At 32.2% G+C, this 57671-nt stretch carries 59 protein-coding genes and 1 other RNA gene (2 of these 60 running past the window's edge); 35 read left to right on the forward strand and 25 right to left on the reverse strand.

Annotated elements, in window-relative coordinates:
- Window positions 1-365, reverse strand: the 5' portion of a protein-coding gene (locus tag RH81_RS11770) for a DUF6452 family protein (protein WP_052172543.1). It extends 187 nt beyond the left edge of the window; only the first 365 of its 552 coding nucleotides appear in the window; the start codon lies at window positions 363-365; its stop codon lies off the left edge, out of view.
- Between the two features lie 18 nt (window positions 366-383).
- Window positions 384-1796: a 23S rRNA (uracil(1939)-C(5))-methyltransferase RlmD gene (gene rlmD / locus RH81_RS11775; RefSeq protein ID WP_033960545.1), complete on the reverse strand. Its 1413-nt coding sequence runs from the start codon at window positions 1794-1796 to the stop codon at window positions 384-386.
- Between the two features lie 107 nt (window positions 1797-1903).
- Between rlmD and RH81_RS11780 the strand changes: the two genes are divergently transcribed.
- The 4 genes from RH81_RS11780 (at window position 1904) to rocD (ending at window position 4812) form a co-directional block, all read left to right on the forward strand.
- Complete coding sequence (locus RH81_RS11780; protein ID WP_033960546.1) at window positions 1904-2410, forward strand: hypothetical protein; 507 nt, start codon at window positions 1904-1906, stop codon at window positions 2408-2410.
- Window positions 2411-2962, forward strand: coding sequence for an RNA polymerase sigma factor (locus RH81_RS11785; protein ID WP_033960547.1), 552 nt, complete (start codon window positions 2411-2413; stop codon window positions 2960-2962).
- Window positions 2952-3338: a DUF6768 family protein gene (locus RH81_RS11790; RefSeq protein ID WP_033960549.1), complete on the forward strand. Its 387-nt coding sequence runs from the start codon at window positions 2952-2954 to the stop codon at window positions 3336-3338. The genes RH81_RS11785 and RH81_RS11790 overlap by 11 nt, the downstream gene beginning before the upstream one ends.
- Before the next feature lie 196 nt (window positions 3339-3534).
- The gene (gene rocD, locus RH81_RS11795; RefSeq protein WP_033960550.1) at window positions 3535-4812 is read left to right on the forward strand and encodes an ornithine--oxo-acid transaminase; all 1278 of its coding nucleotides are present in this window, start codon (window positions 3535-3537) and stop codon (window positions 4810-4812) included.
- 71 nt (window positions 4813-4883) lie between these two features.
- Here the strand turns inward: rocD and RH81_RS11800 are convergent, their stop codons facing one another.
- The 5 genes from RH81_RS11800 to RH81_RS11820 are packed head-to-tail and all read right to left on the reverse strand — an operon-like array spanning window position 4884 to window position 8743.
- Window positions 4884-5225 (reverse strand): CCC motif membrane protein, encoded by a 342-nt coding sequence (locus RH81_RS11800; RefSeq protein ID WP_033960551.1) that lies wholly within the window; start codon window positions 5223-5225, stop codon window positions 4884-4886.
- Between the two features lie 11 nt (window positions 5226-5236).
- A complete protein-coding gene (locus RH81_RS11805; protein WP_033960553.1) occupies window positions 5237-5524 on the reverse strand; it encodes a DUF2752 domain-containing protein in 288 nt (95 codons plus the stop codon).
- A 56-nt stretch (window positions 5525-5580) separates the two neighbouring features.
- Entirely contained in the window at window positions 5581-7425 is a 1845-nt protein-coding gene (locus RH81_RS11810) for a T9SS type A sorting domain-containing protein (protein ID WP_033960554.1), read from the reverse strand.
- A gap of 17 nt (window positions 7426-7442) precedes the next feature.
- On the reverse strand, window positions 7443-7835 hold the full coding sequence (locus RH81_RS11815) for a hypothetical protein (protein WP_033960555.1): 393 nt from the start codon (window positions 7833-7835) through the stop codon (window positions 7443-7445).
- 5 nt (window positions 7836-7840) lie between these two features.
- A complete protein-coding gene (locus tag RH81_RS11820; protein WP_033960556.1) occupies window positions 7841-8743 on the reverse strand; it encodes a hypothetical protein in 903 nt (300 codons plus the stop codon).
- A gap of 107 nt (window positions 8744-8850) precedes the next feature.
- Between RH81_RS11820 and RH81_RS11825 the strand changes: the two genes are divergently transcribed.
- Together RH81_RS11825 and RH81_RS11830 are read left to right on the forward strand one after the other, a co-directional pair.
- The gene (locus RH81_RS11825) at window positions 8851-9048 is read left to right on the forward strand and encodes a hypothetical protein (protein ID WP_052172544.1); all 198 of its coding nucleotides are present in this window, start codon (window positions 8851-8853) and stop codon (window positions 9046-9048) included.
- Window positions 9045-9599: a Smr/MutS family protein gene (locus RH81_RS11830; RefSeq protein ID WP_033960558.1), complete on the forward strand. Its 555-nt coding sequence runs from the start codon at window positions 9045-9047 to the stop codon at window positions 9597-9599. Before RH81_RS11825 ends, RH81_RS11830 begins: the two co-directional genes overlap by 4 nt.
- On the opposite strand, the gene RH81_RS11835 is transcribed toward RH81_RS11830, so the two are convergent.
- Window positions 9592-10515: a hypothetical protein gene (locus tag RH81_RS11835; protein WP_033960559.1), complete on the reverse strand. Its 924-nt coding sequence runs from the start codon at window positions 10513-10515 to the stop codon at window positions 9592-9594. The two genes, RH81_RS11830 and RH81_RS11835, sit on opposite strands and share 8 nt — an antisense overlap.
- 136 nt (window positions 10516-10651) lie before the next feature.
- On the opposite strand from RH81_RS11835, the gene RH81_RS11840 reads away from it, so the two are divergent.
- Complete coding sequence (locus RH81_RS11840; RefSeq protein WP_033960560.1) at window positions 10652-11791, forward strand: cysteine desulfurase family protein; 1140 nt, start codon at window positions 10652-10654, stop codon at window positions 11789-11791.
- On the opposite strand, the gene RH81_RS11845 is transcribed toward RH81_RS11840, so the two are convergent.
- Complete coding sequence (locus tag RH81_RS11845) at window positions 11788-14265, reverse strand: TonB-dependent receptor (protein ID WP_033960561.1); 2478 nt, start codon at window positions 14263-14265, stop codon at window positions 11788-11790. The two genes, RH81_RS11840 and RH81_RS11845, sit on opposite strands and share 4 nt — an antisense overlap.
- 12 nt (window positions 14266-14277) lie before the next feature.
- Window positions 14278-15963, reverse strand: coding sequence for a M23 family metallopeptidase (locus RH81_RS11850; protein ID WP_033960562.1), 1686 nt, complete (start codon window positions 15961-15963; stop codon window positions 14278-14280).
- A 276-nt stretch (window positions 15964-16239) separates the two neighbouring features.
- Between RH81_RS11850 and RH81_RS11855 the strand changes: the two genes are divergently transcribed.
- The 4 genes from RH81_RS11855 (at window position 16240) to rny (ending at window position 18729) form a co-directional block, all read left to right on the forward strand.
- On the forward strand, window positions 16240-16530 hold the full coding sequence (locus RH81_RS11855) for a hypothetical protein (protein WP_033960563.1): 291 nt from the start codon (window positions 16240-16242) through the stop codon (window positions 16528-16530).
- A gap of 15 nt (window positions 16531-16545) precedes the next feature.
- Window positions 16546-16839, forward strand: a complete 294-nt coding sequence (locus RH81_RS11860; protein WP_033960564.1) for a cell division protein ZapA — start codon at window positions 16546-16548, stop codon at window positions 16837-16839.
- Between the two features lie 58 nt (window positions 16840-16897).
- Window positions 16898-17026, forward strand: a non-coding RNA gene (gene ssrS, locus RH81_RS16790) — 6S RNA.
- A 125-nt stretch (window positions 17027-17151) separates the two neighbouring features.
- On the forward strand, window positions 17152-18729 hold the full coding sequence (rny, locus tag RH81_RS11865; protein ID WP_033960565.1) for a ribonuclease Y: 1578 nt from the start codon (window positions 17152-17154) through the stop codon (window positions 18727-18729).
- Window positions 18730-18765: 36 nt separating this feature from the next.
- Here the strand turns inward: rny and RH81_RS11870 are convergent, their stop codons facing one another.
- Window positions 18766-19947, reverse strand: a complete 1182-nt coding sequence (locus RH81_RS11870; RefSeq protein WP_052172545.1) for a sensor histidine kinase — start codon at window positions 19945-19947, stop codon at window positions 18766-18768.
- A gap of 61 nt (window positions 19948-20008) precedes the next feature.
- A complete protein-coding gene (xerD, locus tag RH81_RS11875; RefSeq protein WP_033960566.1) occupies window positions 20009-20917 on the reverse strand; it encodes a site-specific tyrosine recombinase XerD in 909 nt (302 codons plus the stop codon).
- Window positions 20918-21157: 240 nt separating this feature from the next.
- Between xerD and RH81_RS11880 the strand changes: the two genes are divergently transcribed.
- The 3 genes from RH81_RS11880 to RH81_RS11890 all read left to right on the forward strand — a co-directional run bounded on the left by RH81_RS11880 (window position 21158) and on the right by RH81_RS11890 (window position 22714).
- Window positions 21158-21688: an outer membrane beta-barrel protein gene (locus tag RH81_RS11880; RefSeq protein WP_033960567.1), complete on the forward strand. Its 531-nt coding sequence runs from the start codon at window positions 21158-21160 to the stop codon at window positions 21686-21688.
- Window positions 21689-21764: 76 nt separating this feature from the next.
- Window positions 21765-22184 carry a type II 3-dehydroquinate dehydratase gene (gene aroQ / locus RH81_RS11885; protein ID WP_033960569.1) on the forward strand — a complete coding sequence of 140 codons (420 nt, stop codon included), beginning with the start codon at window positions 21765-21767 and terminating at the stop codon, window positions 22182-22184.
- Between the two features lie 47 nt (window positions 22185-22231).
- Complete coding sequence (locus RH81_RS11890) at window positions 22232-22714, forward strand: porin family protein (RefSeq protein WP_033960571.1); 483 nt, start codon at window positions 22232-22234, stop codon at window positions 22712-22714.
- 51 nt (window positions 22715-22765) lie between these two features.
- Here RH81_RS11890 and lpdA read toward each other — a convergent pair whose 3' ends face one another.
- From lpdA to msrB, 3 genes are all read right to left on the reverse strand, one after another.
- Window positions 22766-24142 carry a dihydrolipoyl dehydrogenase gene (gene lpdA, locus RH81_RS11895; RefSeq protein ID WP_033960572.1) on the reverse strand — a complete coding sequence of 459 codons (1377 nt, stop codon included), beginning with the start codon at window positions 24140-24142 and terminating at the stop codon, window positions 22766-22768.
- A gap of 56 nt (window positions 24143-24198) precedes the next feature.
- Window positions 24199-24753, reverse strand: coding sequence for a DUF1572 family protein (locus RH81_RS11900; protein ID WP_033960573.1), 555 nt, complete (start codon window positions 24751-24753; stop codon window positions 24199-24201).
- A gap of 103 nt (window positions 24754-24856) precedes the next feature.
- The gene (msrB, locus tag RH81_RS11905; protein WP_033960651.1) at window positions 24857-25339 is read right to left on the reverse strand and encodes a peptide-methionine (R)-S-oxide reductase MsrB; all 483 of its coding nucleotides are present in this window, start codon (window positions 25337-25339) and stop codon (window positions 24857-24859) included.
- 159 nt (window positions 25340-25498) lie between these two features.
- On the opposite strand from msrB, the gene RH81_RS11910 reads away from it, so the two are divergent.
- From RH81_RS11910 to RH81_RS11950, 9 genes are all read left to right on the forward strand, one after another.
- Entirely contained in the window at window positions 25499-26902 is a 1404-nt protein-coding gene (locus RH81_RS11910; protein WP_033960574.1) for a glycogen synthase, read from the forward strand.
- A gap of 6 nt (window positions 26903-26908) precedes the next feature.
- Window positions 26909-28174, forward strand: coding sequence for a glucose-1-phosphate adenylyltransferase (locus RH81_RS11915; protein WP_033960575.1), 1266 nt, complete (start codon window positions 26909-26911; stop codon window positions 28172-28174).
- A 12-nt stretch (window positions 28175-28186) separates the two neighbouring features.
- Complete coding sequence (gene glgB, locus RH81_RS11920) at window positions 28187-30100, forward strand: 1,4-alpha-glucan branching protein GlgB (protein WP_033960582.1); 1914 nt, start codon at window positions 28187-28189, stop codon at window positions 30098-30100.
- Window positions 30101-30261: 161 nt separating this feature from the next.
- Entirely contained in the window at window positions 30262-32667 is a 2406-nt protein-coding gene (locus RH81_RS11925) for a glycoside hydrolase family 31 protein (RefSeq protein ID WP_033960586.1), read from the forward strand.
- Between the two features lie 96 nt (window positions 32668-32763).
- On the forward strand, window positions 32764-33594 hold the full coding sequence (locus RH81_RS11930) for a M48 family metallopeptidase (RefSeq protein WP_052172546.1): 831 nt from the start codon (window positions 32764-32766) through the stop codon (window positions 33592-33594).
- A gap of 60 nt (window positions 33595-33654) precedes the next feature.
- The gene (locus RH81_RS11935) at window positions 33655-34953 is read left to right on the forward strand and encodes an MFS transporter (RefSeq protein WP_033960588.1); all 1299 of its coding nucleotides are present in this window, start codon (window positions 33655-33657) and stop codon (window positions 34951-34953) included.
- A gap of 38 nt (window positions 34954-34991) precedes the next feature.
- Window positions 34992-35786 (forward strand): hypothetical protein, encoded by a 795-nt coding sequence (locus RH81_RS11940; protein WP_033960590.1) that lies wholly within the window; start codon window positions 34992-34994, stop codon window positions 35784-35786.
- 134 nt (window positions 35787-35920) lie between these two features.
- A complete protein-coding gene (locus RH81_RS11945; protein ID WP_033960591.1) occupies window positions 35921-36523 on the forward strand; it encodes a hypothetical protein in 603 nt (200 codons plus the stop codon).
- A gap of 128 nt (window positions 36524-36651) precedes the next feature.
- Window positions 36652-37488, forward strand: a complete 837-nt coding sequence (locus RH81_RS11950; RefSeq protein ID WP_033960592.1) for a hypothetical protein — start codon at window positions 36652-36654, stop codon at window positions 37486-37488.
- 72 nt (window positions 37489-37560) lie between these two features.
- Here RH81_RS11950 and RH81_RS11955 read toward each other — a convergent pair whose 3' ends face one another.
- From RH81_RS11955 to RH81_RS11970, 4 genes are all read right to left on the reverse strand, one after another.
- Entirely contained in the window at window positions 37561-38277 is a 717-nt protein-coding gene (locus RH81_RS11955; RefSeq protein ID WP_033960593.1) for a head GIN domain-containing protein, read from the reverse strand.
- A gap of 20 nt (window positions 38278-38297) precedes the next feature.
- Window positions 38298-39395 carry a hypothetical protein gene (locus RH81_RS11960; RefSeq protein WP_033960595.1) on the reverse strand — a complete coding sequence of 366 codons (1098 nt, stop codon included), beginning with the start codon at window positions 39393-39395 and terminating at the stop codon, window positions 38298-38300.
- 68 nt (window positions 39396-39463) lie between these two features.
- On the reverse strand, window positions 39464-40027 hold the full coding sequence (locus RH81_RS11965) for a hypothetical protein (RefSeq protein ID WP_033960596.1): 564 nt from the start codon (window positions 40025-40027) through the stop codon (window positions 39464-39466).
- Between the two features lie 10 nt (window positions 40028-40037).
- Window positions 40038-40595: an RNA polymerase sigma factor gene (locus RH81_RS11970; RefSeq protein ID WP_033960597.1), complete on the reverse strand. Its 558-nt coding sequence runs from the start codon at window positions 40593-40595 to the stop codon at window positions 40038-40040.
- Between the two features lie 230 nt (window positions 40596-40825).
- On the opposite strand from RH81_RS11970, the gene lon reads away from it, so the two are divergent.
- The 4 genes from lon to cmk are packed head-to-tail and all read left to right on the forward strand — an operon-like array spanning window position 40826 to window position 45795.
- Window positions 40826-43279: an endopeptidase La gene (gene lon, locus RH81_RS11975; protein WP_033960598.1), complete on the forward strand. Its 2454-nt coding sequence runs from the start codon at window positions 40826-40828 to the stop codon at window positions 43277-43279.
- Window positions 43263-44009: a lytic transglycosylase gene (locus tag RH81_RS17270; protein ID WP_033960599.1), complete on the forward strand. Its 747-nt coding sequence runs from the start codon at window positions 43263-43265 to the stop codon at window positions 44007-44009. The genes lon and RH81_RS17270 overlap by 17 nt, the downstream gene beginning before the upstream one ends.
- A gap of 50 nt (window positions 44010-44059) precedes the next feature.
- Window positions 44060-45079, forward strand: coding sequence for a type IX secretion system protein PorQ (gene porQ, locus RH81_RS11985; RefSeq protein ID WP_033960601.1), 1020 nt, complete (start codon window positions 44060-44062; stop codon window positions 45077-45079).
- Entirely contained in the window at window positions 45079-45795 is a 717-nt protein-coding gene (cmk, locus tag RH81_RS11990; RefSeq protein ID WP_033960603.1) for a (d)CMP kinase, read from the forward strand. The genes porQ and cmk overlap by 1 nt, the downstream gene beginning before the upstream one ends.
- A gap of 41 nt (window positions 45796-45836) precedes the next feature.
- On the opposite strand, the gene RH81_RS11995 is transcribed toward cmk, so the two are convergent.
- Both RH81_RS11995 and RH81_RS12000 read right to left on the reverse strand, forming a co-directional pair.
- Window positions 45837-46460, reverse strand: a complete 624-nt coding sequence (locus tag RH81_RS11995) for a hypothetical protein (RefSeq protein WP_033960605.1) — start codon at window positions 46458-46460, stop codon at window positions 45837-45839.
- 114 nt (window positions 46461-46574) lie between these two features.
- Entirely contained in the window at window positions 46575-46955 is a 381-nt protein-coding gene (locus RH81_RS12000; RefSeq protein WP_173424371.1) for a LysM peptidoglycan-binding domain-containing protein, read from the reverse strand.
- Window positions 46956-47243: 288 nt separating this feature from the next.
- Here RH81_RS12000 and rpsA point away from each other — a divergent pair, with 288 nt between their 5' ends.
- The 5 genes from rpsA (at window position 47244) to RH81_RS12025 (ending at window position 51951) form a co-directional block, all read left to right on the forward strand.
- Window positions 47244-49103 (forward strand): 30S ribosomal protein S1, encoded by a 1860-nt coding sequence (gene rpsA / locus RH81_RS12005; RefSeq protein WP_033960609.1) that lies wholly within the window; start codon window positions 47244-47246, stop codon window positions 49101-49103.
- 124 nt (window positions 49104-49227) lie between these two features.
- Entirely contained in the window at window positions 49228-49767 is a 540-nt protein-coding gene (gene pyrR / locus RH81_RS12010; RefSeq protein WP_033960611.1) for a bifunctional pyr operon transcriptional regulator/uracil phosphoribosyltransferase PyrR, read from the forward strand.
- A 5-nt stretch (window positions 49768-49772) separates the two neighbouring features.
- The gene (locus RH81_RS12015) at window positions 49773-50702 is read left to right on the forward strand and encodes an aspartate carbamoyltransferase catalytic subunit (protein ID WP_033960612.1); all 930 of its coding nucleotides are present in this window, start codon (window positions 49773-49775) and stop codon (window positions 50700-50702) included.
- 4 nt (window positions 50703-50706) lie between these two features.
- Window positions 50707-51039, forward strand: coding sequence for a hypothetical protein (locus RH81_RS12020; RefSeq protein ID WP_033960614.1), 333 nt, complete (start codon window positions 50707-50709; stop codon window positions 51037-51039).
- Window positions 51040-51045: 6 nt separating this feature from the next.
- Window positions 51046-51951: a ribonuclease Z gene (locus tag RH81_RS12025; RefSeq protein ID WP_033960616.1), complete on the forward strand. Its 906-nt coding sequence runs from the start codon at window positions 51046-51048 to the stop codon at window positions 51949-51951.
- A gap of 19 nt (window positions 51952-51970) precedes the next feature.
- Here the strand turns inward: RH81_RS12025 and RH81_RS12030 are convergent, their stop codons facing one another.
- Window positions 51971-52402, reverse strand: a complete 432-nt coding sequence (locus RH81_RS12030; protein WP_033960618.1) for a hypothetical protein — start codon at window positions 52400-52402, stop codon at window positions 51971-51973.
- Between the two features lie 81 nt (window positions 52403-52483).
- Here RH81_RS12030 and pdxH point away from each other — a divergent pair, with 81 nt between their 5' ends.
- The 3 genes from pdxH to RH81_RS12045 all read left to right on the forward strand — a co-directional run bounded on the left by pdxH (window position 52484) and on the right by RH81_RS12045 (window position 54701).
- The gene (pdxH, locus tag RH81_RS12035) at window positions 52484-53131 is read left to right on the forward strand and encodes a pyridoxamine 5'-phosphate oxidase (protein ID WP_033960620.1); all 648 of its coding nucleotides are present in this window, start codon (window positions 52484-52486) and stop codon (window positions 53129-53131) included.
- Window positions 53132-53365: 234 nt separating this feature from the next.
- Window positions 53366-53860, forward strand: a complete 495-nt coding sequence (locus RH81_RS12040) for a CAP domain-containing protein (protein WP_033960622.1) — start codon at window positions 53366-53368, stop codon at window positions 53858-53860.
- 100 nt (window positions 53861-53960) lie between these two features.
- Window positions 53961-54701, forward strand: a complete 741-nt coding sequence (locus tag RH81_RS12045; protein ID WP_033960624.1) for a hypothetical protein — start codon at window positions 53961-53963, stop codon at window positions 54699-54701.
- 72 nt (window positions 54702-54773) lie between these two features.
- Here the strand turns inward: RH81_RS12045 and RH81_RS17315 are convergent, their stop codons facing one another.
- The 3 genes from RH81_RS17315 to RH81_RS12060 form a co-directional block, all read right to left on the reverse strand.
- Window positions 54774-56699 (reverse strand): OmpA family protein, encoded by a 1926-nt coding sequence (locus tag RH81_RS17315; RefSeq protein WP_033960653.1) that lies wholly within the window; start codon window positions 56697-56699, stop codon window positions 54774-54776.
- 13 nt (window positions 56700-56712) lie between these two features.
- Window positions 56713-57630 carry a PorP/SprF family type IX secretion system membrane protein gene (locus tag RH81_RS12055; protein ID WP_033960626.1) on the reverse strand — a complete coding sequence of 306 codons (918 nt, stop codon included), beginning with the start codon at window positions 57628-57630 and terminating at the stop codon, window positions 56713-56715.
- Between the two features lie 13 nt (window positions 57631-57643).
- On the reverse strand, window positions 57644-57671 hold part of the coding region annotated (locus RH81_RS12060) for a T9SS type B sorting domain-containing protein (RefSeq protein WP_033960628.1) (this coding region is incomplete at its 5' end). The annotated region continues 7319 nt past the right edge of the window; 28 of 7347 annotated nt are visible.

A 57671-nucleotide genomic window follows, 5' to 3' on the forward strand; every position in this document is an offset into this window, starting at 1 on the left:
ATAATATCTTCATTTCCAGTAACAAAATCATCGCTAGTATCACCTGGAGTTCCATTGTCATCTATGGCATAATCTCTTCTGAAACTAAAACTTGTAGAACTTTCATCGGTTTTTAATGGTAATTCTACTTCACTAACTGTAGAGTTACCGGTGAAATCTGAGAGTGCATCATCATTCCCAACACCTTGAATTCTTAAATTAGGGACATTTTTATTGTTCTCCTGATTAGAAACATCAAAAAACTCCAATATTAATCTTGGTGTTGTTGGTACATCTTCAGGACAAATATCATCACGTTCACAAGTGCATACAGTAGCTAATAGGAAAACTGCTAGACTAATTCTTTTTATGATGTTAAATTTCAAATTTATTCGATTTATGTATTAGTGTTTTTCCAAAAGTACAACATTTTCAACATGATGCGTTTGCGGAAACATGTCAACTGCCTGTGTTCTTGTTATTTTATAAATGTCTTTCAATAAAGCTAAATCTCTTGCTTGTGTGGCACTATTGCAGCTCACATAAACAATTTTGTCTGGAGCAATATTTAGAATTTGCTGAACAACATCTTTATGCATCCCATCACGTGGTGGATCTGTAATAATGACATCTGGTTGGCCATTTTTTTCAATGAACTCTGTATTAAATACATTTTTCATATCACCAACATAAAAGTCAACGTTTTCAATTCCATTTAATTGTGCATTCTCTTTGGCGGCCTTTATAGCATCGGGAACAGCTTCAACACCAACTACAAATTTTGCTTGCTTTGCAACAAACTGAGCAATGGTTCCTGTGCCTGTATATAAATCATACACAAGTTCATCTCCTTTAAGTCCTGCGAAATCTCTAGTGATTTTATACAACTCGTAAGCTTGATCTGAATTGGTTTGATAAAATGATTTAGCATTTATTTTAAATCGTAAGCCTTCCATTTCTTCAAAAATGTGATCGTTGCCTTTGTAGCATATCACATCTTGGTCATAAATAGTATCGTTTGCCTTACTGTTAATTATATATTGTAATGAAGTAATCTCCGGAAATGATTCAGCAATAAAATCTAAAAGTAAAATTCGCTTTTCTTTATCTTCTTTAAAAAACTGAATGACTATCATAAGATCACCAGTAGTCGATGTTCTAACCATCATTGTACGAAGAAGTCCAGTTTGCTGTCTTGTATTAAAAAATTCTAAACCGTTTTCAATTGAAAAATCTCTAACTGCATTTCTAATACCATTTGAAGGATCTGCTTGAAGCCAACATTTATTAATGTCTAGAATTTTGTCCCACATTCCTGGAATGTGAAAACCTAATGCATTTCTATCTCCTAAATCTTTATCAGAATCAATCTCTTCTTGAGTCAGCCATCTGGAATCACTAAAGGAGAATTCCATTTTATTTCTGTAAAAATAGTGTTCAGCCGATCCTAAAATAGGAGAGACTTCAGGTAATTCTAAATGACCAATGCGAACTAAATTATTAGTAACTTCTTTTTGTTTAAACTCTAATTGATACTTGTAATCCATGTGTTGCCACTTACAACCACCACAAACACCAAAATGCTCACATTTGGGCTCAGTACGTTTATCAGATAATGTATGAAATTTTATGGCTTTTCCTTCGTAATATGCTTTACGCTTTTTAAAGGTTTGTACATCTACAATATCACCAGGAACAGCGTTTGGAAGAAACACTACGCGACCATCAGGTGCTTTAGCAACGGTTTTTCCTTTTGCTCCAGCATCAATCACTTCTATATGTTCGAAAACTTGTCTTTTATTTTTACTTCTTGCCATAGGGCAAAAATAACAATAGCCATAAATAATAATGTAAGTAAATAGGATTATCTTTAAAAAACTTCAAAATTAAATGAACCTTTTTAATTTTTCTACGTCTTTAAGATATGAGAGTCATTAATAGTCATAAAAGGATAATTGATCAACCTGAAGAAAAGGTATCAGAACTATTTAAAACCTTAGCAACAAATGAAGATCAAATTTGGCCGTCAATAAATTGGCCAGCGATGCGCTTTAAAGATGGTTTGAAATCAGGAAGTCAAGGTGGACATGGACGAATTCGCTATACTATCATAGCCTTTGAACCTGGAAAGCACATTAAATTTGAATTCACAAAGCCAGAAGGTTTTAATGGAACACATGAATTAAACATTAAGGCTATTTCAGAAGAGACTACTGAAATTAATCATCTTATAAAAATGAACACTAATCTCAAAGCCAGTTTTTTATGGTTGTTTATGATCCGTTGGTTACATGATGCTTTAATTGAAGAGGCTTTTGATAATGTAGAAAATTACTTTTCAGAAGAAAGTAAAAGAACAAAATACAATTTTTGGGTCATCCTTTTGAGGGACTTCTATAAACGAAAATCGTTTCAAACCAAACAGGCATAATTGAAAAAAGATAACCATATAGATATAGAACTCGTAAAAGCTTATCAAGCAGGAGATCAAAAAGCAATAGCTAAATTGGTCAAGCGATGGCACTTGATATTTTGCACCAAGGCATATTGGATGGTTAAGGATGCTAATTTATCTAAAGACATAGCGCAAGAGAGTTGGCGAACTATAATGGATAAACTCCATACGTTACAAAAACCTTCGAGTTTTAAAAGTTGGGCCTTGCGAATCGTGTATTCAAAATCATTGGATGCTTTGAGAGACATTAGTCGGAAACGAACAAAAGAAACCGAATTCGGAAATTCACAAGTTACATTTGTTGATGATTATAATGAAAGTGCCGAACTCAAAGAAGCGCTTTTAAAAGCCGTTAATCATTTGCCAGACCATCAGAAAGTGGTTTTAAGACTTTTTTATACTGAAGATTATTCACTAAAAGAAATAAGTGATATTTTAAATATATCTATCGGAACAACAAAATCAAGATTGTTTCACGCTAGAGAAAAACTGAAATTAACCCTAAAAAATAAAAATTATGAAAACTAATATGGAAGACATCGATCAATTAATTAAAGATACATTAACACAAGAAGAAGCGAAATTCTATGATTCACTAGAAGAGCAAAATGTTTTAGGAATGGTAGGTGGGTTATTCACAGGTAAAAATAAATGGATTTTAATCCTTATGAATATTATGACCTTAATATTCTTTGGGTTGTTTGTGTACTGTACCGTAAATTTCTTTGATACAACTGAAACTAATGAACTTATTAAATGGGGAACAGGTGGACTTGTGTTTTTATTAGGTGTTAGTATGCTTAAAGTGTTTGCTTGGATGCAAATGGATAAAAATGCGATTCTTAGAGAAATGAAGCGTTTAGAATTACAAGTATCATCATTATCTGGAAAAATTTCGGAATGAGGTTTTAAATTATTATTTTGCGAGCCTAAGGGATGATTTCTTTCCCACGCTGAATTTTCGGACTCTTCGAAAGGATAAAGGTAGATAAGGAATAATTATTTTACTCGCTAAGCGAGATTTAATTATTAGTTTGTATCGTATTGATATCAGACGATGCCTTTTTTTAGAATTAGGCATAAACCTTAAATTATTTAAAATGGCTGTTTTAGACCACATTTCATCGCAAGAGGCGATGGCACTAGAAAACAAGTATGGAGCGCAAAATTATCATCCATTACCAGTAGTACTAACTAAAGGTGAAGGTGTTTATGTTTGGGACGTAGAAGGTAAAAAGTATTATGACTTCTTATCGGCTTATTCGTCTTTAAACCAAGGACATTGTCATCCAAAGATAGTTAACGCTATGACTGAGCAAGCACAACGCTTGACTCTAACTTCTCGAGCATTTTACAATGATATGCTAGGGAAGTATGAAAAGTACGCATCTGAGTACTTTAAATTTGACAAAATGCTACCTATGAATTCAGGAGCAGAAGCTGTAGAAACAGCTTTAAAACTTTGCCGTAAATGGGCTTACGAAGTTAAAGGAATCGATTTGAATAAAGCTGAGATTGTTGTTTGTAAAAACAATTTTCATGGTAGGACTACAACGATCATTTCATTTTCTAATGATCCAGTCGCAAGAAAAAATTTCGGACCTTACACAGATGGATTTATTAAGGTTGACTATAATGATATAGAAGCTTTAGAATCTGTTTTGAGTACCAATCCAAATGTTGGTGGCTTTATGGTAGAGCCTATACAAGGTGAAGCAGGAGTATTTGTGCCTAGTGAAACTTATTTAATGGAAGCTAAGGCTTTATGTGAAAAATATAATGTGTTATTCATAGCAGATGAAGTTCAAACAGGAATAGCACGAACAGGTAGATTACTTGCTAGCTGTGGAAATTGTAGTTGTCCAAATAAAGATTGTTCAGGGACTCCAGATGTTAAACCAGACGTTTTAGTTTTAGGTAAAGCACTAAGTGGAGGTTTGTATCCTGTTTCAGCTGTAATGGCTAATAACGAGATCATGAATGTTATTCAGCCCGGAAATCATGGAAGTACCTTTGGAGGTAATCCAATTGCTGCTGCAGTTGCTATTGCAGCTCTTGAAGTTGTAAAAGATGAAAGTTTAGCTGAAAATGCTTTTCAATTAGGAGAATTGTTTCGAAGTGAAATTAACAAATATATCGAAACTAGTTCTATAGTGAACTTAGTAAGAGGTAAAGGGCTTTTAAATGCTATTTTGATTAATGATGATGAAGATAGCGATACTGCTTGGAACATTTGTTTAGCATTACGTGACAATGGTCTACTTGCTAAACCAACACATGGTAATATTATTCGTTTTGCACCACCTTTAGTAATGACTAAAGAGCAAATGTTAGATTGTGTTTCAATTATCACAAAAACACTTCATGAGTTTGAATAATTCATAAATTATAATTAAAAAAAAAGCGACCATTTGGTCGCTTTTTTTTTAATCTAAATCTATATTATATACTATTGGTTTTCTTGCATTTCCTTTAGCACGTCCATATATTGATCTCTCATTTCATCTAATTGACCAGTACTCATCAAGTAAAGATAAATAATCACAATTATGATACTTATTACTAACCCAATAATGGTTATTATTTTTGCAGTTTTTAGTTGACCGAAGTTGCTATATGCGTCTGGATCTTCAGCATATAGTTTTTCATCTTTCTTAATTAAAAATAATGCAATTCCTGATAGAACAATTCCACCAAAACCACTTGTGCAGCAACATCCAATAAATGAAACTATTCCTAAAATTAAAGCAGTTGTTGCGTTGGGTAATTTTTTTTGTACTAGTTGGTCCATAAAAGTTGATGTTAGTTAATAAAAGTTTTTAAAATAAAGTTCCCTAAAATAATAACAACATTGATAATAGCTAAGGGAATAATAATCTTACTAGCAAATTTATAATTTTTGAAATAATTAAGCCCAAAAAAGGCAAATAATAATATAAGTGTGAAAATCGCAGGATACATATAAAATGCTGCAACAAATTCCCCTTGAAATATTAAGGCAACAGATCGTTGTATTCCGCAACCCATACATTCAAAACCCAAAAGTTTTTTGTTTAAACAAGGCAACATAAATTCCTCTAGAGAAGACATAAATTCAATAATTGGTATTCAAAAATAACAAAACTTAGAAAAGAAACACGTATTGTCTACTTGTTTTTAATCACCAATTTTTTGGAAAGAGTATTGTTGTTATCTAGGCTAATTACAGTCACATAAATACCATCGCTGAGGTTTTTTGTTGAAAATCGATATGTATCTTGATGATCTAAATCCGTTGCGTTAAATACTTGCTTTCCAGAAACATCAAAGAGAGTGACTTTATTAATAGATATGCTATTTGGATTTTTTATTGTTAGTTGGGAATTGTTATTGTCTTGAAAAACTATAAAATCTGAAACCGTAACTTCTTCATTACTTAATGTGTCTTCATTTGAAAAAGTGATTACAAAGCGATTATCATAAACCCCTTGATCTAAATTTAAACCATAATTTTGTTGCCTAAGGTCTACATATAGATTAGTTTCAGTATCGTGTAAGTAAATAGGTTGAGAGTCGTCAAAGTTTTGAATATCAAAAATTCTAAATCTTAAAGGTTGATTTTCAGAAAGTTTCACCACAACAGGTATTCGTAAGTCTATTGAAAAATCATGAGCTTGTGCAACATAAGCTTCATCATTTAACACCCAGTAACCGTCAGAATCAATACTAGAAGAGCTTTTTGATTCTAAGCCGTAATCAAAATCACTAGTTGCACTTTGATGAAAATTATGTAATAATTGTCTTGTATATGTTTCGTTAAAGTCTATATTAATTCTAAAACGTTTATAATCATCTGGAATGATTTGTAGACCATCTTCATTGTAAATTAAATCATCATATGAAATAGTAGTATTTTCTGTAGTTCTAAAAAACTCACTTTGAGTACCACCTTTCTTTACAAAAATCCTCATGGCATTATTAGTTCTAGCAGTAGTATTAGCGCTATTGCCTTCAATCATGAAACCTTGTCCTATAGGTATATATCTATAAACCCGCTTTGAACTTGTGCTAGACGGTCCAGTCGCTAATGTAGTGCCATCTGCATTGTAAGTATCGAATGTTGCAGAAATGAAACTCTCTAGGGTTGCAAGTTCATTGATAGTATATGTTGCATAACCACCAACGTATTGTGCTAGATAGTGAGAATTTACAGATAAGTCTTGTTCCCAAAAGAAAAGTGTCCCACTAATTGAATTTCTATTAGTACTATCCCAAATATAGGCTCTTGCATCCATTGCCGAAGGGTAAGGATTTCCAACAAGAGTTAGCTCACCATTTAAGACAGATGTTGTCATCGTTCCATTATTTGCTTTGCCTCTAAAATCATAAAGTTGGTTATTGCCAGAGCCACTAGTACCTTTCATTGTAAAACCATAACCAGGATTAGCATTTCCTAAATGAGCAATATAATCCCATTCACTATATACTGTTCCTGGGTTAAAGGTGTAAATCCATCTGTTTGAGATTTGAAGAGGAGTTGAAACACCATTATATCCAGTAATGAAAGTTGCAGGATTACTTGTAATAGGGTTTAAGGCAGGGTCTGGATCTCCTATAAAATCAAAAAGTTGATTAAACGCTTTAAAAGGATTATTTACACTATTATTAAGAGGAGTCGTTCCATCGTCTTCAAAAACATTTCCTACAGGAGAACACCAGTAGTTGTATGCCCAATTGTGTACAGTTCCATTTTGGAACACACTTAATCTTCCTAATCCTGAATTTCCTATATTATTACCTTGAATTAGCTGTGCTTGGTTTCTTAGATAGATAAAGCCATTAGTATTTAAACTAATATCATCTGTCACATATAATGGTGCAACATTTGGAGCACTAGTAAAACCTGAACCATCAACAAAAATAAAGCTACCACTACTTACAAATAAGTCTGCTTGTGCTAGAGTAAAATTCGTTATAAGAATTGTAATTATGAGGGTATATATATGTTTCATAATGGATTATTACTGACTTATTTCTGTTTTAAGGAGTCGGTTTTAATGAATGGTTTTTTGTTCTGTTTCTTAACTTGAACACGACTTAATGTGTCTTTAAAAATAACTCTTTTTTTACTTGATAATCTATTTGATTGATTATTTTTTTTTGAGGTCTTTGAATTAATCGAATCATTTTCAAGTAAATAGTCTCTTTTTGTTGCTCTAGAGTTGGAATTAGCTTTTTGTTTATTGTTGTTTTTAGATTTTTCATTTTTAACAATAGCAGCCTTTCTTGAATTGAAATTTGATTTTACTTTTGTTTTTTTTGCTTTTATTGAATCACTATTTGTTTTCACTTCTTGACCAAATGCAATAGAATTAATAGAAAAAAGGAGAAGTAAAAGAATTAGATTTTTTATTGGCTTCATAATCACTAATCTAAAATTGTTAAGTTTCTATGTGAATCATTTGGTGATGAATTCACACTATTAAAAACTGAAGCAGGAAAATTACCGCTTCGCATCCATTGTATTTTTAGTGTTGTAGAAACTCCTGGTGTTACGCTTACTGGAAACATTGTAAAATGAGCATTCCAAGAAGAAATTGAAATGGAGCCCAGAATATCATCAAAATCAAAATCTGTTGTTACAGATGTAGTGCCAGCTAATACGCTATTCCCGGCAGTTACATTTACTAATCTTAATTCAACATACTGTTGAATGCCATTAGCAATATCTGAAAATCCAGATGCACCAAAATTTAGATAAACAGTATCATGTTGTGGAGTGAAGGTAATAGACATGTCTGTCATGTCAGTAAATGTTGCTGTATTTATAGCAATATCTGATGTTCCAACGACACTTTGAATATTATCACCATAGCGAGCATCAACCCGATTTATAATCACCCATCTGTTTTGAGTATCGTTGTATTGTAGAGTAACAGTTGCATATTGTCCGTACAAGGTGTAATTCTGTGCTCCAGGACATAAGATCCTATTAATACCAGCTCCACCAGCGTTGTGCCTAATTGTCATTGGAGCAGTCGTTGTGTTTTCTAAGGTAACAATTTGCCCATCTGCATCAGTAGTAGGAACAATACTTCCAATTGTGAAGTTTGCTGTTGGTCCTGTAATTCTGTAAAATGAATAAGGTGTGGCTCCCAGGCCAATATTCAAATTGGTATTACCATTAGTTAGTGATAATGCATTGCCTTCTCGTAACGCAAGAGCTCCTTCTACATCTAATTCTGTTCTTGGGTTTGTATTATTAATACCAACTTGTGCATGTAGTGCTATCCCGACGAAAAATAAAAACAAGAGTGTAATTTTTTTCATAGCGAATAAATTTTAATCCCTATTAAATTTAATAAATAACTGCTTGATTATTAGTGATAATAGTTTAATTTCGATAAATCGTATTTTTTTAACGTTAAACTATCATAATGTCTAGAATAATTAGCTACATTTTAATCATAACTGGCGCATTTGTAGCCATTTACGCTCAAGCTGAAGAAGAACAAAATCAATATATTTTAATTGGAGGAGTTGTAGTTTTAATGATGGGTATCTATAGAGTGTCCAGAAATATTCCTAGCAAAAAAGATCAAGATGAAAACAATCAAAATGAATCAAGTTCATGAATTTTCAAATTGGGGATAAGGTTTCAGTATTAGATGATGATATTTCTGGTATTATCGTTGAGATAAAGAGCGATATTGTGGGCGTCGAAACCTCTGATGGTTTTGTTTTAGAATTTAAATCTAATGAACTCATTAAAACCAAGTCTTTTTCTAGTGAGATCTTTTCAAATGAAGGCTTAGATGATGTTATTAGGCAAAAAGAACTTCATTCAAAGAAGCAATCCGTAAGAAAGAAGCCAAAAGATCGTAATCTGCCAGCAATGGAGGTTGATTTGCATATTCATAAGCTTACAGATTCTAATAGAAGAATGACTAATTACGATATACTCACACTTCAATTGGATACAGCTAAGCGACAATTAGAATTCGCAATGCGTAAACGCATTCAGAAAATAGTATTTATTCATGGTGTAGGAGAAGGCGTGCTAAAAATGGAATTAGAAACTCTTTTTAGACGTTACGAGAATATAAAGTATTACCAAGCTGATTTACAGAAGTATGGTAATGGTGCAACTGAAGTTTATATTTTTCAGAATGTAAGCCCTAATTAAAAATAGGAGTCCCAACTCTAGAATCTAAAGTACCAGGATCAACTAAAACACCAAAATCTAAAGTCTGTTGTGTAATTGATGGTAATGAAATTTCAGAAACAAGTGCCGTTACCGTATATATCATTCTAATAGTATGTGTTCTAAAAGCTGTGGCTACTACAGTTGTGAAGACTTGATCATTTAAATAATCAGCTTCTCCGAAATCTGGATCGGTTACATCATCAGTTGGGTTCTGGTTAACGTTGATGTTTTCTTCATCACGCGTATCGACACCATCACCATCATCGTCTTTGTCTAAGTAATTTGGAATACCATCGCCATCAGTGTCTAAGGCGTTTATAAGACCATCTTCTTCGGTGTAATTAACACCTTCGCTAGTTGTTAGTACGTTGTCACCATCGTCATCAGCATCTAAATAATCATATATACCATCACCATCGGTATCTGTTGGATTTGTATCAGGATCATTATCACCATCTAAGTTTTCGTCTTCAAGTTCTGTTGGTATGCCATCATTATCATCTTCAACCAAGATCGTTTTAATATATACTTCACCCGAAATACTTACTTCATCTTTTTCTATTTGTAGATCAGAAGGAGGAATGTCATTACAGAAAAAATTGCTAGTTGGTATTCTACCATATGACCTGTAATTAAAAGCATTTGAACTCGCCAAAGACAATGTGTTTTCATAAAGATTGTCATCATCTACCTCTAGAATATCTTCAAGTGTTAAAGTTGTAAGCTGAATAGATAAGGTTTCAGATGTGCTTTCGTTGATTTTATAAAACACTAAACTGCTATTGCCACATTGCTCAAATGTATCTTCAAAATCTAAGGTTACCTCAAATATATCTCCATCGTCACAGGTGGTCAATAAAAGTCCAAAACAAAGTATATAAAGAAATTTTCGCATGCTGTAATTCATTAAGAAACAAAAATAGAGATTTGTAAATTTATAACGATACGATTAACAAATAATTTTGATAGAACATTTATGGTTTTATTTACCATAAGATTATTGCATCTTTGTACTCCTATTTTAATTATTTATGAATACTGTTTATTTAGATAATGCTGCAACTACTCAAATGCGTGACGAGGTTATTGACCGCATGACTGAAATTATGAAAATAAATTTCGGAAATCCTTCATCAACACATAGTTATGGAAGACAATCTAAATCTATAATTGAAACATGTAGAAAGTCTATTGCATCACATTTTAACGTGTCAGCTTCTGAAATTGTATTCACTTCAGGAGGTACTGAAGCTGATAATTTAATCTTAAGAAGTGCGGTTAGAGATTTAGGTGTAGAAGAAATAATTACATCTAAAATTGAGCATCATGCAATTTTGCATACGGTTGAAATTCTTGAAAAGGAATACGGAATTAAAGTAAAGTATGTCAACTTAAAACCTGATGGTCATATCGATTATACTCATTTAGAGCAATTATTAAATTCTGATACTAAGCAATTAGTAAGTTTAATGCACATCAACAATGAGATTGGAAACAAATTGGATCTGTCATTGGTTGCTAATTTGTGTAAAAACAGCAATGCATTGTTTCATAGTGATACTGTGCAGTCTATTGGGCATTATAAATTAGATTTAGAAAATATCCCTATGGATTTCCTTGCAGCTAGTGCACATAAATTTCATGGTCCAAAAGGTGTTGGTTTTGCATTTATTAGAAAAAACTCTGGTATCAAAGGGTCCATTTTTGGAGGAGAACAGGAGCGAGGTTATAGAGCAGGAACAGAATCTATTCACAATATTGTTGGCCTTGATGAGGCTTTAAAGTTTTCTTATAATAATCTTGAAGTTGAACGTCAGTATATATTAGATATTAAAACCTATTTTATTGAAAAGTTACAACAAGTCTTTCCTAAAGTTGTTTTCAATGGAAGTAGTTCTGATAGTCAAAATAGCACATATACACTGATTAATGTTTGCTTACCGATTGCTCCTGAAAAGGCTTCTTTGCTTCAGTTTCAGCTAGATTTAAAAGGAATTGCATGTTCTAAAGGAAGTGCTTGTCAAAGTGGAAGTTCGCAGAACTCTCATGTGCTAAGTCAGATTTTAGACGAGGAACATTTAAATCGCCCTTCTGTGCGATTCTCCTTTAGTACATTTAACACCAAAGAAGATGTTGATTACGTTATTGAGGTTTTGAAAGAATTTGTCTAAAATCTAGCACTCATACGCACATTAAAAACACGAGGCGTTAAAAAGTTTGGTACTCCAAACTGACGTTTACTGTATACATCACGAACCCAAGTATTGGTAATTGAGTTTTGAGCATTGAAAATATTAAAAATCTCAAAGCCAATAGAAAGTTCTTTTACACGTTGTTTCCACTTTTTAGTATACGTTTTATTAGCGTCTACCAAAAGATATGAAATACCTACATCAGCACGCTTGTAGTCTGGTAAGCGATTTTGGAACTGGTAAGGATCTGCATAACTCGGAGAACCACCTGGAACACCAGTATTGTATACAAGATTCAAATACATTTTTAAATCTGGAAGCGCTTGCATGTAGTCTTGAAACAAAGCTCCAAATTTTAATCGTTGATCTGTAGGTCTTGCAATATAACCTCTGTTATCAATATTTTCTTCTGTTTTTAAATATCCAAAGCTGAACCAGCTTTCAGTGCCTGGAATGAATTCACCATTTAAACGCATGTCAAGTCCGTATGAATAAGCTGTTGCATTATTCTGAGCCCTATAACGTATTCTAACGTTCTCTAAGGTGTACGGATTAACATCAGTTATATTTTTATAATACGCTTCAGTAACCAACTTAAAAGGTCGTTCCCACATTTCGAAACTATATTCGTTTCCTAAAACAAGATGAATAGATTTTTGAGCCTTCACGTCTGGTTGAACAGTTCCTGAAGAATCTCTTAATTCTCGATAAAAAGGAGGCTGGTAATACATTCCACCTGCGATTCTAAAAAGCATATCCTTTTCCCAATCTGGTTTAATTGCAAATTGCGCTCTTGGACTAAATACCGTTTGAGTAGAACTTGACACACCATCTTGATTTGGAATCTTACTGTTTACAGTCCAATTATGAACTCTCACACCTGCATTGTAAAACACTTCGTGATTTCCAAGCATTGAACGTTTGCTCCATTGCGCATAGGCCTGAATTCTATCAATTTGAACTTCGTTCGTTGCTCTTACGTTTTGAAAAGCTACTAAAGGACCTTCAAAAGGTTCGTATGGCTGATTATTTGGTATATCGAAAATAGGAGGTCGCACTGAAAAACCAGCACTATCAATAACTTCCCATTCTACCAAGCGATCTCTAATATCTTCATGAGTATATTTTACAGACCATTCAAGAGTGTTTTCTTCGTCTAATTTATAATCACCTTTGTGTTCAATATTAAAAATTAAAGCATCTAAATCATTTCTTGCATGTGTCAATTGAGATCCAATACCTTCGCTAAACTCAACTTCACCTAAGTCTTCATCTCCAATATTACTATTAACTTCACCTAGTCTGTATTGCGCTAAAATATCAAAGTATTCTTCTTCTGTAGTATGGTAAGCTGACGTTATCAATTTTAAGGTAAGATCTTCAGTTGGATAGTAATTGGCTTTAAAAGCACCAAAAGTAGTTAGGTATTGATCTTTTTCCTGACCTTCATAAAAGACTAATAAAGCAACAGGTTGGTCTAATGTACCAAAGTTGGTTTGTCTATTTTGTGGTTCGAAATCATATTGATTTAGTGATATGTTTCCAAGGAAATTTAAATGAAATTTATCTGAAAACTTATAGGTTAAATACGTTTGTGCATCTGCAAAAACAGGAACAACATTCGTTTCAGTTTCTAATGAATTTATAAACAAACTATTATCTCTATAACGTAAGCCTATAATTCCAGAAAATTTAGAATCTTTACTAACGGCTTCAGCAGCAATGCTTCCGCCTAAAAGGCTAGCCTCTGCACGTATTCCAAAATTTATAGGTGTTCTGTAGGTGATATCTAAAACTGAAGATAATTTGTCTCCATATTTCGCTTGAAAACCACCAGCAGAAAAATCAACGTTTTGTACCAAATCGGTATTTACAAAACTCAATCCTTCTTGTTGTCCTGAACGAATTAAAAATGGACGATATATTTCAATTTCATTAACATACACAAGATTTTCGTCAAAGTTTCCACCACGAACAGAATACTGCGTACTTAATTCATTTGAAATATTAACTCCAGGTAATGTTTTTAAAATATTTTCAACACCAGGTTGCGCACCTTTAATAGTTCTTAATACCGCAGGAGAAATAGAAACAACACCTTCTACAGATTGTTTTGTGTTACTATTTATGACTACAGTCGTGATTTGCTCTACTTCAATTTTCATGACAGGATTGAATTCTATTTCCTCGCCATTTTTTAAGTTAAAAGTAGCTTCAACTCGTTTATGAGATAAATGCGTAAATACGATTGTTACGTCAGTGTTTGCAGGAATTTTAAGTTCGTAAAATCCGTTTTCGTTTGTGGTTGTTCCCGTGTTTCCAACATTAATACTTACATTATAAATAGGTTGTTGTTGATCATCAAGAATAACACCTCTAACAGTAGCATTTTGTGAAATACCTATGAGAGGCAAACTTAATAAGAGTAATAGGAGTAGACTGTTTATTTTCAAAAGGCTTCTTTTTTATTTTCTAAAAAACGTTGCTTCAAATGTAGAACTATTTCCAATATTATCTATAACAATTACTTTCAAATTATTTTCACTATCAGAAATTACTCGGTCATCAAAACTATAAGTTAGTGTATCTTTTTTATAATCATACTCCATTAAAATCCATTTTCCATTAATAGTGGCTCTGTAATTACTAATTCCAGATAGATCATCATCAATTTTAACTTTTATGTTTTCTAATTTACTTGCCCATTTACCATCTTGAAAGTTTACGGGTTTAATTGTTGGGCTAATTGTGTCTGAAGCTAAAGTAAAAGTGCCTAATGATTTTGTTCTTGCGGTCAAATAATCACCTTGTCTAGTTGTTTTGACGTAGTATGGTCGTTTGTAGTAACCATAAAGCTTAGCGATAAAGAGTTTGCTTTTATCTTCTTCGGAATAGTTTTCAATATTGTAGCTTATTGTGTAATTTTTCATAATAGGAACAACGTCCTTGTGCAATGTTAAGGTGTCACTACTAACGGCAAAATCAATATAAAAATTGTCATAAAAAGCATCTTTAGGAAAAAATACAGAAACACTCTTGTCTTCAAGTCTTAGTGATTCATTTGCTTGAACATAGTAAGTTGGTTGAAGATCGTAACCTTCAAGAATTTCTTTTGCTTTCTTTCCTTTTATTGGGATATTAACCCAAGCCTCATTGCCTTCAAAATCTTGAATTCTAATTTTATAAACTGAAGACGTGCTGTCTTCAACTTTTATATATCCATCGCCTGAAACATCTTTCAGCATGCTTAAGGTGTTTCCAGATTGTACAAATAACTTCTGAACGCGAGATTTTTCTGTTTTAAAAATTTCAAAATCGATATACCTATTGAGGTGTTTAGTTTCATCAAAGCTGAAACGCTTAAAATCCATTTCAAAATTTTTGTTTCCATTAAAAAAAGTTTGAATGTTACTAACTCCATTTTTATTATGAGCTAAATCCTGTTGATCATAACTGACCACTCCAAAACCAATTTCTCCTAATGCTTCAATAGGTTCTACGTTATAATCACCATTTTTATTTGGGATGAGACGTAATTCTTTTCTAGTTTTAATATCATTAACATGAGACTTTCTGTCTTTTGGATAGGCGTAAATTGCAGATATCACTGGACGTTTAGTGTCTGTAATATCAATTCCGAAAAGCATTGGGTTTATAGGTCGTTCTGCATTATCTCTAATTTCAAAATGTAGGTGAGGACCACCAGAGCTTCCTGAATTTCCAGAGAACGCTACAATCTCATCTGTTTTAATTGGTAACTCATCAGGAGAAGGGAATACTTCAACCTCATAAGATTCCTTTTCATATTGAAGACTTTTAATATATTTTTCAATGACTGGAGCAAACTTTTCTAAATGAGCATAAACCGTTACATAGCCATTTGGGTGTGTGATGTAAAGTGCTTTTCCGTAGCCAAAATGAGAAATCTTTATGCGGCTAACATAGCCTTCAGCTGCTGCATAAACATCTAAGCCTGTACGCTGTTGTGTTTTTATATCCAAACCAGAATGAAAATGGTTTGAACGAAGTTCAGCAAAAGTTCCTGATAACACTAAGGTAACATCTAATGGATTCCTAAAATAATCTTGAGGATATGGAGATTGGCTGAAACCAAATTGAGAGATGAATAGGATTAAATAAATATGTTTCATGTTTGTTAAGTGCAATGCCAGATTTCTATAACGTAAAAATATCGAATTATTTTAGATATAGAAAATATTCTATAAATAGTTTATAAATAAAACTTGTTTTGATCAAATTCAAAAATAATAAAGTTAAACTTCAAAAAACAGATATTACTAAATTTAAATTATTCGCTAAGCTACTGTATGACTGATGTTAAGATATAAATTCAAAATTTATTCTAAAACTATTGCTATTTTTGATTTGGTATGTTAACTTTGTTACATCAGTATTGAATTTTGTAAATGAGTAAAATTGAAGATATTGTAGACTCGTTAGAGAATAAAATTAGCAAAGTTTTGCACAAACTAGAAGTTTTGAAGCAGACCAACGTTAAAATCTCAGAGGAGCTAGCAATTCAACAACAAAAAAATATGAGTCAACAGGAAGAAATTAGTTCTTGGGCTGATAAGTATGAAGCACTCAAAATGGCAAATTCGCTGCTGGGCAGTGACGAAAATAACAGAGAAACTAAGCTTAAAATAAATACATTAATTAGAGATATTGACCATTGTATTGCGCAATTATCTGAATAATGTTAATAAGATTTAATGGCAGAACAGCTTAAAATAAAGCTATCTATAGCAAACCGAGTGTATCCTTTAACTATTGCACCTAGTCAAGAGGAAGGGTTACGTAAGGCAGCAAAAAAGATTGAAGCCATGATAAGCCAGTTTGAACAAAATTATTCTGTTCGAGATAAACAAGATGTATTAGCAATGTGTGCTTTACAGTTTGCGTCTCAAGTTGAACAGAAGACAATAGATAAAGCCGAAGTGAGTGAAGAAGTTGAAACAAAGTTAAATACTTTAAATCAATTATTACAGGATCATTTAAGCGCTTAACGTTCTTTTAAATACAACATTAGGTTACTGCCTACATTAGTTATTTTATTTTTGATAAACTCAACGTTAATTCTTTAAAAAGGGTGAGTTTAAACTGTAAAATCGAGCTGCTAGCACCGAACTTGTTTCGTTGTTTAGGCAGATTTTTGATCAGTTTGTTAGCCCTAAACTTGTTTTTAAGGAGTTTATACAAAATCTGAAACTGATGTAGGCTTTTTTTTTAACTCAACTCAAATAATATTGAAGTGAGTTCTTCTCAATAATAATTGAGAAGTTTTGATGATATCAAAAACATTTTAAACTAACTATGACATGGATACGAACACAATTTTAATGATTGTTGGAGGTGTAGTATTAGGAATAATACTAGGATATATTATTGCAAAATCTCTTGAAAAGAGTAAGGCTTCAAAGCTTATTAAAGATGCAGAGAACGACGCTAAATCAATATTAAAACAAGCTAAGAGTGATGGAGAATCTGTTAAAAAGGATAAAATGCTCCAGGCTAAAGAAAAATTTATTGAGCTTAAGTCAGAACATGAAAAAGTAATTCTTTCTCGTGATAAAAAAATGGCTGAAGCTGAAAAACGTACAAGAGATAAAGAGTCTCAAACTTCTAGCGAATTGGCGAAAGCTAAAAAATCTGGCCAAAGTCTTGAAGATAAAATCAAAGATTACGATTTTAGACTTGAGTTTTTAGAAAAGAAAAAAGATGAGGTTGAAAAAGCTCATAAGAGTCAGATTAAACAATTAGAAGTGATTTCTAGTTTATCTGCAGAAGATGCTAAATTCCAGTTAGTAGAGTCACTCAAGAATGAGGCAAAAACTGATGCGATGAGCTATTTGCAAGATACTCTTGAGGAAGCTAAACTTACAGCGCAACAAGAAGCTAAGAAAATTATAATTAATTCTATACAACGTATCGGAACTGAAGAAGCAATTGATAATTGTGTTTCTGTTTTTAATATTGAATCTGATGATGTTAAGGGTAGAATAATTGGAAGAGAAGGTCGAAACATTAGAGCTATTGAAGCTGCTACAGGAGTAGAGATCATTGTAGATGATACACCTGAAGCAATTATTTTATCTTGCTTTGATTCAGTTCGAAGAGAGATTGCTCGTTTGTCTTTACATAAATTAGTTACAGACGGAAGAATACATCCAGCTCGAATTGAAGAAATTGTTAAAAAGACAGAGAAGCAAATCGAACAAGAGATTATTGAAGTAGGTAAGCGTACTGTTATTGACTTAGGAATCCATGGATTACATCCAGAACTTATAAAATTAGTAGGTCGAATGAAGTATCGTTCGTCTTATGGTCAAAACTTACTACAACATTCACGTGAAGTTGCTAAATTGTGTGGTGTGATGGCTGCAGAATTAGGATTGAATTCTAAACTAGCTAAACGTGCTGGTTTACTTCATGATATAGGTAAAGTACCATCTTCTGAAGCAGACATGGAAACTCCTCATGCTATTTTAGGAATGCAATGGGCCGAGAAACATGGCGAAAAACCAGAAGTTTGTAATGCAATAGGTGCTCACCACGACGAAATAGAAATGACTACATTGTTGTCTCCAATCGTTCAAGTTTGTGATGCAATTTCAGGAGCAAGACCAGGAGCAAGACGACAAGTACTAGATTCGTATATTCAGCGTTTAAAAGATTTAGAAGATGTAGCTTTTGGATTTACAGGAGTGAATAAAGCGTATGCAATTCAAGCAGGTAGAGAATTGCGTGTAATGGTAGAAAGCGAAAAAGTATCAGACGATCAAGCGGCTAAATTGTCGTTTGAGATTTCTCAAAAAATTCAAACAGATATGACATATCCTGGACAAGTAAAAGTTACAGTAATTAGAGAGACTAGAGCAGTTAACATCGCTAAATAAGTATCTCGAAATAATATATTAAAAAAGCATTCTATTTTAGAATGCTTTTTGTTTTTTAAAAGTTAGTGTGAATGTAGAGCCTTCATTGAGTTTACTGGTCAATTCGATTTGTCCATCTAAAGCTTCTACTTGCGTTTTAGTAATGTATAAACCAATTCCCCTAGAATCTTCTCTATTAGTCCCGTGAAATGTTTGGTATATTTCAAATAATTGATCTTTATATTTTTCAAGATCGATTCCAATACCATTATCAGAAATCAATATTTTAATATCCTTATTAGTATGCAAGGTTTGAAGTATAATTTTAGACTTTCTATCTGGATGACTATATTTTATGCCATTTGATATAAGATTGTGAAGTATGCTTTCAAAATAAGATACATTTGTTTTTAGGAGATCAGCTTCTCTAATAGCATTATGGATACTTATTCCTTTTTGTTGACTTTCTAATTCAAGACTTTTTATAATTTTATTGGCACAAGAATGAATATTTATTTGTTCATTGATTTGATTTATGTTGGTTTTAGATTTTATGCTTATAATGTCATTTAAATCAACTATTGTGCTTGTTAATGCATCTGAAATAGTTTTCAAATGATTAACTAATTCTTCTTTTTCATTTTCTGAGGTAGCATCTTCGTAGAACTCTAATATGTTTTTGAAATTTCCAATATGTGTTTTTAGGTTGTGAGATACGATATGTGTGAAATTATGAAGACGCTTATTTTGATTTGTTATGAGTTCAAGATTCTTATTGAGTAATTCTTCAGTCTTCTTTCTTTGAGTAATATCGGCATGCGTTCCAATAATTCTTAGTGGTTTATTGTAATCATCTCTAACAACGACTTTCCCGCGATCTAAGATCCATTTATAGGTTCCGTCTTTGCAACGAATACGATGTTCATTTTTATAATGTTCTAAACCTCCATTTAAATGTGCTTTGAAATCTTTGAAATAAGCATCTCTATCTTCAGGGTGAATACGTTTATCCCATTGTATTTCAGAGTTTTTAATTTCTGAATCTTTATAACCAATAAGTTGTTTTGATTTTTTTGAATAAAAGACTTCGTTAGTAGAGGCATTCCAATCCCAAAGGCCAACATTAGAATTCTCTAAAGCAAATTTCCATTTTAGTTCGTCTAAATGCTTGTTGTTCTCTAATGATGTGTCTTGTTTTTTTGTTTTTGTATAAGATAACTTATTGACTAACCTTTTCATTGATTCCCTTTTTTATTAAGACACAATAAAAAGAAAATTGTCACTTAAATCTGATAAAAAATTATTTGCGCGGATGATGTTGTAACAAGATTTCTTTTAGGTGAGATCTATCAACATGCATGTATATTTCAGTAGTTGTAATACTTTCATGTCCGAGCATAAGCTGAATAGCTCTTAAGTCGGCCCCATTTTCAAGTAAATGAGTTGCAAATGAATGTCTAAAAGTATGTGGTGAAATAACCTTATTAAGGTTAATTGCTTTAGCTAAATTCTTTATTATAGTAAAAATCATGGCTCTGGTTAATTGCGCACCTCTATGATTTAAAAACAAAGTGTCTTTGTCTTCTTGGTTTATATCAATTTTTGTTCGCTCTTGTTTCCAGATATTGATATAGTTTTGAGTATTCAATCCAATAGGAACAAATCGTTGTTTGTCTCCTTTACCTGTAACTTTAATAAAGCCTTCCTCAAAGAAAAGATCAGATATTTTTAAATTTATAAGTTCACTTACCCGAAGTCCACAACTATATAAGGTTTCTAAAATAGCTCTATTGCGTTCTCCTATATATATGTTATTGTAACTTTTTGATAAATCTATGGCTCCAATGAGTGCATCAATCTCTTCAATACTTAGTGTGTCTGGAAGTTTTCTTCCTGTTTTTGGCGATTCAATATGATCTAAAGGGTTAGTCTTTCTGTAATCTTCAAAAACTAAATACGAAAAGAAACTTCGCAATCCAGATATTACTCGCGACTGTGATCTTGCATTAATACTTTTAGAGACTTCATACACAAAAGATTGTATAACATTTTTATCTATTTTAATTGGAGAAATAGTCATGTCATGTTGTTCTAAATACAACATAAGTTTTTGAACATCACGAACATAACTTTCAATAGAATTATTTGATAAACCACGTTCTATTTTAAGGTAATGTTTGTAATCTTTAATTGCGTTTTGCCATTTCATAGTGTTTTTTCTCTATAATTCATGTTATACAATGGTAAAAATAGGCGTTTTAAGGCTCTTTTAATACGTCATTTGTCGTATTTTTTATTTATTTTGTTAATAAACTATCTTGTAAAAGACTGTAAATAAGCAACTTGAAATAGGGTGTTTACAAAATTGTTAATAAGTCCATAAATATTGTTTATTAATTCAAAAAAAAGTATTTAGTTTGTACTAATCAATTTTAAAAACTTATAAATTATGAAAAAATTAATGTTATTAGCTGCTGTTGCAGTATTTAGTTTGTCAAACGTAAACGCTCAAGAATTAAGAGCTGGTTTAAATGGTGGTGTTCCAATAGGAGATGCTGGAGATTTTTACACATTCACTTTTGGATTAGACGTTACTTACCTTTTCTTGGAAGTATCTGAAGATTTTCAAGTAGGTGCTGCTACAGGTTATAGTACTTCATCTGGTGATGATATCACTTCTCCTAGTATTACTTTTGGAGGTGTTACTATTCCTGGTGTTACAGTAGAAATTGACAGCTTTGATTACATCCCATTAGCTGCTGCAGGACGTTATAGTCTTTCTGAAGCTTTTATATTAGGACTTGATTTAGGTTATGCTATTGTTATGACAGATGGTGCTGATTCAGGATTGTATTACAGACCAATGGTTGGATACAATTTTACTGAAGATTTACAAGCTACTCTTTCTTATACTGGTGTTAGCCAAGATGGAACAAACTTTAGTTCTGTTCTTTTAGGAGTTAGCTACAAATTAATGTAGTAGATACTTATAGATTAAAAAAAGGGTAGCATTTTGCTACCCTTTTTTTATGCCTAAATTTTAATATCTTTACTCTATGAAGAAGTTAATTATAATCAATGGACCTAACATTAATTTATTAGGTAAGCGGGAAACTAATATTTATGGTGATTTGTCGTTTACCGAATTCTTCAAGTCAATAAGTAATAAATATCCTAAAATAGAACTAGAACATTATCAATCTAATATTGAAGGAGAATTGATAGATAAGATTCAAGAGGTTGGTTTTAGCTACGATGGAATTATTTTAAACGCAGCTGCTTATACACATACGTCTATTGGTATTGGAGATGCCATAAAGGCAATTGAAACTCCAGTTATTGAAGTTCATATTTCTAATACTTTTTCTAGAGAAGAGTTTAGACATAAGTCTTATATCTCTCCAAATGCTAAAGGTGTTATTTTAGGTTTTGGTTTACTGAGTTATGAATTAGCCATTCAGAGCTTCTTAAATTGATTTTATAAAATGATGTAGCTGTTTTCTTCTAATTTAAATTATCATCAATGAAACACACTTTATTTAAAGCTTTAGTTTGTATTGTATTGAGTTTTTCTTGTTACGCTCAGTCAGATGTTAGTTTTGGAATTAAAGGAGGTCTAAACCTTACCTTTTTTAAAGTTGAAGTTGCAAATTTTGGAACAAACACCGAAACTGAAACCGGTTACTACGGAGGAGTATTTGTTGATTTTATAATTGATGAGTCTTTTTCTATCCAACCAGAAGTGTTATATATTGGTCTTAATGACTTTAAGTTTATAAATGCTCCTATTTATATCAATTATGAAGTCGCAAGTAATTTTGATCTTATGGTTGGCCCAAGTCTTAATTACTTTTTTGATTTCTTCTCTAATAAATTTAAAGTGAGAGCAGACATTTGTGCGGCTTATAATATTACACCTTCCATAGATTTTCACACAAAATATACCATTGGCTTTGAAGAAATAGCAACTAATGGTTTGTTTATAGGAATTGGCTTAAGGATATAAAAAAAAGACGACCCATTTCTGAATCGTCTTCTCGTATTTTAAACTTAGAGTCTATAAATGAATGACTTCATCGTAAGCATCTGCAACAGCTTCCATAACAGCTTCACTCATTGTTGGGTGAGGATGAACAGTTTTTAATACTTCATGACCAGTAGTTTCTAACTTTCTACCTAAAACAGCTTCAGCAATCATATCAGTAACTCCTGCGCCAACCATATGACATCCTAGCCACTCTCCATATTTTGCATCAAAAATCACTTTTACAAATCCATCTTTGTTTCCACTAGCACTTGCTTTACCTGAAGCAGAGAAAGGGAATTTACCAACTTTGATATCAATACCTTGATCTTTAGCTTGCTTTTCAGTTAAACCTACGCTAGCAATTTCAGGAGAGCAATACGTACAACCAGGAATATTTCCGTAGTCTAATGCTTCAACGTGTTGTCCAGCAATCTTTTCTACACATAGAATACCTTCGGCTGAAGCTACATGAGCTAAAGCTTGTCCAGGAGTAACATCTCCAATAGCGTAATATCCAGGAATATTTGTTTGGTAATAATCGTTGACTAAAATTTTATCTCTGTCAACAGCAATACCAACATTTTCTAATCCTATATTCTCGATATTTGATTTAATACCAACAGCAGATAAAACTAAATCAGCTTCAAGAATTTCTTCTCCTTTTTTAGTCTTTACAGTTGCTTTTACACCTTTTCCTGAAGTATCTACTTTGGTAACTTCAGAAGAGGTCATGATTTTAATTCCACTTTTCTTAAATGAACGTTCTAATTGTTTAGAAACATCTTCATCTTCAACAGGAACAATTCTAGGTAAGTATTCAACAATTGTTACTTCAGTTCCCATAGAGTTGTAGAAATAAGCGAACTCTACACCAATTGCTCCTGATCCTACAACAATCATCTTCTTTGGTTGACTTGGTAAGGTCATAGCTTCTCTGTAGCCAATTACTTTTTTACCATCTTGAGGTAAACTAGGTAATTCGCGACTTCTTGCTCCAGTTGCAATAATAATATGGTCTGCGCTATAAACTGTTCCGTCAACTTCAACTTTTTTACCAGTTTTAAGTGTTCCGAAACCTTTTATAACATCAATTTTATTCTTTTTCATTAAAAACTGAACACCCTTACTCATGCCATCTGCAACATTTCGACTACGTTTTACAACGGCATCAAAATCATGTTCAGCATCCTTAACTTTAAGTCCGTAATCTTCAGCGTGCTTTAAATATTCAAAAACTTGAGCAGATTTTAATAAAGCTTTTGTTGGAATACAACCCCAATTTAGGCAAACACCACCTAAGCTTTCTTTTTCTACAATAGCAGTCTTTAAGCCTAATTGAGAAGCTCTAATTGCTGTTACGTAGCCTCCAGGACCACTTCCAAGTACTATTACATCATATTTACTCATGAGTCTATTTTTGTCTAATTTTTAAGGATACGAAGTTACAAAACCAAATTGTAATATTAAAGGTCATCTGTAAAATGTCTACGACCTTTTTCTTTACTAAATTTTTCCTGATTATAGGTATTGGAATTTCCTTTAGGAATTGACAAAGAAATCCAATCGTTTCCTTTTAAGAGTTTTCCTAAAAAAACGAGTTGACCAATGTGGTAGGAGTAGTGTGTTAATTGTCGATTTATAGCTTCAGTAACTGTATGACCTTGGTTGCGTATATAAATGATGCGCTCAAGATCTTCATGAGTTAACGGTTTAATGGCATCAAACAAACAATTCCAACCTTTAGCCCAATAATGAATGAGCTCCTCTTTGTTTTTAAAGGTATCTTGAAACTCACTATCGCGATGTCGCCATTCTTTTTCGCCATCTTCTGTTAAAAAATTAGTCCATCGACTTAACATGTTTCCTACAATATGCTTTACTATTATTGAAATAGAGTTAGAATCCTCTACAAATTCTTGTTTAAGTTCATCTATAGATAGTTGATTTATGGTCTTATCACCAAGTAATTTGTAATATTCAAACTGTTTAATAACACTCGTTAAAAATGAATGGTCCATAATACTTATTTTAAACTGAATAAAAATAGCGATACAAAATCTTAACTACTATAGTTTCCCATAGTTAGATTTTATATCGCTATAATATGAATGTTATTATATTCTATTTTATAGGTACAAACTTTAGAGCCACTCCATTAATACAATGACGTTTCCCGGTTGTATTTCTTGGGCCATCATTAAAAACGTGTCCTAAATGACCACCACAAGTAGCACAATGTTCTTCGTCTCTACTATAGCCAAGGTTGTTGTCGGATCCGAAAGCTACATTGCCTTCTATTTCTCTATCAAAACTTGGCCAACCAGTCCCAGAATCAAATTTGTGTTCACTTTTAAATAATGGAGTATCGCAAGCAGCACAATGAAATGTACCTTCATTATATTCTTTATTCAATGGACTTGAAAAAGGACGTTCAGTACCTGCTTGTCTTAATACGTAGTATTCCTGTTCAGTAAGTTCTTTTTTCCATTCTATATCAGTTTTTGATACTTGGAATTCTTCTTTTTCTTTTGTTTCTTTTTTTTGGGCTGAAGAATTGCAACTAAAAAATAAAGTAATGGTAAGTAGTAATAGGATCTTTTTCATATTATAAATGTAATTGATTTTATCTTTTTTTTGTCGAAAAAAAAAATTATTCATTACGAAATCGATTTAGTTTTATTATTACGTCAACATTGCGTAAATGCTAATAGTCTTTCACATATAATTATGTAAATTTATAAATTAATACAAAAGTTTTGTGAAATGAGAATAATGCATGTCAGCGCAGAATGTTATCCCATAGCTAAAGTTGGAGGTTTAGCAGATGTCGTTGGTGCATTGCCAAAATATCAAAATCTAATTGGTGCTGATAGTAGTGTTATTATGCCTTTCTACAATAATGCATTTACCAGTAAGTATGATTTTTCAACAATTTTTGATTCTCAAATTAGCTTAGGAAATGAACTGATAAAGTTTAGTGTTTTAAAGCTTTCTGAATCTATATTAGATTTCGATATTTATTTTATTGATATCAAAGCTTTACTTTTTAAAGATTATGTCTATTCGGCAGATGATACAGATCGTTTTTTAGCATTTCAAATTGCTACTTTAGATTGGATTTTAACACTAAAGGACAAACCAGATTTTATTCATTGTCATGATCATCATACAGGTTTAATTCCGTTTATGACACAAGAGAGTTATAAGTATGAATCTTTAAACAAAATTCCAATAATTTCTACCATTCATAATGCCCAATATCAAGGGTGGATGTCACATGATCATTTATATAAAATTCCTGAATTTAATATTAAGAACATAGGTTTATTGGATTGGAATGGTGTAATTAATCCTCTGGCTGCTGCCATAAAATGTGCTTGGCGAATTACGACGGTTTCACCAAGTTATATGGAGGAATTGAAAATTGAAGCTAATGGGTTAGAAGACTTATTATCTCATGAGAGTTTAAAAGTTGTTGGTATTTTAAATGGGATTGATGCAGATGTTTGGAATCCTGAGACAGATACATTTATTATTGAAAATTATGATGTAACCTCAATAGAATCAGGAAAAAAGTCTAATAAAGAATGGCTTTGTTCTGAGTTTAATTTAGACCAAGACAAACCATTATTTGCTTTTATTGGACGATTAGTTGGCGAAAAAGGAGCGGAACTCTTACCAGATGTATTCGAAAAAACTTTAGAAAGTGATGACATTTCTATTCTACTTTTAGGATCTGGGTTTAAGGAGACTGAATCAAAATTATTAGAATTAAAATCTAACCATAATGGATTTTATAATGCATATATTGGTTATGATGAAAAGTTATCACATATAATTTATGCAGGAGCAGACTTTTTATTGATGCCATCTCGAGTAGAACCTTGTGGTTTAAATCAAATGTATTCACTACGATATGGCACTGTTCCAGTCGTTAGAAGGATTGGTGGTTTAAAAGACACAGTAATTGATATTGATGAAGATGGCTTCGGGATTTGTCACGAATCTGTTACAGTAGATGAAATTGTTGCTGCAATAAAAAAGGCATCAAAGTTTTATAAAAATCAAAAAGTATTTAATAAAAATAGAAAGCTTATTATGGGTATTGACCATTCTTGGAAAGTCTCCGCAAAAGCTTATATAAATTTATATAAATCAATAAACTAAATAAATATGATTAATAATGAAGTGTTATCAATTATACTAGGTGGTGGTCAAGGATCTAGATTATATCCTCTTACAGCAGACAGATCTAAGCCAGCTGTTCCAATTGCAGGAAAATATAGATTGGTAGATATTCCTATATCTAACTGTATTAATTCTAATATCAAAAGAATGTATGTGTTAACTCAGTTTAATTCTGCTTCATTAAATCAGCATATAAAAAACACATATCATTTTAGTTTTTTTAGTAGTGCATTTGTGGATGTTTTAGCTGCAGAACAAACCATGCATAGTGATGAATGGTTTCAAGGAACTGCTGATGCTGTAAGACAAAGTATGCATCACTTTTTGCAAAATGATTTTGAGTATGCTTTAATACTATCTGGAGATCAATTGTACAATATGGACTTAGAGGACATGATAGAAAAGCATAAAAAAAGTAATGCAGAAATCTCTATTGCTACTTACCCAGTAAACGCTAAAGAAGCAACAGGTTTTGGCTTGTTAAAAACGGATAGCGAAAATATAATTACTTCTTTTATAGAAAAACCAGCTTCAGAATTATTACCGGAATGGACGTCTGATGTTAGCGAAGAAATGAAAAAAGAAGGTAGAAATTACCTAGCCTCAATGGGGATTTATATTTTTAATAGAGATTTATTAGTAAAGTTGATGGATAATCCAGATACCAATGATTTTGGTAAGGAAATCATACCGCAATCCATACATAAGCATAAGACATTAAGCTATCAATATGAAGGCTATTGGACAGATATAGGAACGATTGAATCGTTTTTTGAAGCAAATTTAGGTTTAACAGAAGATATTCCTAAATTTAATTTGTATGATGAAAACAGAGTATATACAAGAGCAAGAATTTTACCTACATCAAAGTTTTCTGGAACTATTGTTAATAAATCTGTAATTGCAGATGGCTGCATAATTCATGCAGATAAAATAGAAAGAAGTGTCATTGGTATTCGTTCAAGAATAGGCGAGAATTCAACAGTATTAAATACCTATATGATGGGAAATGATTCTTACGAATCTTTAAAAGGAATTGAAGAGAATAAAATAGAAAACCTTTTAGGTATTGGAGACAGATGCCACATAAACAATTGTATTATAGATAAGAATTGTAGAATTGGAGATGATGTTAAAATTGAAGGAGGTAAACATTTAAAAGATGTTGAAACTGATAATTATTTTATAAAGGACGGAATTGTTGTAATTAAAAAAGGAGCAACCATAATAAAAGGGACTATAATCAAATAATTAAAATATTATATGCCTAAAGTTATATCACATAGTCTATTCTTAGAATTTGATATTGACCTTTTTAAATCGGGTAAGCATTATCGCTTATATGAGAAATTTGGTTCACATATTATGACCTTGGATGGAGTAGAAGGCACTTATTTTGCTGTTTGGGCTCCTAGCGCTAAGGACGTTTCGGTAATTGGAAGTTTTAACCACTGGGTTGAAGGAGCACATTCTTTAAACGTAAGATGGGATACCAGTGGTATCTGGGAAGGATTTATTCCAGGTGCTGGTAAAGGGACTACTTATAAATATAAAATCCATAGTAATAATAGTGATATAATAACCGAGAAAGCAGATCCATATGCAAGGCGATGTGAGCATCCTCCTAAAACAGCTTCAATAGTTTGGGATGAACCTTATAGCTGGAAAGATGAAAATTGGATGAAAAAGCGTAAAGATCACAATGCTTTAGATGCGCCTTATTCAGTCTACGAAGTCCATTTAGGTTCTTGGAAAAGACAAATTGAAGAAAATCGATTCTTATCATATGTTGAATTGGCAGAAGAATTAGTTAGCTATGTGAAAGAAATGAACTTTACTCATGTAGAGTTAATGCCAATTATGGAGTTTCCTTACGACCCAAGTTGGGGTTATCAAATAACAGGTTATTTTGCACCAACATCACGTTTTGGTTATCCAGAAGAGTTCAAACTTCTTGTAGATAAATTACACCAAAATGATATCGGAATTATTCTAGATTGGGTGCCTTCTCACTTTCCTGAAGATGCTCATGGACTAGGTTTTTTTGATGGAACACATTTATACGAGCATCCAGATCCTAAAAAAGGCTATCATAACGATTGGAAAAGTTTAATCTTTAATTATGGTCGCAATGAAGTTAAGTCGTTTCTTATAAGTAACGCTATTTTTTGGTTAGACCAATACCATGCAGATGGCTTGCGAGTTGATGCCGTTGCTTCTATGTTATTTTTGGATTATTCTAGGGAAGATGGTCAATGGGAACCAAATATGTTTGGCGGAAGAGAAAATTTAGAAGCTATTGCGTTTATGCGTGACATGAACGAAGCCGTGTATTCAAGTTTTCCAGATGTACAAACTATAGCTGAAGAGTCTACATCATTCCCAATGGTTTCTAAGCCGACGTTCATGGGAGGACTTGGTTTTGGAATGAAATGGATGATGGGTTGGATGCATGATACGCTTCAGTATTTTGCAAAAGAACCAATCTACAGAAAACATCACCAAAATGACCTAACATTCAGTATGACCTATGCATTTACCGAGAACTTTATGTTGCCGTTAAGTCATGATGAAGTCGTATATGGTAAAAAATCTATTTTAGGTCGTATGCCTGGAGATGAATGGCAAAAATTTGCAAATTTACGTGCATTGTATAGTTACATGTATACGCATCCTGGAACTAACTTATTATTTCAAGGAGCTGAATTAGCTCAAAGTTCTGAATGGAACTTTGAAAAAAGCTTAGACTGGCATCTATTAGAGTATGAACCTCATAAAGGGATTCAAGAACTCATAAAAGGTTTAAACACACTTTATAGAAAAGAACCTGCACTGCATCAAAATCAATTTTCTGGAGAAGGTTTTGAATGGATCGATTATAATGATGCTGAAAATTCTACGTTTGTTTATATGAGACACGGTAAAAATGAAAAAGAGACTGTAGTCGTTGTTTGTAATCTAACACCAATTCCCAAAGAAAAATTCAAATTAGGCTTGCCAAAAGCAGGTAAAATAAAGGAAATTTTCAATAGCGATCTTAAGAAGTATTACGGAAGTGGTAACTATACTAATAAGTCTATTGCAACAAAAGAAGAGCCTTGGCATTTCAGAGACCATTCTGTAAATGTTAAAATACCACCTCTTGGTGTTGTAGTTTTTAAATATATGAAAAAGTAACTATTATCATATTACGGTTTTCGGTAAGTAAAATTATTAGTTTTATCAAAATACAATCCCGAAATCGTTGTAGTTAATAAATCCTTATAATTACTAGGTAGCATTCTTTTTTACGTGCCATTTTTTATGTTTTTTTACGTTTATTATTTTAAAATCATACCATGATTATAAATACAGAATTAGAACAAAAAGGTAACATATTTCCTTCTAAGATAATTGCATTTAAGAAAGATGTAGATACCTTATATTTTTCTACAGATAATGACGTTGTTTTGCAACTAACTGTATTAAGAGATAGTGTATTGCGGTTTAGATATTCGACTACAGGAACATTTGGCAACGATTTTTCTTATGCCATTACAAAATATGCGAGTACAGGTTATAATCATCTCACAATTGTGGAGGATGAGAATAACTATATAGTAACGACTTCAAAACTGATTTGTCATATTGCAAAGGATGATTTACGCGTATCACTTTATGATGCAAAAGATAATGAGTTGATTAATCAAGATGAAGCAGGTTTTCATTGGGAAGAAAGCTATGAGTTTGGTGGTAACATTGTTAAGATGAGTAAATTATCAAATGATGGTGAAAGCTATTATGGTTTAGGAGACAAGCCAAATCATTTAAATTTAAAAGGTAAACGATATCAAAATTGGGTAACAGATTCTTATGCCTACGGAAAGGATACAGATCCTATTTATAAAGCAATTCCTTTTTACACTGGATTGCATAACAAAAAGGCATATGGTGTTTTCTTTGATAATACCTTCAGAAGTTATTTCGATTTTTCCCAAGAAAGACGTAATGTAACAAGCTTCTGGGCAGATGGTGGAGAAATGAATTACTACTTCATTTATGGTCCGAAAATGCAAGATGTTATTGAGAGTTATACAGATCTTACAGGAAAACCACATCAATTACCACCACTTTGGGCATTGGGATATCACCAATGTAAATGGAGTTATTATCCAGAAAGTAAAGTTAAAGAAATCACATCTACCTTCAGGAGATTAAAAATACCATGTGATGCTATTTATCTTGACATAGATTATATGGATGGATTTAGATGTTTTACATGGAATAAAGACTACTTCCCTGATCCAAAGCGAATGGTTAAAGAATTGGCAGATGACGGATTTAAAACCGTTGCTATAATTGATCCAGGAATTAAAATAGATAAAGACTATTCTGTATTTAAAGAAGCTCTAGAAAAAGATTATTTCTGCAAACGAGCAGATGGTCCATACATGAAAGGAAAAGTATGGCCTGGAGAGTGTTATTTTCCAGATTTTACAAATCCAGAAGTAAGGGAATGGTGGTCAGGCTTGTTTAAAGAATTAATTGAAGATATAGGTGTAAAAGGCGTTTGGAATGATATGAACGAGCCAGCAGTTATGGAAGTTCCTAATAAAACCTTTCCTGACGACGTAAGACATAATTATGATGGCAACTACTGTAGTCACAGAAAAGCGCATAATGTGTATGGCATGCAGATGGCAAGAGCTACCTATCAAGGTTTAAAGAAATATGCTTATCCTAAGCGTCCTTTTGTAATTACAAGATCAGCTTACTCAGGAACTCAGCGTTACACGTCTACTTGGACAGGTGATAATGTGGCTACTTGGGAACATCTATGGATTGCAAATGTGCAAGCGCAACGTATGGCAATGTCAGGTTTTAGTTTTGCTGGTAGTGATATTGGAGGATTTGCAGGACAACCACAAGGCGAATTGTTTACACGATGGATTCAATTAGGTGTATTTCACCCATTTTGTAGAGTACATTCTTCAGGAGATCATGGAGATCAGGAACCTTGGGCTTTTGATGAAGATGTAACAGATATAGTTCGAAAATTTATTGAATTACGTTATCAGTTATTGCCCTATTTATATACAGCATTTTGGCATCATATAGACCAAGGAAGGCCAATATTAAAGTCTTTGGTGCTTTATGATCAAGAAGATCTTCAAACGCACTATAGAACCGATGAATTTGTTTTCGGAGAAAGTATTTTAGTATGTCCTATTATTGAACAAAATGCAAGAGGAAGACGTATGTATATTCCTCGTGGAAACTGGTATAATTACTGGACTAACGAAAGAGTTAAAGGTGGAAAAGAATTGTGGGTTGATGCCGAAATTGATAGCATGCCAATCTTTATAAAGGAAGGAGCTATTATTCCTAAATACCCAATTCAGCAATATGTTGATGAACTTGAAATTGATGAGGTAACTTTAGATGTTTATTTTAAAAAAGGAAAAGAAGTTTCTACATTATTTGATGATGCTGGTGATGGTTACGATTATACTAAAGGTCGCTTTAGCTTAAGAACTTTTAAGTTAAGAGGAAAAGAAAACGAATTGATTATTCAACAACATAAAGAAGGAAAGTACACGACAAAATACAAAACCTTCAATTTGAAAATCTATGGACTGCCATTTGAAGTTAAAGAGATTCAAGTAGATAATGAAGTTATTGATATAAAAAGGTTAATAGTTGATGAGTTCTCTAAAATCGTTATTGATAAAGATTTTTCTGAACTTCATATCATTGGGAAATAAAAGCAAGATTAAATGTGACTTTTTTATATTAATATGTGTCAAACATTACGGAACGAATTTTGTAAATTTAGCTTATAATACTTAAAACCATTAACAATGAAATTTAAAAACACGATAATAGCATTCGGAACTTTAGTAATGTTCTTGTCTTGTGCTACAAATCCGCTAACAGGAAAAAAAACATTGGCATTTGTGTCAAATAGTCAAATATTTCCTTCTGCATTTGCGCAATACGATAAGTTTTTAACTGACAATAAAGTCGTTAATGGTACTTCTGATTCTGAAATGATTAAACGCGTTGGACAACGAATAGCGGTAGCTGCTGAACGTTGGTTAAATGCAAATGGACATGAAGGGTATTTAAAAGATTACCAATGGGAATATAATTTAGTTAACGATAATACGGTAAATGCTTGGTGTATGCCAGGAGGAAAGATCGTGTTTTACACAGGAATCTTACCTATAGCACAAAATGAAACAGGAGTAGCAGCAATTATGGGACATGAAGTTGCTCATGCACTTGCTAATCATGGTCAACAACGAATGAGTGCTGCTTATATTCAGCAAGGGTTGGCCGTTGCTGGAAATGTAGCTATTCAAGATGAGCAAACTAGAAGTATTTTTAATCAATCGTATGGTATTGGTTCAAATGTGTTAGGAATGCTCCCTTTTAGTAGAAGTCACGAATCTCAATCTGATGAATTCGGATTAACATTAATGGCAATTGCTGGTTATAACCCAGATGAAGCTGCAGAATTATGGAAACGAATGAAAGCCAATAGTGGAGGACAAGCACCACCTGAATTTTTGAGTACACACCCTTCTAACGATACACGTATTTCCAATTTGCAAGGTTGGGCTCCTAAATCTAAAGCAGAAGCTAAAAAGTTTGGAGTAACGTCTTTTAGACCATTAGGAGAGTTTTAATATTTAGTTCTTAAAAAATATCTTATTTTAGAAGCTGCTTACTTAAAAGCAGCTTTTTTTATGGAACACTTACAAAGAGGCAGTAAAAAACTGCTAAATGCTTGGGCATTTTTTGACTGGGCAAATTCGGTATATACACTTACCATTGCATCTTCAATATTTCCAATATTTTATTCGGCTTTATTTATCTCTCAAACCGATAAAACAGTTGAAGCTTTTGGAATGATTTTTAAAAGCACAGCATTAATTACTTATGTCACTGCATTTACATTTTTGGTGGTTTCTGTGACTTCACCTATACTTTCAGGTATTGCAGATTACGTAGGTAATAAAAAGAATTTCATGAAGTTCTTTTGTTATGTTGGCGCAGCTGGATGTATTGGATTGTATTGGTTTAGTATTGAAAATATTCATTTAAGTCTCTTGTTTTACTTTATGGGTTTAATAGGGTATTGGGGAAGTTTAGTGTTTTATAATTCATATTTACCTGATATAGCATTTCCTGAACAGCAAGATAGTATAAGCGCTAAAGGATTTAGCATGGGTTATATAGGCAGCGTAATTCTTTTATTACTTAACCTGTTTATGGTAATGAGCCAAGAAACTGGAGCAGAGAAAATGCAAATGATGCGTTACTCTTTTGTAACAGTTGGTTTATGGTGGATAGTCTTTAGTCAATACACATTTTATATTCTTCCTAAAGGAGTTTCCAATGGTCATAAAGTTACCAAAGCGGTTGTGTTTAATGGTTTAAAAGAATTAAAACTTGTTTGGTTACAACTGAAGCAAAACTTAAGACTTAAGCGATATTTAGTTGCTTTTTTCGTTTTTAGTATGGCTGTACAAACAATAATGCTGGTTGCAGTTTATTTTGGTGAAGAAGAAATAGCTTGGGGAAGTTCTGATGCTAAAACACAAGGTTTAATAGTTAGCATTTTGGTAATTCAGTTGGTAGCAGTTCTTGGTGCCTTTTTGACTTCCAGAGCCTCTTCAAAATTTGGAAACATACAAACACTGATTGTCATAAACTTCATATGGATGTCCTTGTGCGTCTATGCGTATTTTATGCAAACACCAATTCAGTTTTATATTGCAGCATCATTAGTTGGATTAGTAATGGGAGGAATACAATCGTTATCAAGATCTACATATTCAAAATTCTTACCAGATACAGAAGACACAACATCGTATTTTAGTTTCTACGATGTAGCTGAAAAAATTGGTATTGTAATTGGAATGGTGATTTTTGCTACCATAGATCAAATAACAGGAAGTATGAGGAATGCAATCTTGTTTTTATTTGTATTTTTCTTAGTAGGAATATTTTTACTCTTTAGGGTTCCTAAGGAAAGTAAATAATCCTTATGTTTGTCTGAACAAATTTCAAATTTTATATCATGAAAAAACTAAATTTTATTTTTAGCCTACTAGCTATATGTTTAATGCTTAATTGCGATAGCGATTCTTCCTCAGATGATGGAGATGATCCTAGCGATTGTGATGTAGTCACACTAGCAGCTGCAGAGGCATTAGCAGATTTTAATGACGCTAATGAACTAAATTTTACTCAAAGATGTATCGCTTATAAAGCTGCATTAGAAAACGTAAAACAAGAGTGTGGAGATGAGACTGGAAATATTCAATTATTAATTGATAATTTAGGAGATTGTACACAAAGTAGTAACGGTCCTATTCAAGCATTAATGACGGCTAATATTGCTGGTGAACAGTTTAATGTGATGAAACCAAATGGATTCAATTTTTTTAATAAAGCCATAGGTATAGTAACTTACTCATATTTTAGTGATGAAGATTATATTCGTATTCAAGGAAATACTACTTACCAAACTATTAATCCAACAGAATTTACTAAAGAGATTACAATATGGATTCCACAAAGTAGTTGGAGTGAAGGAACATATAATTTAGGAGATGATGTTGTAGACTTTTTTGATAGTGGTGTTACACCAACACCTCATTACAATATTGTTTACTTTAATAATGATGATTATCCACAAGCTTTTGAAAATGAAGGAACCATCACTATTACTGAGTTTAATTTGGCTGACCGCATTATTAGAGGAACATTTGAGTTTACATTTATGCGATCAGGTAATAACGGAGATATTGGTCCATTTGATTGTATGAATGGTACTTTTGATTACTCTTTAGATGATGACTATTTTGATTAATTATTTATAAAGAATTTAAGAAGCCACTATTTTGCATAGTGGCTTTTTTATGTAATGAATCTATAGGATGTACTTTTAAATAAAACCTTTAAAATAAATTAGTATGTTTGTACAAACCCAATTATACGTATACAATGAAAAAATTAGGAATTTTATTTTCGATCTTCATGTTATTAACCGCCTTTACTTGTGAAAATGAACCTTTAGAAGGCGATTTTGTGAGTGAAGAAATAGATAACAATGATAATAACAATAATAATGCTTCGCTTGTCGGAACTTGGGCTTTGGTCGAATTTAATGCAGATATTACATCTACCACAACTTTTGATGGTGGAGAGTTTGTTTTAGATTTTTCAACAGAACTAGTGTCAGCTGATTACAATCTAGTGTTTACAGAAACTGATTATACCGTTTCAGGAGATTATGAACTTATGTCTACTACTATTGTAAATGGTGAATTAAATGATAGTTATACTGATGCCTATACTGATGTTTTTGGAGAAGGAGTGTATAGTACAAATGGGAATGTTATGACTATTAATGGATCTTTTCTTGATTTTGAAGTTGATGGCATGCCAGCAGCTGTAGATGATGTAGATCAAGACGCTGATTTTACATTAAGTGCAGATGGTCAAACACTGACTTTTTTCCAAGATGAGGAGCAACTTCAAGAAGATAATAATTTAGATGCGAGTACGGTTATAAATTCATCTTCGGTATGGCAAAAATTGGAATAGAATTAAACAACATAAATTATAAAAAAAGATCAGAGTTTTCTCTGGTCTTTTTTTATATATAACCATAATCAAATATAGAGTTTGTTGGAAATTAGTATGTTTGCATAAACCTATATTATACTTATATAATGAAAAAAATATCATTTCTATTTTCAATATTCATTCTTCTTACAGCGTTCACATGTGAAGATGAACCTTTAGAGGGCGATTTTGTAACTGATACTGAGCTTTCTTGCGAAATAGCTGCTTTGAATACTCAAGATGCAGCAATTGCGTTTTTAGCTGTTACAGAGGAGACATATGCTGAATTATGTACAGCGTACAGAAACGCTTTAATCGTTCAAATACAATTTTGTGGTGATCCAGATGGAACTTTACAAATTCAAATTGATAGTTTAGGAGATTGTGGAGTCGTTATTTCGGATCCTTGTGAAGCAGCAACTGCGGCAACTACTGCAGCAGAAACTGTCTATAATGCAGATACTTCTAATACTGATTTATGTAATGCCTATAAAGCAGCTTTACAAAACAAAATAACAGTTTGTGGAGATACAAATGGAAGTATGCAAGCTATAATTGATGGATTGGGAGATTGTACTCCAACAAATACATCTGGTACTTTAAGTGTAACTGCTGGAACATTAAATATCCAATTTATTACAAATAGTGTTGCTTTAAACTCAGGATTAGTTATTGTTAATGGTAGTAATACTGAACAAGGAGCTAATTACCATGTATATTTTGAAGTATCAGAAGGTACTACTGGAGTAGATGTAATGCAAAATTTTAAATTAACCTTAATTGGAGGCGATTTTTTTCCAAATACTGATGGTTTTGACGATTTTACTAATAATATTACTGTAAATTCAGGAGGTGTAATTCAAGGAACATTTGGTGGCATTGTTACTAGAACAGATGGAGCCGATTTAAACTTAGCTCAAGGTATAGTGGATTTATCTTATTAAAATATAAAAAGCAAAAAAAAAGCCACAAACTTCAATTTGAAGTTTGTGGCTTTTTCGTTTTAGTTGTTGTGTCTAGTTGCTAATGCTTCCAGAACCAGCAACTTTAGTATCTTCCGTTTTTGGGTTTCCTCTGTATTCAATATCACCCGAACCTGAAACTCTAGCTTTTAAACTTTCATTACTTACAACTTCGGCATCTCCAGAACCTGCAACAGCAACTACTGTATGATTAGACTGTAAATTAAATCCATGAAAATCTCCAGAACCTGCTACTTTAGCTTCAAGCTTGTTTGTATTTCCTTTTAAAGTTAAATCACCAGAACCTGCTACTTTACCTTCAGTATTGGTAGCTGCAATGTTTAAAACAATATCACCTGAACCTGCTAATGCAACTTCTAAATTTGTTGAGGTAATGACATCTTCATTCCATAAATCACCAGAACCAGCAAGCGATACATTGCTAATGTCTTTAAAAGGAATTGTAATTTTTATAGTTTTATTATTACTTGGTTTAAGGTTGACATTCTTTTTTGTTTTTATAATAAGATTGTTGTCTTTGATTTCAGTAATCACATATTGTAATAAGTTTTCTTCACCTTCAATTGTAATTTTCCCTTCAGTACCTGCAACTAAAACATAATCAAATGAACCAGCGCATTTAATGCCATCATAGTCAGCTGTTGATCTTGTAGTTGTTGTCATTTTTCCATTCCCTTTTATATTCTTGTTTCCAGCATAACTAAATGTGATACAAAATAAAAGTGCAGTAAGTAAGATTGATGTTTTCATTATTGATTTTTTTTAATTGATTATTGATTTTTTTTGAATGTTACGCTTCCGTATTCAGATTTGATTCTAATCATATTTCCGCTATTTGAATTTCCGTAGTAACCTAGATAGTATTTGTCTGAAGATTCAATACGTTTTTTTGTAAACTCAAAGTGATCAGCATCTCTTAAGGACGCATACTCTAAATCGATATCAAAATTGAATGCATAATCAGAATCGTAGCCAATAGTGATGCCACAGTAATCTGATTCTATTTCAATATTCCCAGCGTTTGCTGCCATTTTACCAATTTTTATAGAACCGTAATCTGCTTTGATATTTACATTTTTATAAATAGTTCCTAGTCTTAGGGTTAAATAATCGCCATTACCTTCAACATTGTTAGCGTTATTAACTTTCATTGATCCATAATCACAATTGTAAGAGACGTTTTCTGCTAATTCAATTTCTGATTTTGAATAATCTGCATTGATGTCTAGTGATTTAGTCTTTCCTACCGTGAATCCACTATAATCTGCATTTATACTACCACTTTTAATATATTCAAAATAAGAGTTATTAGTATAGTCAAACTTAATATCATTGTTATCAGCCATTAATTCTTTAGTCGTAATTTTCCCATAGTCACAATTAATTTCAGCTCGACCTTCAAGTTTATCAAGTGTAATACTTCCATAATCATTATTCAAGTCAACGTTATTGGTAATTGGAAGCTTGATAATGTAATTAATAGACATATTCACATTATTGTTTTTTCCCCAATTCCACCAAGATTTAGATTTTCCTTTGCTAAAAATTGTTTTAGCCATTACTGATGAAGATGATGCATTAAATTCTACTTCAATGTCATCAATTTTGTCTTGTACTTTTTCGATATCATCACCATTGGTTTTAATATGTACTTCAATACTAATTGTTGAGCCTTCATAAGTAACAATATCAATGTTACCATAGCTATTGTCTACTTTTAGAGTTGCATCGCTAGATACAGAAAACTCTTTTGTAATTGTTTTTTCTTTAGTGTGTTTGCCAGACCAACTTTTTGAGTTGCCTGCAAATACTAATGTTGGAACTAGTATAAAAGCAAACAGTAATTTGTATAGTAATTGTGTTTTCATGATAATTGTGATTTGTATTCCATTATAGTTGTAACTGTTCAGGAACGTTTTTTGTTGATTTTTAATTTTTATAATGTATTCTGATTGGATTCATTGCTCTTAAATTCTTTGACTTCCTTTATGTTTTCTAAAACATTTTCTAAAACATTAATTCTACTTTGGAAGTTTGAAATCATTGCGTAAACAACACGGTTGTCATCACCAGAATCCGTAAGATCTTTTTTAAGTTTTTCATAATTCCCTTCTAAAACAAATAGTTGTTTTAAAGCATCATTAATCAATTCTTCAGTTTCTGGACTGCGTTCAGTTTCAAGGGTTGCTAATTCATTTTGAATTGCTAGCGTAAAAAAGTCTTGAGTTCTAGATAGTTCTGGAGACACATTCGCCAAATCTTTTAAGTCTGGTTCCTGTTGTTGCATAAATGTAAATATGCTAAAACATAATACCAGAGACGCTGCAACAGCTAAGAAAGGTTTCCAGTAACTTGATTTTTGTTGAGTACTATTAACAGCTATTGTATTTTGCTGATTAAGCTTTTCTAAAAATCGATTTTGATGACCAGAGTTTGGCATATCAATATCAAACTCATTTTCAAGTCTTCCAAAAAGTGTATCAATATTATCTTTTTCCATGTTAATCGTATTAAGAGGCCATAGGCTCTAATTTTTTCCTCAAGCTTTCTTTAGCTCGTGAAATTAATGTTCTACAATTGGCGTTAGTTATGTTCATGATTTCACATATTTCCTCATAATCATAGCCTTCTATCAAATGTAATGTCAATCCCATTCTGTAAGTATCTTTAAGAGACTTCATAGTTTCTAAAACGCGATTCACTTTCATGTTTGAAATGTCATCAGTTTCTATTATTCCAGAATGATCTTCAACTTTATAAAGCACATTATCTAAAGGGACATCTTCATATTTATTATTCTTTTTATAATGATAAATACTATTGTTTATTACGATGCGTTTTAACCAGGATCCAAATGTTTTAATCTCTTTAAGACTATCCAACTTTGTGAAAGCGGTTAAAAACGAATCTTGCATGATGTCCTCGGCCTCGAAACTGTCTTTAACAATTCTGAATGCCGTGTTATACATTGCTTTGTAATATCTGTTATAGACTTCCATTTGCGCATGCTGGTCGCCAGATTTACAAAGCTGCAGTAACTGCTCTATATTTTGATTGGTTAGTGTCAAAAAACAAATGCTTTATTATAGAGATGAAATAGTAATTGAATTGTTACACTTTTAATAAAAAAAGTTTTTAATTTTATGAAGCTTAATGGCATAACTATTGGAATTAGATAAAGGTATATAATTACTTTTACATTGTAAACAATTGATATACAATGTTAAATGTGATTATTTGAATAATTATAAATCGATAAGTTCTGTTGTTTTAATGACAGAATGACTAAAAAAATATTATGGCGAAGTCTAATTTCTTAAAGCTTGACAGTTTGTCATTTCAGGATTTTGATGAAAATTCAGAATTAATTCCTTTAATGACACCTGAAGATGAAGCAGAAATAAATAATGAAACCCTTCCTGATTCATTACCAATATTACCATTGCGTAATACGGTTTTATTTCCTGGAGTTGTAATTCCTATTACAGCAGGTAGAGATAAATCTATCAAACTAATTAATGATGCTAATAAAGGCAGCAAGGTAATTGGAGTAGTTTCTCAAAAAGATGAAAATATCGAAGATCCAACAGGAAAAGATATTTTCCAAAAAGGTACTGTTGCTCGTATATTGAAGGTTCTTAAAATGCCTGATGGTAATACAACAATTATCATACAAGGAAAAAAGCGTTTTGAAATTCAAGATGTTATTTCTGAAGACCCTTATTTAACCGCTACTGTAAAGGATGTTCCTGAAGCGAAACCAGCTGTTGATAATGAAGAGTTTTCTGCTATTATTGAATCTATTAAAGATTTGTCTCTTCAAATTATAAAAGACAGTCCTAATATTCCAACAGAAGCGTCATTTGCTATAAAGAACATTGAGAGTAATTCGTTTTTGGTAAATTTTGTGTCTTCTAATATGAATCTTTCTGTAAAGCAGAAGCAAGAATTATTAGAAATTAATGACTTAAAGGAACGTGCACTTGCTACTTTGAAATTCATGAATGTTGAACTTCAGAAATTGGAGCTCAAAAATGATATTCAGTCTAAGGTTCAAAGTGATATGAATCAGCAGCAACGTGAGTATTTCTTACATCAACAGATGAAAACTATTCAAGAAGAACTTGGAGGTGGTGTGTCTTCTGGTGAAGAAATTGAAGAGATGCGTCTTCGTGCTAAAAAGAAAAAGTGGAATGATACAGTTTCAGAACATTTTGATAAAGAACTATCAAAAATGCAACGTATGAATCCTCAAGTAGCTGAGTATTCTATTCAACGAAACTATTTGGACTTATTCTTAGATCTTCCATGGGATGATTTCAGTATAGATAAATTCGATTTAAAACGAGCAATGCGAATCTTAGATCGTGATCATTATGGATTAGATGATGTTAAAAAACGGATCATAGAATACCTCGCAGTTTTAAAATTGCGTAACGATATGAAATCCCCTATTCTTTGTTTATATGGACCTCCAGGAGTTGGTAAAACCTCTTTAGGGAAGTCTATAGCTGAAGCTTTAGGACGAAAGTATGTACGTATGTCTTTAGGTGGTTTAAGAGATGAAGCTGAAATTAGAGGACATCGTAAAACGTATATAGGTGCTATGCCAGGAAGAATCATTCAGAGCTTGAAGAAAGCCGGAACATCAAATCCTGTCTTTGTTTTAGATGAAATTGATAAGCTTTCAAATTCACATCAAGGTGATCCTTCTTCTGCGTTATTAGAAGTATTAGACCCAGAACAAAATAATGAATTCCATGATAACTTCCTTGAAATGGGATTTGATTTGTCTAAAGTGATGTTTATTGCTACTTCTAATAGTTTAAATACCATTCAACCAGCATTATTAGATCGAATGGAGATTATTAATGTTACAGGTTATACAATTGAAGAAAAAGTGGAGATAGGAAAACGTCATTTACTTCCGAAGCAATTAAAAGAACATGGTTTAACAGACAAACATTTAAAAATTGCTAAGCCTCAATTAGAAAAGATTGTTGAAGGTTACACTAGAGAATCAGGTGTGCGTGGTTTAGAAAAGCAAATAGCAAAAATGGTGCGTCATGCTGCCAAGAATATTGCTATGGAAGAAGAATATAACCTTAAAGTGACAAATAAAGATGTTATTGATGTCTTAGGTCCACCAAGATTAGAGCGCGATAAATATGAAAACAATAACGTAGCTGGAGTTGTTACTGGATTAGCTTGGACTCGTGTTGGAGGTGATATTTTATTTATTGAGTCTATTTTATCAAAAGGAAAAGGAAATCTTACGATTACTGGAAACTTAGGTAAAGTAATGAAAGAGTCGGCAACTATTGCTATGGAATATATCAAAGCGAATGCCGATGAATTTGGCATAAATCCAGATATTTTTGGTAAGTATAATGTACATATTCACGTGCCAGAAGGAGCAACACCTAAAGATGGCCCAAGTGCTGGTGTGACTATGTTAACTAGTTTAGTATCTTTGTTTACACAACGTAAAGTGAAAAATAGTTTAGCCATGACTGGAGAGATTACTTTAAGAGGTAAAGTGTTACCAGTAGGCGGAATTAAAGAAAAGATATTAGCAGCTAAACGTGCTAGAATTAAAGAGATTTTACTTTGTGAAGATAATAGGAGAGATATAGAAGAAATTAAGCCTGAATATTTGAAAGGGTTAAAGTTTCACTATGTTAAGGAGATGAGTGATGTTGTAAAATTTGCATTAACAAATCAAAAAGTAAAAAATGCTAAAAAACTTTAAGGTACTGGCTATGGTTTTTGTTGTAATTGCTTCATGTTTTGAAGCTACTGCTCAAACCGATACTTTTAAAGATGTGCTTTTGGACGGCAAACCAGCAAAACTGAATTTGGTAACTGGAGAAATAACTTTTACTAATGGAGAGATTGCTAAATCTAGAAGCGCTAAAAAAATTAAAGATTCAGTTCTAGATACGCGTACGGAAATAAAGACTAATTTAATTAAAGATATGTCTGTTGTTTCTGACAATGCTCAAAATGTAGCGACTGTAGATTCTGTCAATTTAGTAGTCGACAAAGTTGAAGATTCTATGCAAATGACAGAATCTAAAACACCTGAACAGACGAATAGCTCGTCAGAAGCTAACGATTATAAGGTTTCTACTGATGTAATGACCAGTACATCCGATTTTCATATGGTTAAAGAAGGTGAAAATCTATATCTGTTAGCAAAACGGTATAATACGAGTTTAGGTCAACTAAAGAGTGCAAATGATTTAGAAACGACTCTCATAAAAGTCGGTGAGACCTTAAGAGTTAGAAATTTTGAATCATTAGAGGAGCCTTCAAATATCGTTTGGGTCGTTTCAAAAGGTGACACATTATATAATATTGCAAAGCGTAATAACACTACAGTTGATGACATAAAAAATGAAAATAGTTTGTCAAACAATTTAATCAAAATTGGACAAGAACTTCAGTTAAATCAGAATTCAACTCTTTCAAAAAAATAAAAAGGACAACTTGTCGTTTTAAGATAGAATTATTTACTTTGCAAACTTATATGCTAAAGAAAATTACCACATTTATTTGTCTTTTGACGACCTCTACATTTTTCGCACAAGTAGGAGGTGAGTCTACATTTCAATTTTTAAATTTGGTGTCTTCTCCTCGTCAAGCAGCTCTTGGAGGTAAGGTTATAACCAATTACGATTATGATGTTACTAGTGGCTTATTCAATCCTGCAAGTATAAATGCAGAAATGGACAATCAATTGGCTGTAAATTATTCAAGTTATTTAGGAGGTATAAGTTATGGAACGGCTGCATATGCATATACTTGGGATAGACATGTACAAACCTTGCATATAGGAATGACATATATCAACTATGGAGAGTTTGATGGTTATGATCAAAATGGAGTATCTACAGGAACCTTTACTGGTAATGAAGCGGCATTGTCAGCAGGTTATGCGTATCAAATTCCATTTACTGATTTTTTTGTGGGTGCAAACCTCAAAATGATTACGTCTAAATTAGAACAATATAATTCTATAGGTGTTGCAGCCGACTTAGGAGCGATGTATATTAATGAGAAGTTAGATTTTCATGCAGCATTAAGTATTAGAAATTTAGGTACTCAAATAGTAACTTATGCTGGACTTAATGAAAAGTTGCCTTTAGAGATTTCATTAGGTTTATCACAAACACTAGAAAATGTACCTTTGCGTTGGCATTTAACCTTCGAGAATTTACAGAAGTGGCCATTATCTTTTGCCAATCCAGCAAGGGCAACAACAGATTTAGATGGAAATCAAACTCAAGAAGAGGTTGGTTTTTTAAATGAAGTAATGCGTCATACTGTAATTGGAGCAGAATTATTTCCTGAACGTGGATTTAGTTTGAGATTAGGTTATAACTTTAGAAGAGCTGAAGAATTACGCTTGGAAGAACAACGTAATTTCTCAGGATTATCTTTTGGGATTGGAATTAAATTAAATAAAATGCGATTTAGTTATACGCATGCTAGATATACAAGTGCTTCGAACACTAGTTTCTTCGGACTACAAATTGATTTACGATAATGCATAAAATAACAATAGCAATAGACGGATTTTCTTCAACTGGAAAAAGTACAGTCGCTAAACGATTAGCCAAAGCTTTAGGCTACGTCTATGTCGATTCTGGAGCTATGTATCGAGCTGTGACTTTCTACGCTATGCAAAACGGTTTGATAGAAAAAGATTGTTTTGATAAAGAACAACTTATAGAACAACTGGATAATATTCAAATTAGTTTTAAATTCAATGCTGATTTAGGTTTTGCTGAAGTGTACCTCAATGGCCAAAATATTGAGAAGAATATACGGACGCTCGAAGTCTCTCAATTTGTTAGTCAAGTAGCAACAGTTTCAAAAGTGAGAGAACAATTGGTGTTACAGCAACAAAACTTTGGCAAACATAAAGGTGTTGTTATGGATGGTCGTGATATTGGAACAGTTGTATTTACTGATGCCGAATTAAAACTATTTATGACAGCTTCCGCAGAAAAAAGAGCAAAACGTCGTTATGACGAACTCATTGAAAGAGGCGATGATGTGAGTTTTGAAGCGGTTTTAAATAACGTTCAATCACGAGATCATATAGACTCTACTAGAGAAGATTCACCATTAACAATGGCAGAAGATGCTATTAAGGTTGATAATTCTAATTTGACCTTAGATGAGCAATTTGAATTTATTTTCAAACTTTCTGAAGATAAAATACAATCACTTTATAAAAAAAATGATTCTGCCTACTAACTTATAAAAGTGATAAAATTGTTCTTGTAGACCGGACGTAATTATTCTATTATTCGCATTGCGCTTCCATCATCATCTATAGAAAGTCTTCCTTTTCCATTTTCAATATAATAACCACTAGGGTTTCCCATATTATCTAACATAATTACAGCATCTTCTGCTTCTGAAATTCCATCTTCAGTAATTATACCAGAAATAGCGTATAATATAATTGCTGTGTTGTCGTCTATTGTTGTAGATAATTTGATATATGCTGAGAATTCATTTCCATTTCCGGAGTAGAATGTATCTGTGACGTCTCCAAAATCACTTCCTGCATTATTAGTATTACTAAATGTAAATGTTCTGTTTTCAGGATTTAGATTAGAAAATTCATAAGTGTTATCACTAAAAAGATATCCGATTTCAAATAAATCTCCTGGAATATTTGAAGACTTGAAAGCATGTGGAGTATATAAGAAATTCCCAGAAATATTTGGAGTATCATTACCATCCCTAAACGTGTAGCCTAACTCTACTAAAGTGGCAATGAGGTCTGGTGTCACAAAATTTTCAACAAGCTGTTGAATGTCATCTTCATCATCTTCTGAACTGTCATCGTCTTTGCTGCAAGAGATTGTAGAGATAATTAAAAGGGATAAAAAAATAAATTTTAAATGTTTCATGATACTGTTTTTTTGGATTAGTTATACCATGCCATCGTAAGACTAATAAAACATCATCATGAAACATAAAAAAAGCGACCATTGGTCGCCTTTTTTATAACTCTTTATCCGTTTTTAAGATAAATTAGGAATGATTAATTCTTGATCAGGATGAATTAAATCAGGGTTTTTAAGAATATCAGAATTCGCTGCAAAAATTTCTTTATACTTCATTGGATCTCCAAAATAATGCTTTGCAATTTTACCTAAAGTTTCACCACTTTTAACAGTGTGTCTATGATATACCGATAAGTCAGCAACTTTTATGTCTGCCATTATATCAGATGGGTTATCTCCTCCAGCTTCTTTGATGCTATCCCATAATAAGTTTTTCTCGTATTGTGTTTTTGCAGTCCCAGTAACTTTTAATACGCCATTTTCTTCTTTCACATCACCATTCTCGATGTTTAATGTTTGTCCTAAGTCTAATACGCTTTGGTATTTTGATCTTACCATAATAATTTGTGTTTTTAATTTAGTGTTAATACTATTGTAAATATACCAAATTATGTACCAAAAATTTAAAGACCTTTACGCGATTTTTGAATAATTTTATATTCTGAAATTCAATTAGTTAGACTATTGTTCTTTTATTTTGTTTTATAGTAAATAAAGTGTATTTTTGCACTCCTTTTAGCGAGATATAGATAGATAAAAGGAATAAATCATAACAAAAAATAACGCTTCTGTGTGTTATCGCTTAATTCTTTCTAAGCATACAGAATACAAATTTTAATTCAGCACATGTCTGAAAAAGAAACTAAACAAGCTGAGGTAGAAACTACTGAAGCGACAACTGTTGAAACTACAGAAACACAAACAGTTGAGACTCCAAAAGTATCTGAGTCACAAGCAAATCCTGAAAAATTCTTAAAAGATTTTAACTGGCACAACTACGAAGAAGGTATCGATCAAGTTGACGATGAGCAATTAGTAGAATTCGAAAAACTAGTAGCAGAAAATTTCGTTGATACACTAAATGACGAAGTTGTAGAAGGTGAAGTTATTCATATTTCTGATAGAGATGCTATCATTGATATCAATGCTAAGTCTGAAGGTGTAATTTCTCTTAATGAGTTCCGTTACAATCCAGATCTTAAAGTTGGTGACAAAGTAGAAGTATTAATTGATGTTCGTGAAGACGCAACTGGTCAATTAGTATTATCACACAGAAAAGCAAGAGTAATCAAAGCTTGGGATCGTGTAAATAGTGCACATGATACAGGTGAAATCGTAAATGGTTTTGTGAAATGCAGAACTAAAGGTGGTATGATCGTTGACGTATTTGGTATTGAAGCATTCTTACCAGGTTCTCAAATTGATGTGAAGCCTATTAGAGATTACGATCAATATGTAAATAAAACTATGGAATTTAAAGTTGTGAAAATCAACCACGAATTCAAAAACATAGTTGTATCTCATAAAGCTTTAATTGAAGCTGATATTGAAGAACAGAAAAAAGAAATCATTGGTCAATTAGAAAAAGGTCAAGTATTAGAAGGTACAGTTAAGAATATTACTTCTTATGGTGTATTTATTGATCTTGGTGGAGTTGACGGATTAATTCACATTACTGACTTATCATGGTCAAGAATTAATCATCCAAATGAAATCGTAGAATTAGATCAAAAACTTAATGTTGTAATCTTAGACTTTGATGAAGATAAGTCTAGAATTCAATTAGGTCTTAAACAATTAAGCAAACATCCTTGGGAAGCATTAGGTGAAACTGTAAAAGTTGGCGATAATGTAAAAGGAAAAGTTGTTGTTATAGCTGATTATGGTGCTTTTGTTGAAGTAGAAGAAGGTGTAGAAGGATTAGTTCACGTAAGTGAAATGTCTTGGTCAACACATTTACGTTCTGCTCAAGATTTTGTATCTGTTGGTGATGTAATCGAAGCTCAAATCTTAACTCTTGATAGAGAAGATCGTAAAATGTCTCTTGGTATTAAGCAATTAACACCAGATCCATGGACAGATATTACAAGCAAGTATCCTGTAGGTTCTAAACACACAGGTATTGTACGTAACTTTACAAACTTTGGTGTATTTGTTGAATTAGAAGAAGGTATCGACGGATTGATTTATATCTCAGATTTATCTTGGACTAAGAAAATCAAGCATCCTAGTGAATTCTGTAACGTAGGTGATAACTTAGATGTTGTCGTATTAGAATTAGATGTTGAAGGACGTAAATTATCTTTAGGTCATAAACAAACTACTGATAATCCTTGGGACAAATACGAAACTGAATTTGCTTTAGGTACAATTCATACTGCTGCCATTGGTGAAATCGTTGATAAAGGAGCTACAATTGATTTTAACGAAGATATCGTTGCCTTTGTTCCTTCACGTCACTTAGAAAAAGAAGACGGTAAGAAAGTAGCTAAAGGAGAATCTGCAGAGTTTAAAATTATTGAATTCAATAAAGAATTTAAACGTGTAGTCGCTTCTCATACTGCAATCTTCAAAGAAGAAGAAATGGCAAATGTGAAAGCAGCTGTTAAGAAACAAGAGACGCAAGCAGCAGAAGCAAAACCAACTTTAGGTGATGCTAATGAAGCTTTACAAGCTCTTAAAGATAAATTGGACGGGAAAAAATAATTCCTTGAATTTTTAAATATTAAAAAGCCTTTCAGAAATGAAAGGCTTTTTTGTTTCTATAATATATGTTTCAACTTCTAAAATTTTGCATTAACTTTGTCAACCAAATACGTTTGGATACCATATGAGTCAAAAAGTGTTACTTAATGCGAAAGAGGTAAACATCATTCTTCATAGATTGGCTTGTCAACTTATTGAAAAACATACCGACTTTTCTAATACTGTTCTTATCGGATTACAACCAAGAGGGAAGTATCTCTCTAACCGAATAGCAGCTATGCTCAAAAATGATTACAAGATTAAAAATGTTGAAGTAGGACATTTAGATATTACATTTTTTAGAGATGATTTCCGAAGAGGAGAAAAAATATTAGAAGCAAATACTACCGAAATCAACTTTTTAATAGAAGATAAAAATATCGTCTTTATTGATGATGTGCTATATACAGGACGAAGTATTAGAGCAGCACTTACTGCTATTCAATCTTTTGGACGACCAAATGAAATTGAATTGCTTACATTAATAGATAGACGATTTAGTAGACATTTACCTATTCAGCCAAACTATAGAGGACGACAAGTAGATGCTATTAATGAAGAAAAAGTGAAAGTTAATTGGGTTGAGAACGAAGGAGAAGACGCAGTATATTTGATAAATAATTAAAGACTATGAGCGAATTAAGTGTCAATCACTTATTAGGAATTAAATATCTTAACAAAAAAGATATGCAATTAATCTTTGAAACGGCAGATCACTTTAAAGAGGTGATAAATAGACCGATTAAAAAAGTGCCTTCGCTAAGAGATATTACTATTGCCAATTTATTTTTTGAAAATTCTACACGAACAAAATTATCATTTGAATTGGCAGAAAAACGACTTTCTGCAGATGTGATTAATTTTTCGGCATCACAATCATCAGTAAAAAAAGGAGAGACGTTAATAGATACTGTGAATAACATTCTATCCATGAAAGTAGATATGGTAGTAATGCGTCATCCCAATCCTGGAGCTGGTGTATTTTTGTCTAAACATATAGATGCCAGTATTATTAATGCAGGAGATGGAGCACATGAGCATCCAACCCAAGCTTTGTTAGATACCTATTCAATAAGAGAACGTTTTGGAGAAGTTAAAGGAAAGAATGTAGTTATCGTTGGTGATATTTTACACAGTAGAGTGGCCTTGTCAAACATTTATGCTTTACAATTATTAGGCGCTAATGTTATGGTTTGTGGTCCAAGAACCTTGCTCCCAAAATATATAAAAGATTTAGGAGTAAAAGTTGAAACTAATTTACGAAAAGCACTTAACTGGTGTGATGTAGCAAATATGTTGCGTGTTCAAAATGAACGTATGGATATTAGTTATTTTCCATCAACAAGAGAATATTCACAACAGTATGGTGTGACTAAAGCACTATTAGATTCTTTGGATAAAGAGATTGTTATTATGCATCCAGGACCAATAAATCGTGGTGTTGAGATTACAAGTGATGTCGCAGATTCAAAACAAGCGATTATATTGGATCAAGTTCAAAATGGCGTCGCTATTAGGATGGCTGTAATTTACTTGTTGGCTTCTAAAATAAAACACTAAGATTATGATTTTTGACAAAAACGGAAATACATCTATTATTACTCAGGAAAAGGCCTCTATTTTAGAGCTAGTTAAAAAAATTGATGTGCTTTACGAGCGCTTCAAGAATGATAATATTATTATTAATATTACTACCTTAAATAAAGTAGTATTATCTGATATTGTAGAGTTTTTGCAATTGTCCAATAAACATCGAAAGGCTAAGCATTCGTTTGTTATAGTTTCAAATAAAGCAAACCTTGATGAAAATCCAGATGAAATTATTGTTGTACCTACATTGCAAGAGGCTTACGATATAATAGAAATGGAAGAAATTGAGCGTGATTTAGGGTTTTAATAGCTTATGAAATTAACTATCCTTGGCTGTCATAGCGCTACTCCACGAACCAATACCAATCCAACTTCTCAAGTTTTAGAGATTAAAAACCACACATTCTTAATTGATTGTGGTGAAGGTACTCAGGTAGAATTGAGAAGAAATAAGGTCAAATTTGTAAGAATCAAACACATCTTTATTTCTCATTTACATGGTGATCATTGCTTCGGTTTGGTAGGCTTAATTTCTACATTCAGACTTTTAACACGTGAAGCAGATTTGCATGTCTATGCACCAAAAGGATTAAAGGAAGTTATAACGCTTCAAATGAAATTGTCTAATTCATGGACCAACTATAAGCTTTTTTTCCATGAACTAACTTCTGATACCTCTGAATTGATTTTTGAAGATGATAAAGTGGAAGTTTATACCATTCCATTAGATCATCGTATTTATACCAACGGATTCCTATTTAAAGAAAAAGAAGGTGAACGTAAATTAGATATGAATGCTGTCTTGAATGCTGATATAGATGTTGCTTACTATAGAAAATTGAAGCAAGGTTTTGATGTCGAAGATGAAAACGGAAATTTAGTTAAGAACGAATCTGTTACAAAACCACCAAACAAACCTAAGAGTTATGCGTTTTGCAGTGATACTGCATATAGTGAAGCTATCTTGCCAATTATAAAAGATGTAGATGTCTTATATCATGAATCTACGTTTTTGGAAAAGAATGAAAAACTAGCAGCTCCAACAAAGCATAGTACAGCTAAACAAGCAGCAAGTATAGCAAAACAAGCCAATGCGGAAACTTTAATTTTAGGACATTATTCTACAAGGTATAACGATTTAGATCTTTTTAAAGAGGAAGCTAATGAGGTTTTCGAAAATGTAGAGTTAGCAAAAGATGGAAAAACATTTGAGTTTTAGAATAGTATAAATCTTGTATTTATTTAGAATTGACTTCCGATTTTAATTCATCCAATTCCATCATCCATTCTATAGCCTCATCTAAACTATGACATCGCTTTAGGCTTTTCTTAAAAAAATGCTTTTCTAAGCTAGAATTGAGATAGCCAAAATCGCTATAAGTGACAACAGCACTAGCAACTAAAAAGTCGTAATCGTTATTGAAATCAAGCCATAATTGAGGTTCAAAAGAGTAGGAGTTAAGTCGGTTAGCAATATATCCTATTCTGATATCGTTACTTATGTCTTCAGAAAATTCACCAATCAATTCACTAACCATAGTAAAATCGACATGTATGCCTTCATTTAATTCTGATACTATAAATTGTTTTGTGATATATACATTTCCGAATGGGAAAACTACTTTTTTATAATCTAAAAGTTTAGAATATTTACTGTTTTCAAATGTCATTTCAAGGGATTATTGTTTAAATTTATATGAAATAATTAGGCTAAAAAAGAAAATCTCTATAAAAATTTATAATACATCCAAATGAATACAGATTTAGGCGGTTACAGAAAATCATACGAAAAGCAAGAATTACTAGAAAAGCATCTTAGCGATAATCCCTTAGAAGTTTTCCAAAAGTGGTTCCATGAAGTAGAAGTAAACTTCAATGTTGGTGAGATTAATGCTATGACAATAAGTACTATTGGTAAAGATGGTTTTCCAAAAAGCAGAGTAGTGCTCCTTAAAAAATTCACTTACGAAGGTTTTATATTTTATACAAACTATGAAAGTGAAAAAGGTAAGGCAATTGCTAATAACCCGAATGTGTGTTTATCATTTTTTTGGCCAGAAGCAGAACGACAAGTTATTATAAAAGGTAAAGCTGAAAAAATAGCAGAGAATTTAAGCGATGGTTATTTCGAATCTAGACCTAGAGGTAGTCAGTTAGGTGCTTTAGTCTCAAATCAGAGTGAGGCTATTGAAGATCGATCTGTTATAGAGAATTCTTTGAAAGCTTTAGAGAAAGAGTATGATGGTAAAGAAATTCCTAGGCCAAAATTTTGGGGAGGTTATATTGTTAAGCCTGTTGAAATTGAGTTTTGGCAAGGACGACCAAACCGTCTTCATGATAGAATTCGATATAAATTAAACGATAGTTACGATTGGATTCAAGACCGTTTATCTCCTTAAACTACTTTAATAATGTACTCATAATATCTATAAATTGAATAATTTTGTAGGAATATTCATAAAATTTGTGCATTTCATCGATTATCTACATATATTGACGTTTAAATAGACAACAATACATATATTTACGATGTAATACACAATTGTTTAAATGCCCCGTTTAAATAATTGTTTTTGTTTAAAAATAATCTTAGGCCCCAAATCTAGATTATTTGAATCATAAAAACCCTACTTATGAAACCTACTAAAATGTTGCCTTTATTGGCATTAATTGCTTTGTTATCGTTTTCTTGTTCTACTGAAGAATTCCCTGAAGAAACAATTGATAGTGTTGAACTGGCAAATGTTCCAGCTGCAAAACTTATTGAAATAGAAATCTTAGAATTAATCAATACGCACAGAATTAATAATGGTTTAAGTGCATTAAATAATCATAATACAATTAAAGCTGTTGCCTATACTCATACAGACTATATGGTAGAAGTTGATAATGTATCTCACGATAACTTTTTTCAACGTAAGAACAGTTTAGTACAAAATGCATCTGCAACAAAAGTATCAGAAAATGTAGCTTATGCATTTAGCTCTGCTGAGTCTGTTGTTAACGCTTGGCTTAACAGTGAAGGACATAGAGCAAATATTGAAGGAGACTTTACAGATTTTGATGTCTCTGCAGAAAAGAATATAGATGGTAAATGGTATTTCACAAACATATTTATCAAAAAATAAAATATATTTCAAAAACTAAATTAATAGCAAATTATTGTTTTTAAAGCCACAGTTTAACTGTGGCTTTTTTTGTTTTTATGTCTTTAGTCAAACTTGACTTGTGCGATATATTATTTTTGTTTTACTGTTTTGTTCTAACTGGCCTATACTCAGTCAGTCCAGTATAAAAATAGATATAGATGATAAGTCCCTCGATAAATTATATATTGAAAGTGACAGTACTTTAACTACAGAATTTCAAAGGTTTGCAATTGATTTATTCAAAAAAGGAGGAAAGCTTAAGGATTCTATTTTTATGAATAAAGATTTCCATACTGTAGGTGTTTGTTTAATATATAAGTTAAAAGATGAAATTAAACAAGATATCGAACTCACTTTATATGCTTTAAGCTACAAAGATTTAGGAACTAAGAATTTTCACAAAAGCATTTATTTTGGAAAAGTAAGAGAAGGGCTTTCTAATTTTTATGTTGATCATGATACAGATGAACAGATAGCTGCAATTGATGAAGCTGTTACTTCTTATTTAAAGTTTGATTCTATTCCAAGAACAAGTCTTGCATATCAATTTGCAAGGACCTATACAATTGATGATGAGTATTACGAAGCGTATTTTAAGACCGATAAGCACTCTACTGTTATAATTGGAAGCTCTTATGCCTATTTAAGGCAAAATGGCAACTACATCATTCAAATTGAAGGATTTCCGGATAAAGCCTTAGATGAAGATACTGAAGAATTATATGTCACAGACTTCTTTTTAAATGATTGGTTTGCAATTAGCGTCTTTATTATAGATGATTCAGATAACAAAGCTTATAATACTATTTTCAAGTATTAGGAGTTCTGTAAAATGCGAAAAAGCAGATCATAAATGAATCTGCTTTTTCTTATTTGAAAATAGAGAGTAATTTTATTCTTTTAAAATATAGAAATAAGAACGTCTGTTTAATTGATGCTCTTCTTCTGAGCACTTCACTCGATTCGCACATTTGTTTAACAATTGTGTTTCTCCATATCCGATAGCACTTTCTATTCGGTCAGCAGGAATTCCTCTTGAAATGATATAGTCCATTGTCGATTTCGCTCTTCTATCAGATAATTTCATATTATATGCATCACGTCCACGACTATCAGTATGTGCTTCAATTTTGATTACCATTGTTGGATGTGTTCTCATCACATCTACTATGTTCTCTAGTTCGTATTTTGCATCTGTTCTAATATTGGATTTATCGAAATCAAAGAAAATAGGGTTGATAACAATTTGATTATCATAAACTAATGGCTCTAAATAAAGATCTGCCTCAGTTATTTTTTCATGTTTGTTATCAGTAGAGACTTCCTTTAGGTCATCTTTAAAATCTTCTTTGCTACCAACTACAGTGTACTTTTTATTACAGTCAACTGTGAATTCATATTCTCCTAATTCGTTAGATTCTACTTCTTCAAGTACTTTACCAACTTCACTAACGAGTTTAACGGTTGTGCCAGCAATAATATCATTAGTGTTTAAATCTCTTGTAATTCCTTTAATAGTTTGCAGGCAAATACTGGCATCGAAACTATAGATGTCATCACTTCCTTGGCCATCTGGTCTATTAGAAGAGAAGTAACCTGTTTTATCATTCTCTTCTTCAGAAGGATTCATAAAGAATGCAAAATCATCATAACCACTATTATATGGTGCACCAAGATTTTCTGGTTGTGCATTTTCATCTTTTATTACGTTAGATTTAAATATATCGAGAAAACCTAGGTTTAAATGGCCATCAGACGAAAAATAAAATGTACTGTCTTGGCTAACGAAAGGAAACATTTCACGTCCTTCAGTATTAATTTTTTCTCCAAGATTTATGGGTTCTGTATAGGTATTGTCGTCATTAATTTCAACTTGATAAATATCGGTTTGACCTAATCCTCCTTCACGATCTGAAACAAAATATAAGATTTTGTTATTAGGACTCAAAGTAGGGTGTCCACTTGAGAACACGTCGTCATTAAAAGGAAGCTCTTCGATATCTGTCCAGGTATCACCTACAAGATTAGCTTTGTAAAGCTTTAAATGTGTTGTTCCTTCTTTATCGTATTTAACTTTATTCTTTTTGCTGACATTGTCTCTAGTAAAATACATGGTTTTACCATCATTTGTAATAGCAACAGAAGCTTCATGATAGTCTGTATTTATTTTTTCAGCATTTATAAAATCAGCACTACCATAAGTTACTGTATCAGTTTTTCTTTCTACAGAAACCTTATAGATATCTAAAAAAGGCTCTTGATTCCAACTGTATAGCTTCTCTTCATCTGTATTTCTAGACGAAGCAAAGTATAATTGGTCATTGTAAATAAACGAACCGAAATCAGAATATTTAGAATTAAAAGGTAAGTTAACTAACTTGACTACACGATCGTTTTCAGTTTTAGCCAATTCGTTGAATTTGCTAATGTTTTCTGGATCGTATCCTTTTACTCTCGTGTCGTTATTTTGGATTTCTGTAAATTTTTTCATCCACTGTGTAGCTTCAGAATAATTACCTAAACTCCTTAAAGACTGAATGTATTTATAAATGTATTCAGGATTTATATCGCTTTCGTATTTTTCCATTGCTTTTCCATACCAAAGTGCAGCGTCCTCAGATTTTGAATTGTTGTAATAACAATCACCAAGTCGAGTCAATACGTGTAAACTAGTATCGCCATCTTTTAGCACTTCTTTATATAATTCAGTTGCTTTTACATAACTGTAATTACCAAAGAATTTATCGGCTAGCTTTTCTTGAGCGATCATGAATGTGCTACTAAGCACAAAAAGTATTATTAAAGATTTTGTTTTCATCATGATTAAATTTTTAGAAGTATCTAGGCGATTTAATACGTTTGCTTTTAAATATTTCGAACATAAGTAGAACTTCATGAGTTCCACTTGTATAGGCGCTTAACTCTGATAATGGATATTCATAGGCATAACCAACTCTCAATTGTTTAGATACTTGAAAATCTGCAATACCACCAATAGCCTGAGCTAATTCGTTTATTCTGTAAGATCCACCAACCCAGAACTTTTCATAGAATAAAAAGTTTGCTGTAAGATCAAAAGATAATGGAGCACCATTAGTTCCTTTAAGTAGAACAGCTGGTTTAAGCTTAATATCTTCACTTAAATCAAAAACATAACCACCAGTGAAATAGTAACTGATTCTTTCTAAAGATTCAAATTCTTCATCTCCAGTATAGTCTGTGTTTAAAATTCTAGGTGCAGAAAGTCCAACATACCATTTATTACTATGCCAGTAAACACCAGTACCAATATTTGGTTTCCAACGATCTTCAAATCCGAAAATCACAGGATCATTAGATTCTGATATTTGGAAGTCTGGGTCAAGACTAAAACTTGTAAACCCGGCTTTAATACCAAATGCCAATTGACTGTTTTCACTTACACGAATGGTATAAGAAAAGTCACCATATAAATATGAAAAGTTTTGAAAACCTAATTCATCATTTATAAAAGAGAGACCTATTCCAACTTTCTCATTCCTTAGAGGTGTATGCACAGAAAGTGTTTGAGTAGTTGGACCTCCTTCAAGACCAACCCATTGACTTCTATGAAGACCTACAACACTTAACGTTTCTCTACTTCCTGCATAAGCTGGATTAATAGCGATAGTATTGTACATATACTGAGTAAACTGCGGCAATTGCTGAGCAACTCCCATCCAGCTACTGAATAGTATAAATGCTATAATGTTAAACTTTACTAATTTCATTTGAGGTTAAGATTTAGTTTGTTGATACATAGATTGGGCCT

The organism is Psychroserpens jangbogonensis, assembly GCF_000797465.1.
In the GTDB taxonomy this organism is placed as follows: domain Bacteria; phylum Bacteroidota; class Bacteroidia; order Flavobacteriales; family Flavobacteriaceae; genus Psychroserpens; species Psychroserpens jangbogonensis.

Bases quoted from the DNA above. Each gene is read 5' to 3' on its own strand.
- rlmD (WP_033960545.1), bottom strand. From the start codon at position 1,796: ATGGCAAGAAGTAAAAATAAAAGACAAGTTTTCGAACATATAGAAGTG.
- RH81_RS11780 (WP_033960546.1), top strand. From the start codon at position 1,904: ATGAGAGTCATTAATAGTCATAAAAGGATAATTGATCAACCTGAAGAA.
- RH81_RS11790 (WP_033960549.1), top strand. From the start codon at position 2,952: ATGAAAACTAATATGGAAGACATCGATCAATTAATTAAAGATACATTA.
- rocD (WP_033960550.1), top strand. From the start codon at position 3,535: ATGGCTGTTTTAGACCACATTTCATCGCAAGAGGCGATGGCACTAGAA.
- RH81_RS11800 (WP_033960551.1), bottom strand. From the start codon at position 5,225: ATGGACCAACTAGTACAAAAAAAATTACCCAACGCAACAACTGCTTTA.
- RH81_RS11805 (WP_033960553.1), bottom strand. From the start codon at position 5,524: ATGTCTTCTCTAGAGGAATTTATGTTGCCTTGTTTAAACAAAAAACTT.
- RH81_RS11810 (WP_033960554.1), bottom strand. From the start codon at position 7,425: ATGAAACATATATATACCCTCATAATTACAATTCTTATAACGAATTTT.
- RH81_RS11815 (WP_033960555.1), bottom strand. From the start codon at position 7,835: ATGAAGCCAATAAAAAATCTAATTCTTTTACTTCTCCTTTTTTCTATT.
- RH81_RS11820 (WP_033960556.1), bottom strand. From the start codon at position 8,743: ATGAAAAAAATTACACTCTTGTTTTTATTTTTCGTCGGGATAGCACTA.
- RH81_RS11825 (WP_052172544.1), top strand. From the start codon at position 8,851: ATGTCTAGAATAATTAGCTACATTTTAATCATAACTGGCGCATTTGTA.
- RH81_RS11830 (WP_033960558.1), top strand. From the start codon at position 9,045: ATGAATTTTCAAATTGGGGATAAGGTTTCAGTATTAGATGATGATATT.
- RH81_RS11835 (WP_033960559.1), bottom strand. From the start codon at position 10,515: ATGCGAAAATTTCTTTATATACTTTGTTTTGGACTTTTATTGACCACC.
- RH81_RS11840 (WP_033960560.1), top strand. From the start codon at position 10,652: ATGAATACTGTTTATTTAGATAATGCTGCAACTACTCAAATGCGTGAC.
- RH81_RS11850 (WP_033960562.1), bottom strand. From the start codon at position 15,963: ATGAAACATATTTATTTAATCCTATTCATCTCTCAATTTGGTTTCAGC.
- RH81_RS11855 (WP_033960563.1), top strand. From the start codon at position 16,240: ATGAGTAAAATTGAAGATATTGTAGACTCGTTAGAGAATAAAATTAGC.
- RH81_RS11860 (WP_033960564.1), top strand. From the start codon at position 16,546: ATGGCAGAACAGCTTAAAATAAAGCTATCTATAGCAAACCGAGTGTAT.
- rny (WP_033960565.1), top strand. From the start codon at position 17,152: ATGGATACGAACACAATTTTAATGATTGTTGGAGGTGTAGTATTAGGA.
- RH81_RS11870 (WP_052172545.1), bottom strand. From the start codon at position 19,947: ATGAAAAGGTTAGTCAATAAGTTATCTTATACAAAAACAAAAAAACAA.
- xerD (WP_033960566.1), bottom strand. From the start codon at position 20,917: ATGAAATGGCAAAACGCAATTAAAGATTACAAACATTACCTTAAAATA.
- RH81_RS11880 (WP_033960567.1), top strand. From the start codon at position 21,158: ATGAAAAAATTAATGTTATTAGCTGCTGTTGCAGTATTTAGTTTGTCA.
- aroQ (WP_033960569.1), top strand. From the start codon at position 21,765: ATGAAGAAGTTAATTATAATCAATGGACCTAACATTAATTTATTAGGT.
- RH81_RS11890 (WP_033960571.1), top strand. From the start codon at position 22,232: ATGAAACACACTTTATTTAAAGCTTTAGTTTGTATTGTATTGAGTTTT.
- lpdA (WP_033960572.1), bottom strand. From the start codon at position 24,142: ATGAGTAAATATGATGTAATAGTACTTGGAAGTGGTCCTGGAGGCTAC.
- RH81_RS11900 (WP_033960573.1), bottom strand. From the start codon at position 24,753: ATGGACCATTCATTTTTAACGAGTGTTATTAAACAGTTTGAATATTAC.
- msrB (WP_033960651.1), bottom strand. From the start codon at position 25,339: ATGAAAAAGATCCTATTACTACTTACCATTACTTTATTTTTTAGTTGC.
- RH81_RS11910 (WP_033960574.1), top strand. From the start codon at position 25,499: ATGAGAATAATGCATGTCAGCGCAGAATGTTATCCCATAGCTAAAGTT.
- RH81_RS11915 (WP_033960575.1), top strand. From the start codon at position 26,909: ATGATTAATAATGAAGTGTTATCAATTATACTAGGTGGTGGTCAAGGA.
- glgB (WP_033960582.1), top strand. From the start codon at position 28,187: ATGCCTAAAGTTATATCACATAGTCTATTCTTAGAATTTGATATTGAC.
- RH81_RS11925 (WP_033960586.1), top strand. From the start codon at position 30,262: ATGATTATAAATACAGAATTAGAACAAAAAGGTAACATATTTCCTTCT.
- RH81_RS11930 (WP_052172546.1), top strand. From the start codon at position 32,764: ATGAAATTTAAAAACACGATAATAGCATTCGGAACTTTAGTAATGTTC.
- RH81_RS11935 (WP_033960588.1), top strand. From the start codon at position 33,655: ATGGAACACTTACAAAGAGGCAGTAAAAAACTGCTAAATGCTTGGGCA.
- RH81_RS11940 (WP_033960590.1), top strand. From the start codon at position 34,992: ATGAAAAAACTAAATTTTATTTTTAGCCTACTAGCTATATGTTTAATG.
- RH81_RS11945 (WP_033960591.1), top strand. From the start codon at position 35,921: ATGAAAAAATTAGGAATTTTATTTTCGATCTTCATGTTATTAACCGCC.
- RH81_RS11950 (WP_033960592.1), top strand. From the start codon at position 36,652: ATGAAAAAAATATCATTTCTATTTTCAATATTCATTCTTCTTACAGCG.
- RH81_RS11955 (WP_033960593.1), bottom strand. From the start codon at position 38,277: ATGAAAACATCAATCTTACTTACTGCACTTTTATTTTGTATCACATTT.
- RH81_RS11960 (WP_033960595.1), bottom strand. From the start codon at position 39,395: ATGAAAACACAATTACTATACAAATTACTGTTTGCTTTTATACTAGTT.
- RH81_RS11965 (WP_033960596.1), bottom strand. From the start codon at position 40,027: ATGGAAAAAGATAATATTGATACACTTTTTGGAAGACTTGAAAATGAG.
- lon (WP_033960598.1), top strand. From the start codon at position 40,826: ATGGCGAAGTCTAATTTCTTAAAGCTTGACAGTTTGTCATTTCAGGAT.
- RH81_RS17270 (WP_033960599.1), top strand. From the start codon at position 43,263: ATGCTAAAAAACTTTAAGGTACTGGCTATGGTTTTTGTTGTAATTGCT.
- porQ (WP_033960601.1), top strand. From the start codon at position 44,060: ATGCTAAAGAAAATTACCACATTTATTTGTCTTTTGACGACCTCTACA.
- cmk (WP_033960603.1), top strand. From the start codon at position 45,079: ATGCATAAAATAACAATAGCAATAGACGGATTTTCTTCAACTGGAAAA.
- RH81_RS11995 (WP_033960605.1), bottom strand. From the start codon at position 46,460: ATGAAACATTTAAAATTTATTTTTTTATCCCTTTTAATTATCTCTACA.
- RH81_RS12000 (WP_173424371.1), bottom strand. From the start codon at position 46,955: ATGGTAAGATCAAAATACCAAAGCGTATTAGACTTAGGACAAACATTA.
- rpsA (WP_033960609.1), top strand. From the start codon at position 47,244: ATGTCTGAAAAAGAAACTAAACAAGCTGAGGTAGAAACTACTGAAGCG.
- pyrR (WP_033960611.1), top strand. From the start codon at position 49,228: ATGAGTCAAAAAGTGTTACTTAATGCGAAAGAGGTAAACATCATTCTT.
- RH81_RS12015 (WP_033960612.1), top strand. From the start codon at position 49,773: ATGAGCGAATTAAGTGTCAATCACTTATTAGGAATTAAATATCTTAAC.
- RH81_RS12020 (WP_033960614.1), top strand. From the start codon at position 50,707: ATGATTTTTGACAAAAACGGAAATACATCTATTATTACTCAGGAAAAG.
- RH81_RS12025 (WP_033960616.1), top strand. From the start codon at position 51,046: ATGAAATTAACTATCCTTGGCTGTCATAGCGCTACTCCACGAACCAAT.
- RH81_RS12030 (WP_033960618.1), bottom strand. From the start codon at position 52,402: ATGACATTTGAAAACAGTAAATATTCTAAACTTTTAGATTATAAAAAA.
- pdxH (WP_033960620.1), top strand. From the start codon at position 52,484: ATGAATACAGATTTAGGCGGTTACAGAAAATCATACGAAAAGCAAGAA.
- RH81_RS12040 (WP_033960622.1), top strand. From the start codon at position 53,366: ATGAAACCTACTAAAATGTTGCCTTTATTGGCATTAATTGCTTTGTTA.
- RH81_RS17315 (WP_033960653.1), bottom strand. From the start codon at position 56,699: ATGAAAACAAAATCTTTAATAATACTTTTTGTGCTTAGTAGCACATTC.
- RH81_RS12055 (WP_033960626.1), bottom strand. From the start codon at position 57,630: ATGAAATTAGTAAAGTTTAACATTATAGCATTTATACTATTCAGTAGC.